At 72.0% G+C, this 55465-nt stretch carries 54 protein-coding genes and 2 tRNA genes (1 of these 56 cut by a window edge); 12 read left to right on the forward strand and 44 right to left on the reverse strand.

Annotation, left to right across the window (positions count from 1 at the left end):
* The first annotated feature begins 22 nt into the window (after window positions 1–22).
* Window positions 23–113 (forward strand) — tRNA-Ser (locus ACIPYW_RS00005).
* 215 nt (window positions 114–328) lie between these two features.
* Here the strand turns inward: ACIPYW_RS00005 and ACIPYW_RS00010 are convergent.
* On the reverse strand, window positions 329–1606 hold the full coding sequence (locus ACIPYW_RS00010) for an extracellular solute-binding protein (RefSeq protein ID WP_400409664.1): 1278 nt from the start codon (window positions 1604–1606) through the stop codon (window positions 329–331).
* Between the two features lie 160 nt (window positions 1607–1766).
* Between ACIPYW_RS00010 and ACIPYW_RS00015 the strand changes: the two genes are divergently transcribed.
* Window positions 1767–2798, forward strand: a complete 1032-nt coding sequence (locus tag ACIPYW_RS00015; RefSeq protein WP_400409666.1) for a LacI family DNA-binding transcriptional regulator — start codon at window positions 1767–1769, stop codon at window positions 2796–2798.
* Between the two features lie 112 nt (window positions 2799–2910).
* Here ACIPYW_RS00015 and ACIPYW_RS00020 read toward each other — a convergent pair.
* Window positions 2911–2984 (reverse strand) — tRNA-Pro (locus ACIPYW_RS00020).
* 113 nt (window positions 2985–3097) lie between these two features.
* Between ACIPYW_RS00020 and ACIPYW_RS00025 the strand changes: the two genes are divergently transcribed.
* Together ACIPYW_RS00025 and ACIPYW_RS00030 are read left to right on the forward strand one after the other, a co-directional pair.
* Entirely contained in the window at window positions 3098–4579 is a 1482-nt protein-coding gene (locus tag ACIPYW_RS00025; RefSeq protein ID WP_400409668.1) for a hypothetical protein, read from the forward strand.
* Between the two features lie 83 nt (window positions 4580–4662).
* Window positions 4663–6852: a RecQ family ATP-dependent DNA helicase gene (locus tag ACIPYW_RS00030; protein WP_400409670.1), complete on the forward strand. Its 2190-nt coding sequence runs from the start codon at window positions 4663–4665 to the stop codon at window positions 6850–6852.
* A gap of 183 nt (window positions 6853–7035) precedes the next feature.
* Here the strand turns inward: ACIPYW_RS00030 and ACIPYW_RS00035 are convergent, their stop codons facing one another.
* On the reverse strand, window positions 7036–7917 hold the full coding sequence (locus tag ACIPYW_RS00035) for an oxidoreductase (protein WP_400409672.1): 882 nt from the start codon (window positions 7915–7917) through the stop codon (window positions 7036–7038).
* 167 nt (window positions 7918–8084) lie between these two features.
* Window positions 8085–8957, reverse strand: a complete 873-nt coding sequence (locus ACIPYW_RS00040; protein WP_400409674.1) for an oxidoreductase — start codon at window positions 8955–8957, stop codon at window positions 8085–8087.
* A gap of 104 nt (window positions 8958–9061) precedes the next feature.
* Between ACIPYW_RS00040 and ACIPYW_RS00045 the strand changes: the two genes are divergently transcribed.
* Complete coding sequence (locus ACIPYW_RS00045) at window positions 9062–9925, forward strand: helix-turn-helix domain-containing protein (protein ID WP_400409676.1); 864 nt, start codon at window positions 9062–9064, stop codon at window positions 9923–9925.
* Between the two features lie 15 nt (window positions 9926–9940).
* Here the strand turns inward: ACIPYW_RS00045 and ACIPYW_RS00050 are convergent, their stop codons facing one another.
* The 16 genes from ACIPYW_RS00050 to ACIPYW_RS00125 form a co-directional block, all read right to left on the reverse strand.
* Window positions 9941–10462, reverse strand: coding sequence for a hypothetical protein (locus ACIPYW_RS00050; RefSeq protein ID WP_400409678.1), 522 nt, complete (start codon window positions 10460–10462; stop codon window positions 9941–9943).
* Between the two features lie 151 nt (window positions 10463–10613).
* Window positions 10614–11222 carry a hypothetical protein gene (locus tag ACIPYW_RS00055; protein ID WP_400409680.1) on the reverse strand — a complete coding sequence of 203 codons (609 nt, stop codon included), beginning with the start codon at window positions 11220–11222 and terminating at the stop codon, window positions 10614–10616.
* 7 nt (window positions 11223–11229) lie between these two features.
* On the reverse strand, window positions 11230–12756 hold the full coding sequence (gene der, locus ACIPYW_RS00060) for a ribosome biogenesis GTPase Der (RefSeq protein ID WP_400409683.1): 1527 nt from the start codon (window positions 12754–12756) through the stop codon (window positions 11230–11232).
* 40 nt (window positions 12757–12796) lie between these two features.
* Complete coding sequence (cmk, locus tag ACIPYW_RS00065) at window positions 12797–13453, reverse strand: (d)CMP kinase (protein ID WP_400412472.1); 657 nt, start codon at window positions 13451–13453, stop codon at window positions 12797–12799.
* Between the two features lie 212 nt (window positions 13454–13665).
* The gene (locus tag ACIPYW_RS00070) at window positions 13666–14790 is read right to left on the reverse strand and encodes a prephenate dehydrogenase (RefSeq protein ID WP_290132278.1); all 1125 of its coding nucleotides are present in this window, start codon (window positions 14788–14790) and stop codon (window positions 13666–13668) included.
* 20 nt (window positions 14791–14810) lie between these two features.
* Window positions 14811–15566, reverse strand: a complete 756-nt coding sequence (locus ACIPYW_RS00075) for a pseudouridine synthase (protein WP_400412474.1) — start codon at window positions 15564–15566, stop codon at window positions 14811–14813.
* 620 nt (window positions 15567–16186) lie between these two features.
* Window positions 16187–16678 (reverse strand): hypothetical protein, encoded by a 492-nt coding sequence (locus tag ACIPYW_RS00080; RefSeq protein WP_400409686.1) that lies wholly within the window; start codon window positions 16676–16678, stop codon window positions 16187–16189.
* On the reverse strand, window positions 16675–17388 hold the full coding sequence (scpB, locus tag ACIPYW_RS00085; RefSeq protein ID WP_400409689.1) for an SMC-Scp complex subunit ScpB: 714 nt from the start codon (window positions 17386–17388) through the stop codon (window positions 16675–16677). The genes ACIPYW_RS00080 and scpB overlap by 4 nt, the downstream gene beginning before the upstream one ends.
* Window positions 17378–18232 carry a segregation and condensation protein A gene (locus ACIPYW_RS00090; RefSeq protein ID WP_400409692.1) on the reverse strand — a complete coding sequence of 285 codons (855 nt, stop codon included), beginning with the start codon at window positions 18230–18232 and terminating at the stop codon, window positions 17378–17380. Before ACIPYW_RS00090 ends, scpB begins: the two co-directional genes overlap by 11 nt.
* Entirely contained in the window at window positions 18216–19103 is an 888-nt protein-coding gene (locus ACIPYW_RS00095) for a ParA family protein (protein WP_400409695.1), read from the reverse strand. Before ACIPYW_RS00095 ends, ACIPYW_RS00090 begins: the two co-directional genes overlap by 17 nt.
* Window positions 19104–19259: 156 nt before the next feature.
* The gene (locus ACIPYW_RS00100; RefSeq protein WP_400409698.1) at window positions 19260–20129 is read right to left on the reverse strand and encodes an SseB family protein; all 870 of its coding nucleotides are present in this window, start codon (window positions 20127–20129) and stop codon (window positions 19260–19262) included.
* Between the two features lie 5 nt (window positions 20130–20134).
* Window positions 20135–20881: a bifunctional 1-(5-phosphoribosyl)-5-((5-phosphoribosylamino)methylideneamino)imidazole-4-carboxamide isomerase/phosphoribosylanthranilate isomerase PriA gene (gene priA / locus ACIPYW_RS00105; protein WP_290132283.1), complete on the reverse strand. Its 747-nt coding sequence runs from the start codon at window positions 20879–20881 to the stop codon at window positions 20135–20137.
* Window positions 20882–20921: 40 nt separating this feature from the next.
* Entirely contained in the window at window positions 20922–21557 is a 636-nt protein-coding gene (hisH, locus tag ACIPYW_RS00110; RefSeq protein WP_400409702.1) for an imidazole glycerol phosphate synthase subunit HisH, read from the reverse strand.
* Entirely contained in the window at window positions 21554–22156 is a 603-nt protein-coding gene (hisB, locus tag ACIPYW_RS00115; RefSeq protein WP_290132285.1) for an imidazoleglycerol-phosphate dehydratase HisB, read from the reverse strand. The genes hisH and hisB overlap by 4 nt, the downstream gene beginning before the upstream one ends.
* Window positions 22153–23277 (reverse strand): histidinol-phosphate transaminase, encoded by a 1125-nt coding sequence (locus ACIPYW_RS00120; protein ID WP_400409705.1) that lies wholly within the window; start codon window positions 23275–23277, stop codon window positions 22153–22155. Before ACIPYW_RS00120 ends, hisB begins: the two co-directional genes overlap by 4 nt.
* A gap of 124 nt (window positions 23278–23401) precedes the next feature.
* Window positions 23402–23791, reverse strand: a complete 390-nt coding sequence (locus ACIPYW_RS00125; RefSeq protein WP_400409707.1) for a hypothetical protein — start codon at window positions 23789–23791, stop codon at window positions 23402–23404.
* A gap of 236 nt (window positions 23792–24027) precedes the next feature.
* On the opposite strand from ACIPYW_RS00125, the gene lexA reads away from it, so the two are divergent.
* Window positions 24028–24672, forward strand: a complete 645-nt coding sequence (gene lexA, locus ACIPYW_RS00130) for a transcriptional repressor LexA (RefSeq protein WP_400409708.1) — start codon at window positions 24028–24030, stop codon at window positions 24670–24672.
* A gap of 99 nt (window positions 24673–24771) precedes the next feature.
* Here the strand turns inward: lexA and hflX are convergent, their stop codons facing one another.
* On the reverse strand, window positions 24772–26310 hold the full coding sequence (gene hflX / locus ACIPYW_RS00135) for a GTPase HflX (protein ID WP_400409709.1): 1539 nt from the start codon (window positions 26308–26310) through the stop codon (window positions 24772–24774).
* A gap of 61 nt (window positions 26311–26371) precedes the next feature.
* On the opposite strand from hflX, the gene ACIPYW_RS00140 reads away from it, so the two are divergent.
* A complete protein-coding gene (locus ACIPYW_RS00140) occupies window positions 26372–26983 on the forward strand; it encodes a class I SAM-dependent methyltransferase (RefSeq protein WP_400409712.1) in 612 nt (203 codons plus the stop codon).
* A 352-nt stretch (window positions 26984–27335) separates the two neighbouring features.
* Here ACIPYW_RS00140 and dapF read toward each other — a convergent pair whose 3' ends face one another.
* From dapF to ACIPYW_RS00210, 14 genes are all read right to left on the reverse strand, one after another.
* Entirely contained in the window at window positions 27336–28226 is an 891-nt protein-coding gene (dapF, locus tag ACIPYW_RS00145) for a diaminopimelate epimerase (protein WP_400409714.1), read from the reverse strand.
* On the reverse strand, window positions 28223–29134 hold the full coding sequence (gene miaA, locus ACIPYW_RS00150) for a tRNA (adenosine(37)-N6)-dimethylallyltransferase MiaA (RefSeq protein ID WP_400412475.1): 912 nt from the start codon (window positions 29132–29134) through the stop codon (window positions 28223–28225). The genes dapF and miaA overlap by 4 nt, the downstream gene beginning before the upstream one ends.
* Before the next feature lie 157 nt (window positions 29135–29291).
* Window positions 29292–30785, reverse strand: a complete 1494-nt coding sequence (miaB, locus tag ACIPYW_RS00155; RefSeq protein WP_400409716.1) for a tRNA (N6-isopentenyl adenosine(37)-C2)-methylthiotransferase MiaB — start codon at window positions 30783–30785, stop codon at window positions 29292–29294.
* 151 nt (window positions 30786–30936) lie between these two features.
* On the reverse strand, window positions 30937–31824 hold the full coding sequence (locus ACIPYW_RS00160) for a regulatory protein RecX (RefSeq protein WP_400409719.1): 888 nt from the start codon (window positions 31822–31824) through the stop codon (window positions 30937–30939).
* Entirely contained in the window at window positions 31821–32888 is a 1068-nt protein-coding gene (gene recA, locus ACIPYW_RS00165; protein ID WP_400409721.1) for a recombinase RecA, read from the reverse strand. Before recA ends, ACIPYW_RS00160 begins: the two co-directional genes overlap by 4 nt.
* A 257-nt stretch (window positions 32889–33145) precedes the next feature.
* Window positions 33146–33370 (reverse strand): DUF3046 domain-containing protein, encoded by a 225-nt coding sequence (locus ACIPYW_RS00170; RefSeq protein WP_400409723.1) that lies wholly within the window; start codon window positions 33368–33370, stop codon window positions 33146–33148.
* A gap of 64 nt (window positions 33371–33434) precedes the next feature.
* Window positions 33435–33743 carry a helix-turn-helix domain-containing protein gene (locus tag ACIPYW_RS00175; protein ID WP_058725115.1) on the reverse strand — a complete coding sequence of 103 codons (309 nt, stop codon included), beginning with the start codon at window positions 33741–33743 and terminating at the stop codon, window positions 33435–33437.
* Between the two features lie 153 nt (window positions 33744–33896).
* Window positions 33897–34412, reverse strand: coding sequence for a CinA family protein (locus ACIPYW_RS00180; protein ID WP_400409726.1), 516 nt, complete (start codon window positions 34410–34412; stop codon window positions 33897–33899).
* Window positions 34409–35047, reverse strand: coding sequence for a CDP-diacylglycerol--glycerol-3-phosphate 3-phosphatidyltransferase (pgsA, locus tag ACIPYW_RS00185; RefSeq protein WP_400409728.1), 639 nt, complete (start codon window positions 35045–35047; stop codon window positions 34409–34411). The genes ACIPYW_RS00180 and pgsA overlap by 4 nt, the downstream gene beginning before the upstream one ends.
* Window positions 35048–35052: 5 nt before the next feature.
* On the reverse strand, window positions 35053–38037 hold the full coding sequence (locus ACIPYW_RS00190; RefSeq protein WP_400409730.1) for a DNA translocase FtsK: 2985 nt from the start codon (window positions 38035–38037) through the stop codon (window positions 35053–35055).
* Window positions 38038–38155: 118 nt separating this feature from the next.
* Window positions 38156–39832 (reverse strand): ribonuclease J, encoded by a 1677-nt coding sequence (locus tag ACIPYW_RS00195; RefSeq protein WP_400409732.1) that lies wholly within the window; start codon window positions 39830–39832, stop codon window positions 38156–38158.
* A 48-nt stretch (window positions 39833–39880) separates the two neighbouring features.
* On the reverse strand, window positions 39881–40858 hold the full coding sequence (dapA, locus tag ACIPYW_RS00200) for a 4-hydroxy-tetrahydrodipicolinate synthase (RefSeq protein WP_022903605.1): 978 nt from the start codon (window positions 40856–40858) through the stop codon (window positions 39881–39883).
* Between the two features lie 465 nt (window positions 40859–41323).
* Entirely contained in the window at window positions 41324–41875 is a 552-nt protein-coding gene (locus ACIPYW_RS00205; protein ID WP_400409735.1) for a dihydrofolate reductase, read from the reverse strand.
* The gene (locus ACIPYW_RS00210) at window positions 41875–42702 is read right to left on the reverse strand and encodes a thymidylate synthase (RefSeq protein WP_400409737.1); all 828 of its coding nucleotides are present in this window, start codon (window positions 42700–42702) and stop codon (window positions 41875–41877) included. Before ACIPYW_RS00210 ends, ACIPYW_RS00205 begins: the two co-directional genes overlap by 1 nt.
* A 58-nt stretch (window positions 42703–42760) precedes the next feature.
* On the opposite strand from ACIPYW_RS00210, the gene ACIPYW_RS00215 reads away from it, so the two are divergent.
* Window positions 42761–43681 (forward strand): TIGR01777 family oxidoreductase, encoded by a 921-nt coding sequence (locus tag ACIPYW_RS00215; protein WP_400409739.1) that lies wholly within the window; start codon window positions 42761–42763, stop codon window positions 43679–43681.
* Window positions 43682–43804: 123 nt separating this feature from the next.
* On the opposite strand, the gene ACIPYW_RS00220 is transcribed toward ACIPYW_RS00215, so the two are convergent.
* Together ACIPYW_RS00220 and ACIPYW_RS00225 are read right to left on the reverse strand one after the other, a co-directional pair.
* Entirely contained in the window at window positions 43805–44212 is a 408-nt protein-coding gene (locus ACIPYW_RS00220; RefSeq protein ID WP_400412477.1) for a tetratricopeptide repeat protein, read from the reverse strand.
* A gap of 51 nt (window positions 44213–44263) precedes the next feature.
* Window positions 44264–45010: a 4-hydroxy-tetrahydrodipicolinate reductase gene (locus ACIPYW_RS00225; RefSeq protein WP_400409741.1), complete on the reverse strand. Its 747-nt coding sequence runs from the start codon at window positions 45008–45010 to the stop codon at window positions 44264–44266.
* 23 nt (window positions 45011–45033) lie between these two features.
* Between ACIPYW_RS00225 and ACIPYW_RS00230 the strand changes: the two genes are divergently transcribed.
* Entirely contained in the window at window positions 45034–45531 is a 498-nt protein-coding gene (locus ACIPYW_RS00230) for a GNAT family N-acetyltransferase (RefSeq protein ID WP_400409744.1), read from the forward strand.
* Between the two features lie 72 nt (window positions 45532–45603).
* Here ACIPYW_RS00230 and ACIPYW_RS00235 read toward each other — a convergent pair whose 3' ends face one another.
* Together ACIPYW_RS00235 and ACIPYW_RS00240 are read right to left on the reverse strand one after the other, a co-directional pair.
* Window positions 45604–46206, reverse strand: a complete 603-nt coding sequence (locus ACIPYW_RS00235) for a histidine phosphatase family protein (protein ID WP_290134269.1) — start codon at window positions 46204–46206, stop codon at window positions 45604–45606.
* Window positions 46207–46214: 8 nt separating this feature from the next.
* Window positions 46215–47549 carry a M16 family metallopeptidase gene (locus ACIPYW_RS00240; RefSeq protein ID WP_400409747.1) on the reverse strand — a complete coding sequence of 445 codons (1335 nt, stop codon included), beginning with the start codon at window positions 47547–47549 and terminating at the stop codon, window positions 46215–46217.
* A gap of 244 nt (window positions 47550–47793) precedes the next feature.
* Here ACIPYW_RS00240 and ACIPYW_RS00245 point away from each other — a divergent pair, with 244 nt between their 5' ends.
* Together ACIPYW_RS00245 and ACIPYW_RS00250 are read left to right on the forward strand one after the other, a co-directional pair.
* On the forward strand, window positions 47794–48441 hold the full coding sequence (locus tag ACIPYW_RS00245; RefSeq protein ID WP_400409750.1) for a TetR/AcrR family transcriptional regulator: 648 nt from the start codon (window positions 47794–47796) through the stop codon (window positions 48439–48441).
* 121 nt (window positions 48442–48562) lie between these two features.
* A complete protein-coding gene (locus ACIPYW_RS00250) occupies window positions 48563–49090 on the forward strand; it encodes a YbhB/YbcL family Raf kinase inhibitor-like protein (RefSeq protein ID WP_400409752.1) in 528 nt (175 codons plus the stop codon).
* 97 nt (window positions 49091–49187) lie between these two features.
* Here the strand turns inward: ACIPYW_RS00250 and ACIPYW_RS00255 are convergent, their stop codons facing one another.
* Window positions 49188–51461 carry a polyribonucleotide nucleotidyltransferase gene (locus tag ACIPYW_RS00255; RefSeq protein ID WP_290132307.1) on the reverse strand — a complete coding sequence of 758 codons (2274 nt, stop codon included), beginning with the start codon at window positions 51459–51461 and terminating at the stop codon, window positions 49188–49190.
* A 306-nt stretch (window positions 51462–51767) separates the two neighbouring features.
* On the opposite strand from ACIPYW_RS00255, the gene ACIPYW_RS00260 reads away from it, so the two are divergent.
* The gene (locus tag ACIPYW_RS00260) at window positions 51768–52985 is read left to right on the forward strand and encodes a coiled-coil domain-containing protein (RefSeq protein ID WP_400409754.1); all 1218 of its coding nucleotides are present in this window, start codon (window positions 51768–51770) and stop codon (window positions 52983–52985) included.
* A gap of 114 nt (window positions 52986–53099) precedes the next feature.
* On the opposite strand, the gene ACIPYW_RS00265 is transcribed toward ACIPYW_RS00260, so the two are convergent.
* From ACIPYW_RS00265 to rpsO, 4 genes are all read right to left on the reverse strand, one after another.
* On the reverse strand, window positions 53100–54092 hold the full coding sequence (locus ACIPYW_RS00265; RefSeq protein ID WP_400409756.1) for an FAD:protein FMN transferase: 993 nt from the start codon (window positions 54090–54092) through the stop codon (window positions 53100–53102).
* Entirely contained in the window at window positions 54092–54418 is a 327-nt protein-coding gene (locus ACIPYW_RS00270) for a hypothetical protein (RefSeq protein WP_400409758.1), read from the reverse strand. The genes ACIPYW_RS00265 and ACIPYW_RS00270 overlap by 1 nt, the downstream gene beginning before the upstream one ends.
* Before the next feature lie 123 nt (window positions 54419–54541).
* Complete coding sequence (locus tag ACIPYW_RS00275; RefSeq protein ID WP_400409760.1) at window positions 54542–55159, reverse strand: CE1759 family FMN reductase; 618 nt, start codon at window positions 55157–55159, stop codon at window positions 54542–54544.
* Between the two features lie 163 nt (window positions 55160–55322).
* Window positions 55323–55465, reverse strand: partial view of a 30S ribosomal protein S15 gene (rpsO, locus tag ACIPYW_RS00280; protein WP_058725132.1) — the 3' portion only. 127 nt of this gene lie beyond the right edge of the window; the window shows 143 of its 270 coding nt (coding positions 128–270); the start codon falls outside the window, past its right edge; it ends in the stop codon at window positions 55323–55325.

Below are 55465 nucleotides of genomic sequence, written 5' to 3' on the forward strand. Positions count from 1 at the left end.
CCCTGGTGCGACGACAAGTTTGGGAGACGTGGCCGAGAGGTCGAAGGCACTCCCCTGCTAAGGGAGCATCTGGGCCAAAACCTGGATCGAGGGTTCGAATCCCTCCGTCTCCGCTCAGGAAGGTCCCGGCTGCGTCAGGCCCGGGGCCTTTTCTGTCGCCCGTGACTCGACCGGGCGCCCATCGCGCAGAGGCCCACCACTGCGGCCCGCGCGCCCACCCGCCCCGCTCGTGCGGAACGCCCCACGACGGAGCGCACCCCCCCCCGGCGGGCCCCCCCCGGGGGGGGGGGGCGCCCCGGGGAGGTGACGCGCGCGGACGACATGGAGGTCAGTTCCCCGAACGGTTGTCGATGAACGTCTGCATCTGCTTGCCGGCGTCGCTCGGCGCGATGGAACCGGTGGCGACACCGTTCATGATCCGCCAGTACTCGGTCGTGACGTCGAGCGGGAGCGTCTGGTCGTTGTTCTGGAACTGGCCCTTCGCCTGGGACGCCAACTCGTTGAACGGCTTGCTCAGGCCGACGCCGTTGTCCTTCACGGGGACGCCCTCGACCACCGGCACCTGGGACCAGGAACCGGCGTACTTCGTCTGGGTGTCCTTGCTCATCCAGAAGTCGAGGAACTTCGCTGCGGCGTCCGGGTTCTTCGACGTCTTCGAGATGTAGTTCGCCTGCTGCAGCCCGTAGATGCGGCCTGTGCCGGTCGGGAACGCGAACACACCGAGATCGCTCGTCGGGCTGAACTTCGCCTCGTCGAGGAACCCGGCGAACCAGTCGCCCTCGAGCGCCATCGCCGCCTTCTTCTGGTAGAACACCTGCTGGCCCTGGGCGTCGCTCATGCTCACCCAGCCCTTGTTGAAGTACTTCGTCGCCCAGGTCTTCAAGTCGCTGAACGACTTCGTGACGCAAGCCTCCTTGCTCCAGTCGGCCTTGAGGCCGGTGAGCTGGTCGTTGAGGTCGGCGCCGCAGTTCGTCTCGAGCAGGTTGTCGAGGAGCCGCATCACGTACCAGTTGACGTTGCCGCCGAACTCGATCGGTGTGATCCCGGCGTCGCTGAGCTTCTGGGCGTCGTCGACCAGTTCGTCGTACGTCGTCGGGGTGTCCGTGATGCCGGCCTTCTCGAACAGCGCCTTGTTGTAGACGACCGCCTCGACGTTCGCCGTGTAGGGCACGCCGTGGTAGCCGCCGTACTGGGTGACCGACGAGAGCGCGGACTTCGTGAAGCGCTTGTCCCAGCCGTACTGCTCGTAGTACTTCGTGAGGTCGAGGTCGACGCCCTGCTTCACGTAGGTCCCGCCGAGTCCGAGACCGGACCACTGGAAGAACACGTCGGGCATCGCCGGCGTGCCCGCCGCCTGCCGGAGCGACGTCTTGAGGTTGTCGGTGCTCTTCTGCGTGACGTTCACCGTGATGTCGGGGTTCGCCTTCTCGAAGTCAGCGACCATCGACTTGAGCGCGGTGGCCGCGGGCCCCTGCTGGGTGGTGATCCAGTAGTTCAGCGTGGTCTTCCCACTGCTGGCGTTCCCACCGGCGGAGCAGCCCGTCAGGGCCAGTGCGATCGCGGCACCCGCGGCGACCGCCGCGACACCGATCCGTCGTCGTGCCATGTCATCTCCCTTGATGTCCGCGCGTCGGCTCCGACGGCGGTGACGTGAGCGCGGTGTGTTATCCGTAACACCCCGGCGTTACGCATAACATAGACACGCGCCGAGCACCGACGCAAGCGATTCGACGAAATTGGTTCACCGGTTGATAGGAGGGGACGCCGTGGTCTCAGGAACAGAGGCGTCCGGGCGCCGCCCGAGCATGGCCGACGTCGGTCGGGCAGCCCACGTCTCCGCACAGACCGTCTCCCGGTACCACACCGGCGGGTACGTCTCCCCGGACGCGCGGAAGAGGATCGAACGAGCGGTGCGCGACCTCGGCTACCAGCACAGCCGACTCCCCGGGATCCTCCGCTCGCAGCACACCGACACCCTCGGGTTCATCACGATGGGGCCGTTGAACTTCGGCAACACCGGGATCCTCGCCGGGGTCAACCGCGCCGCCCGCGACGAGGGACAGCAACTCCTCACCGCACAGCTCGACCTCGACCCGTCGGCCCCGAGCAGCACCGCGGACATCCGCCGGACTCTGCAGAGCCTGACCTCGATGCGGGTGGACGGCATCGTCGTCGGTACGCCCTACATCGGCGTGGAGGCACTCCTCGACGAAGCCGGCTCCGTCCCGGTCGTGTCGTTGTCCGAACGGGCACCGGACGGGATCGACACCGTGCACGCGGACTCGTACGGTGCTGCTCGCCTCGGGGTGAGGCACCTCGTCGAGCTGGGACACCGGCGGATCGTGCACCTCGCCGGACCGGACGACCGCAACGAGGCCAGCGAGCGTGTGCGCGGGTACCTCGACGAGCTGGCCGCCCACCGCCTGGCTCCCCTGCCCGTCGAAGCGTGCGCCGAGTGGGACGCCGACTCCGGTGCGGCCGCAGCGCGACGAGTCGACCCGACGTCGTTCACCGCCGTGGCATCGGGCAACGACGAGATCGCGCTCGGGTTCATGAGCGTCATGCACGAACGTGGACTCCGGGCGCCCGACGACTACTCGATCGTGGGCATCGACGACATGCCCGAGGCGAAGTACTTCACGCCGGCACTGACGTCGGCGCGGCTCGACTTCGAGGCGCTCGGCGAGGCGGCACTCCGGCTCGTCCTCGACCGGATCCGCGGCACGTCGGTCGTGCAGGAGCGCGTGCTGCCGAGCGTTCTCGCGGTGCGGGCGTCGACGGCAGAGCGCACGCGCTGACTCACGGGACGGCCTGCCCGCGAGCGGCGGCGACGGGAAGCCTGAGACGACCGTGCCCGGGACGAGAAGAGCCCCGACGAGGTTACCGTCGAGGCTCTTCGATGTCGTGCGGTCGGGCTGACAGGATTTGAACCTGCGACCCCTTGACCCCCAGTCAAGTGCGCTACCAAGCTGCGCCACAGCCCGCGAGGCCCGACGAGCGGACCCCACTGCCCCGTCCGGAGCAGCCCGACCAGCATAGCGGACGCCGGGCCCTCCCCGTGCACGCCCCGTGGAGCCGCCGCTCGTAGGGTGTCCTGATGCCCTCCCGCACCACCCGCCTCGCCATCGCCCTGACGACCGCCGGACTGCTGCTCGGAGCCGCAGGCTGCACCGGCGGAGCGCAGACCGCCCCGCGGGCCACGCTCGCCGCCGCCGCGTCCGACACGGTGACCGTGGTCGACCAGGCGGACGCGTCCGATCGGTCGGTCCGGGCGAGTCGCGCGCTCTTCGCGTCCGCACCGGGCGCGGTCGTCGCCCCGGCCGATGATGCGAGCGCAGTCGCGGCGGCAACGAAGGCGGCGGAACGCGCACACGTGCCCGCACTCGTGACGGACGCCGACGACAGCCGCGCGGCGCGCGCTGTCGCCCGCGAACTCGACCGCCTCGGCGCGCGCTGGTACCAGGCCGAGGGCGACGTGTCCGTCGACACGGACGTCGAACAGCGGCAGGCGCCCGAGGGGACGCACGCGCCGGGGTCGACCCGCGCCTCCCGGCCGGCGACGGTGGTGGTGGCGGACCGCAGCGCGGACGCAGCGGTCGTCGCGACCGCGCGCGCTGCCGGGGCGGAGGTCGTGACGATGCCCGACGGCGTGACCGACCCGGCGGCTGCGCCGGACGTCGTGACGGCGCTGCACGAGCAGGAGGACCACCCGACCGTGCTCGTGGGGAAGACGTTCGGCGACCTGTCTGACCCGGATTGGACGGTCCGTGCCGCGAAGAGCGGGTGGCAGCTTCCGCACGGCGGTCAGCGCCCGTTCGACGGCCACCGCTACGTCGCCCTGTACGGCGCACCCGGCGCGCCGGTGCTCGGTGTCCTCGGTGAGCAGGACCCGGAGGCGACGGTCGCGCGGGCGGAACGGCTCGCCCACCGCTACGACGACGTGTCGGACGAGCCGGTCACGCCAGCGATGGAGGTCATCGCGACCGTGGCGGCTGGCGCTGCCGGCGCGGACGGCGACTACTCGAGCGAGCTGCCGGTGTCGACGCTCGAGCCGTACGTGGACGCCGCGCACGACGCGGGGATGCCGGTGATCCTCGACCTCCAGCCCGGCCGATCGGACTTCCTCGCCCAGGCGAAGCGCTACGAGTCGCTGCTGTCGAAGCCCGGCGTGTGGCTCGCGCTCGACCCGGAGTGGCGGCTGACGAAGGACCAGGTGCCGCTCCGCCAGATCGGCACCGTGAGCGCCGACGAGGTGAACCGCACCGCGGACTGGCTCGCCGACCTCGTGCGGTCGAAGGGGCTGCCGCCGAAGGCGTTCGTCCTGCACCAGTTCCGGTCGGCGATGATCCAGGACCGCTCGTCACTGGAGCAGCATCCCGAGCTCGACGTGCTCATCCACGTGGACGGGCAGGGGTCGCAGCCGGAGAAGCAGGCGACGTGGAAGGCGCTGCACGAGGGCGCACCCGCCGGCGTGCACTGGGGCTGGAAGAACTTCATCGACGAGGACCAGCCGATGCTGTCGCCGGAGCAGACGATGCGGGACGTGCGGCCGAGTCCGGCGCTCATCACCTACCAGTGAGGGGCCCTGTGGACGGGGGCACGTCATCCACAGCCGGGAGGCGCGGGTCGGCTTCCGTCGGTCGCTCCTGACACCATGGGGTCATGGACTCCCCCGACACGGCTCCGACCGTCGACCCACCCGTCGCGGGTGGTGCGCTGCCCGCCGGCATCGCTCCGCCGTCGGCGGACATCGCGGCCGAGGCGCAGCAGGCGCTCGCTGCGCTCACGGGTCGGCCCGACGCGGTGTTCCACCCCGGGCAGCTCGAGGCGATCTCCGCGCTCGTGGAGCACCGGCAGCGTGCGCTCGTCGTGCAGCGCACCGGGTGGGGCAAGTCCGCGGTGTACTTCCTCGCGACGCTGTTGCTCCGGCGGCGCGGGGGTGGGCCGACCGTGCTCGTGTCGCCGCTCCTCGCGCTGATGCGCGACCAGGTGGCTGCGGCCGCCCGGGCCGGGGTGCGAGCGGTGTCGATCAACTCCGCGAACGCACACGAGTGGGGTGAGACGCAGGCGGCGCTCGCCCGTGACGAGGTCGACGTGCTGCTCGTCTCCCCCGAGCGGCTCAACAACCCGCGCTTCCGCGACGAGCAGCTGCCGACGCTCATCGCCCGCATGGGCATGCTCGTCGTGGACGAGGCGCACTGCATCTCCGACTGGGGCCACGACTTCCGCCCGGACTACCGGCGGCTCGCCGAGCTCATCCGTTCGCTGCCGCACGGCGTGCCGGTGCTCGCCACGACCGCCACCGCGAACGAGCGCGTGGTCGAGGACGTCGCCGAGCAGCTGACCGCCGGCCCGGACGACCCCGTGTTCACGATCCGCGGGTCGCTCGCGCGGGCGTCGCTCCGGCTCGGGGTGCTCACACTGCCGGACGCACGGCAGCGGCTCGGGTGGTTGTTGGCGCACCTCGGTGACCTCCCCGGCAGCGGCATCATCTACACGCTGACGGTCTCCGCTGCCGAGGACATCGCGCGGCTCCTGCGCGAGAACGGGTACGCCGTCCGCGCCTACACGGGGCGTACCGACACCGAGGAACGCGAGCAGCTCGAGCAGCAGCTCAAGGGCAACGAGCTGAAGGCCCTCGTCGCCACGAGCGCGCTCGGCATGGGCTTCGACAAGCCGGACCTCGGGTTCGTCGTGCACGTCGGGGCGCCGTCCTCCCCCGTCGCCTACTACCAGCAGATCGGTCGTGCGGGGCGTGCGACCGACAACGCCGACGTACTGCTCCTGCCCGGCCGCGAGGACACCGAGATCTGGCAGTACTTCGCGAGCGCGTCGATGCCGACCGAAGCTCGGGCCGCAGCGGTGCTCGACGCCCTGTCCACGTCTGGATCGGCTCTCTCCACCGTCGCGCTCGAGGGACTGGTCGACATCAAGCGGTCCACGCTCGAGCTCCTGCTCAAGGTCCTCGACGTCGACGGTGCCGTGCAGCGCGTCACCGGCGGATGGGTCGCGACGGGCCAGCGGTGGGAGTATGACGCCCCGCGGTACGAGCGGGTCGCCGCGGCCCGTGCTGCCGAGGCCGCGTCGATGCTCACGTACGAGTCCACGTCGGCGTGCCGGATGCAGCTCCTGCAGCAGGACCTCGACGACCACTCCGCGGAGCCCTGCGGTCGCTGTGACAACTGCGCGGGTGTCTGGTACCCGGTCGACGTCTCGTCCTCCGATGCCTCGGGTGCGGCCGCTGCGCTCGACAAGGTCGGGGTCGAGATCGCGCCGCGCGCCCAGTGGCCGTCGGGCATGAACGCGCTCGGCGTCCCGGTCCGCGGCAAGATCGCTGCCGACGAGCTCGTCGAGCCCGGGCGTGCGGTCGCCCGTCTGACCGACCTCGGCTGGGGCGGTCCCCTGCGTGCGCTCTTCGCGGCGACGACGCCCGACGGCCCGGTGTCGAAGGAGCTCGTCGACGGGTGCGTCCGCGCGCTCAAGGACTGGCCGTGGGCCGAGCGACCCACGGGGGTGGTCGCGATGTCGTCCCGGTCACGGCCGTCGCTCGTCGCGTCCGTGGCCGAGGCCATCGCCACCATCGGTCGGCTGCAGTTCCTCGGGACGCTCGACCGGTCCGGGGGAACGCCACGGGGCGACGGCGCGACGAACAGCGCCTACCGGCTCTCCGGCGTGTGGGACACCTTCGTCGTCGGCTCGGAGTTGGCGGCCGTCCTGCAGTCGCACGAGGGGCCTGTGCTGCTCGTGGACGACCTCGTCGACAGCCGGTGGACCATGACGGTCGCGGGGCGGGAGCTCCGGCGGGCCGGGGCGTCGGCCGTGTTGCCGTTCGCGTTGGCGACGGTGGCCTGACCGCGCGGCGTCGGCGGCCGGGCACGTCGTCGGCGGCCGGGCACGGCGTCGGCAGCCGGGCACGGCGTCGGCGGCCGGGCACGGCGTCGGCAGCCGGGCACGGCGTCGGCAGCCGGGCGCGGCGTCGGCAGCCGGGCGCGGCGTCGGCTGCGCGCGCAGCGTCGGGTCAGGCGCGGCGTCCGGTCAGGCGGCGCCGAGCGCTTCCAGTTCGGCCACGGCGTCCGGTGGCAGGTCGAACCCGGCCGAGGCGATGTTCTCGTGCAGGTGCTCCACCGACGACGTCCCCGGGATGAGCAGGATGTTCGGCGAGCGCTTCAGCAGCCACGAGAGCGCCACCGTCAGCCGCGACACGTGCAGCCGGTCCGCGACCCGGTCGAGCGTCGCGTAGTCGATCGGCGAGAACCCGCCGAGGGGGAAGTACGGCACGTAGGCGATGCCCTGCTCCGCCGTCGCCTCGACCAGCGCTTCGTCCTCCCGCCGCGCCACGTTGAACATGTTCTGCACGCACACCACCGGAGCGATGCCCTGCGCTTCCGCGAGCTGCTCCGCCGTCACCGTCGAGACGCCGAGGTGGCGGATGAGGCCCTGCTGCCGGAGCTCTGCGAGCGCCTCGAACTGTGGTGCCAGGCTGCCGGGCTCCGGCGCGTCGAAGCCACCGACCCGGAGGTTCACGACCTCGAGCTGCTCGAGCCCGAGTGTCCGGAGGTCGTCGTGCACCTGCTCGACCAGCTGCTCGGGTTCCCGCGCCTGGGGCCACCGCCCCTTGTCGTCCCGCCGGGTACCGACCTTCGTCACGATGTGCAGTTCCTCGGGGTACGGGTGCAGAGCTTCGCGGATGAGTTCGTTCGTGACGTGCGGGCCGTAGAAGTCGGCCGTGTCGATGTGGGTGATGCCGGCGTCCACCACTGCGCGGAGGACCCGGACGGCTTCGTCGTGGTCCTTCGGCGGGCCGAAGACGTTCGGGCCGGCGAGCTGCATGGCACCGTACCCGAACCGGGTCAGCTCGAGGTCGTCGGCCAGGCGGTAGGTGCCACCGGGAAGCGGAGTGCTGGCGTCGTCGGTCATGCCTCGAAGCATGCGCTGCGATCCCCCGCGCCAGCCGTGGCAGGTCGTCCCCCGGTCACCGAGCGCCGTCGCGGGACCGGCGTCGGGTGCCGGACGCATCCCCCGTCGGCCGGGAGGCACGGTGCGGGCCCGCACCGTGCCTCCCGTCCGACAGGCGGCGCGGCCGGTCAGGCCGCGCCGATCGCGTCCAGCTCGGCCACCGCGTCCGCCGGCAGGTCGAACCCGGCCGACGCGACGTTGTCGCGCAGGTGCGCGACCGATGAGGTGCCCGGGATCAGGAGCATGTTCGGCGAGCGCTGCAGCAGCCACGACAGGGCCACGGTGAGCCGGGAGACCCCGAGCCGGTCGGCGACCGCGTCGAGCGCACCCGACTGGATCGGCGAGAAGCCGCCGAGCGGGAAGTACGGCACGTAGGCGATGCCCTGCGCGGCGGTGGCGTCCACGAGGGCGTCGTCCTCGCGGCGGGCCACGTTGTACATGTTCTGCACGCAGACCACGGGGGCGATCGTCTGCGCCTCGGCGAGCTGCTCGGCGTTCACCGTCGAGAGTCCGAGGTGCCCGATCAGCCCCTGCTGCTGCAGTTCGGCGAGCGCCTCGAACTGCGGCGCGATGCTGCCCGGCTCGGGAGCGTCGAAGCCGCCCATCCGGAGGTTCACCACGTCGAGCCGTTCGAGACCGAGGTTCCGGAGGTTGTCGTGCACCTGCTCGACGAGTTCGTGCGGCTCGCGGGCGTGCGGCCAGCCACCGTCGGCGTCGCGGCGGGCGCCGACCTTCGTCACGAGGTGCAGGTCCTCGGGGTAGGGGTGCAGGGCCTCGCGGATCACCTCGTTCGTCACGTGCGGACCGTAGAAGTCGGACGTGTCGATGTGGGTGATGCCGAGCTCGACGACCGTGCGGAGCACCCGGACGGCTTCGTCGCGGTCGGCGGGCGGACCGAAGACGCCGGGTCCGGCGAGCTGCATGGCGCCGTACCCGACTCGGGTGAGTTCGAGGTCGTCGGCGAGGCGGTACGTGCCGCCGGGGAGGGTCGTGTTCGTCATGGAGACCACGATGCGCGCGTGCCGCTCCGGCCGGCAGTCCCCTCGCGTCCCTGGGACCACGGGGACCAGGATCGCCCGCGCGGCACGGTCGTAGCATCGGGACCGTGGACGACAACACCCTCGGCGAGTACCTCCGGGCCCGGCGTGCGCTCGTGCGCCCCGAGGACGCCGGCATCCGGGTGACCGGGGTCCGGCGGACGCCGGGGCTCCGGCGTGAGGAGGTGGCGACGCTCGCCGGCATCAGTGCCGACTACTACCTGCGGCTGGAGCAGGGACGGGACCGGAACCCGTCCGTGCAGGTCCTCGACGCACTCGCGCGGGTGTTCGGCCTCGACGGGGTGGCTCGCGACTACCTGCACGGCCTGGCGGGGGCCTCGCCGGCACCACGCCGTCGGGCGACCCGCGCGGAACGGGTGCCGACCGGGACGCTGCAGTTGCTCGACGTCATCGGTCTGCCTGCCTTCGTCGAGGACCGCGCCTTCGACGTCCTCGCCGCGAACGCCCTCGCCACCGAGCTCGCCCCCGGGCTGCGGGCGGGCGAGAACCGGCTCCGCACGATGTTCCTCGACGACGCGGAGACCGCACGCTACCCGGACTGGCAGGACCAGATGGCGGGCATGGTCGCGGCCTTCCGCGCATCCATCGGCACCGACGTGCAGGCCCCGGCCGTCACCGCGCTCGTCGGCGAGCTGTCCCTCGGCAGCGAGGACTTCCGGCGGCTGTGGGCACGCCACGACGTCCGGCCGCTGAGCGGTGCCGCGGTGCGGATGTGGCACCCGGAGGTCGGTGCGCTGGAGCTGCGACGGGAGAAGCTCGGCATCGGCGGCACGGACGGGCAGCTCCTCGTGGTGCACCACGCCGAGCCCGGGTCGGCGTCGGCGCAGGGGTTGGCGGTGCTGGCGTCGCTCGCGGCGGCACGGGTGGCGTCCCGGCTCGAGGAGCGGACGGCCGGCGGCGCCGAGGCCTGACCGGCCGCGCGCTCCCTACCGCCGCGCGGGCTTCGGGAACGTCGACCGCATGTGGTCCGAGGTGAGCACGTCCCCGATCCCGATCATCAGCAGCGAGAACACGATCTGCTCGATGACCATCCAGAACGGGTAGAGCCCGGGGATCGCCGCGACGACGAGCGTGACGATCGGGAAGATCCGGCTGAACAACCGCAGCCGCTGGTAGGCCCAGTAGTACCCGAGCTGCGCCCGCCATGCGAACACGTACAGCGTCAGCGTGATGAGCAGCACGACGGTCGCACGGAACCACACCGCCCACGGCACGGTCTCCCCCGCGCGGGTCAGGAGGACGGCGACAACGATCGCGGTGAGGCCGACCACGGTCTCCGCGACGAGCAGCCAGCGGATCCAGCGGAACGAGCGGACGGTGTCGGGGTGCTCGAGCATGTCCTCACGGATGACGTACCCGGCCTGCCGACCGCCGGCGAGCCGGTCGAGCCGGAGGCGGCACCACAGCCGGTCGGCGGCGGCGCCGAGGCCGTTGCTGGGGAGGGTCACCAGACCATGGTGCCGCATCCGACGGAGCGGTCGTGCACCTTGCCTCCCGTCCGGTGCGTGGCGTCGACGGCCCGGAGGCACGGCGCGTCGCGCATCGCCCCTCGCTCCCGTCCCGCGCTCGGCCCGCCGTGGCCGGCACGGCGTGCGCCGTTCAGACGGGCAGGAGCACCGCGGACGCGACGACCGCGCCGCCCTTCCCACGCAGCTCGAGGGCACGGACGGGGTCGGGCAGCCGGTCGGCGTCCGCCGCGCCGAGCACGAACCCCACGCCCCGCATGTCCGGACTGACGGCGCCGAGGACCTCTTCGCCACCACGCGTCGAGGTGAGGACGGCGCTCGTCGCGGCCTCGGGCAGCCTCCTGGCCCCGACGATCGTGACCGTCAGGGTGTCGCCGTCGGTGACGAGGACCGTCACCTTGCCGACCGGACTCCCGTCGGGAGCGGTGAGCGTGCCCGCGACCGGTGGGACGCGACGCCACCAGGGTTCGACGGCGGCATCGCTCGGCGAGGCGTCCTCGGACGGGTCCTGCGCAGGCGCCACCGGCGCGCCGAGCGCGTTCGACGGCGACAGCGCCCCTCCGGACCCGCCCGGCTCGGTCGTCGTCCCCGGCGGCGAGGCCTCCGTCAGGGTCGTCGTGGCGGCGCCGATCGACCGTTCGTCGGGAGCGCCGCGTTGCACGACCGCGATCGAGATGACCGCTGCGACGGCGAGCAGCACGACGAGTCCCCCGATGAGGGACACCCGCCGCCGGCTCGCCATCGGTGCGTCAGCGCTTGCGGCGCTCGCGCACTCGCATGTTGACGTTAATGGGCGTGCCCTCGAAGCCCCAGACCTCGCGGAGGCGCCGGGTGATGAAGCGGCGGTACTGCGGGTCGAGGAAGCCGGTCGTGAACAGGACGAACGTCGGCGGCTGGCTCGAGGCCTGGGTGCCGAACAGGATGCGCGGCTGCTTGCCGCCGCGGACCGGGTGCGGGTGCTCCTGCACGAGCTCGGCGATGAAGGCGTTGACCTTGCCCGTCGGGATGCGGGTGTCCCACGAGTCGAGGGCGGTCTCGAGCGCGGGCACGAGCTTCTCGAGGTGTCGACCGGTGCGCGCCGAGATGTTCACACGCGGTGCCCACGCGATGTGCGCGAGGTCCTGTTCGATCTCGCGCTCGAGGTAGCGGCGGCGGTCGTCGTCGAGCAGGTCCCACTTGTTGTACGCGAGGACCAGCGCACGGCCGGACTCGAGCACGAGGTCGATGATGCGGAGGTCCTGCACGGAGATCGGCTCGGTGACGTCGAGGACGACCACGGCGACCTCGGCCTTCTCGAGTGCCGCGGTGGTGCGGAGCGAGGCGTAGAAGTCGGCGCCCTGCTGCAGGTGCACGCGCTTCCGGATGCCCGCGGTGTCGACGAAGCGCCAGACCCGTCCGCCGAGCTCGACCTGCTCGTCCACCGGGTCGCGGGTCGTGCCGGAGAGTTCGTTGACGACGACGCGTTCCTCGCCCGCGGCCTTGTTGAGCAGCGAGCTCTTGCCGACGTTCGGGCGGCCGAGGATCGCGACGCGACGGGGTCCGCCGACCTCCTGCTTGGCGACCGCCGAGGTGTCCGGGAGGGTCTTCACGATGAGGTCGAGGAGGTCCGCGACGCCGCGGCCGTGCAGCGCGGAGACCGGGTGCGGCTCGCCGAGCCCGAGGTTCCAGAGCTCGTAGGCGTCGAGGTCGCGGCGGTCGTCGTCGGACTTGTTCGCGACGACGATGACCGGACGGTCGGTGCCGCGGAGCATCTTCACGACGTGCTCGTCGGTGGCGGTGATGCCGACGGTGACGTCGACGACGAAGAGCACGGCGTCGGCGAGGTCGATCGCGACCTCGGCCTGCGCGGCCACGGAGGCGTTGATGCCCTTCGCGTCGGGCTCCCACCCGCCGGTGTCGACGAGGGTGAACCGCTTGTCGTTCCACTCGGCCTTGTAGCTCACGCGGTCGCGGGTGACGCCGGGGACGTCCTGCACGACTGCCTCGCGGCGACCGAGGATGCGGTTGACGAGCGCCGACTTGCCGACGTTCGGCCGCCCGACGATCGCGAGCACCGGCAGCGCCGGCAGGAGGTAGGTGCCGTCCTCGCCGATCTCGGCGGCGTCGAGGAGCGCGACGTCCTCGTCGTCGAGCTCGTAGTCCTCGAGCCCGGCGCGGAGCGCGGTCGTCCGCTGCTCCGCCTCGGTCTCGTCGAGGTGGGCGAGCCGCTCGCCGAGGGCGGCGTCGTACTCGGGGAACTCGTCGTTCGCCGGGTTGTCGTTGTCCAGCTGGGCCATGGTGTGGGTTCCTCGCGTGCGGCCCGGTGGCCGCGGGTGATCAGTTCGTGGCCGTGCTTCGGGCCAGCTCGACGACCGCCTGCACGGTCTGGTCGAAGTCGAGGTCGGTGGAGTCGAGCGTCGTGACGCCGTCCGCGGCGTTCATGAAGTCGACGACCTTCGCGTCCGCGGCGTCCCGACGGGCGAGTGCTGCGGAGGTCTCGGCGGCCGACTGGGTCGTGACCTCGGCCGAGCGCCTGGCCATCCTAACCGACTCGTCCGCCGTGAGCAGGATGCGGACCTCGGCGTCGGGTGCGACGACCGTGGTGATGTCCCGCCCCTCGGTGATGATGCCCTGCGCGTCCGTGCGGCGCATGACCTGCCGGAAGAGCTGCACGAGGCGATGCCGGACGTCGGGGAGCTTCGCGATGTGCGCGACGGCGGCGGTCACCTCGGGGGTGCGGATCGCGTCGGTGACGTCGGTGCCGTTCACCCGGACGAAGTAGTCGTCGGGGTCGGTGCCGATCTCGTAGTCGAAGGTGTCCCAGCTGGCGAGCACGGCCGCGGCGTCGTCGAGGTCGACCTGTTGCTGGAGAGCGTGCCAGGCCAGCGCGCGGTAGGCCGCACCGGTGTCCTGGTAGCCGAAGCCGAGCGCACGGGCGGCGGCCCGGGACACGCTCGACTTGCCGCTGCCCGCGGGCCCGTCGACCGCCACCACGAACTTGGCGACGAAGGCACCGTCGGGCAGGCCGGACGGGACCGGCGCGCTCGTGGAACCGGGCTCGCCCCCGCCCTGGCCGTCGAGGCCGCCCGCGATGTCGCCGCCGCCCAACGGTCCGGGCTGGTCGCCGGGCGTGGGGAGTCCCGAGTCGGGTCCGTCCGGACCGCCGGTCACACCCGAGTCCTGCACCGCTCGGTTCGTGTCGTCGTTCAGGCCCATGCTGCTGCGATCCTCCATCCGCGACCCTCGAGTTCCTCGACGAGTCGCTGTTCCTGCTCGGGCACGACCGACACCTCGACGATGCCGATCTGCGCGCCCGGTGAGTGCTCGAGGCGCATGTCCTCGAGGTTGATGCCGATCTCCCCGATGAACGTGAGGAGCGCGGCGATCTGCCCGGGGGTGTCGTCGACGAGGACGACCACCTGGGCGAAGCGTTTGGTGGTGCCGTGCTTGCCCGGGAGTCGCTCGACCCCGCGGTTGCCGGCCGCGATCGCCTCGGCGAGGGCGCGGGGCGACCCCGAGCCGTGCGGGTCGTCGAGCGCGGCGAGCACGCGGTCGAGGTCGTCGCGGAGGTCGGCGAGCACCGGCCGGATGCGCTCGGCGTTCGCGCCGATGATCTGCACCCACAGCCCGGGGTCGCTCGCCGCGATCCGGGTGACGTCCCGCACCCCGCCACCGGCGAGGCCGAGCGAGCCGTCCGGGGCGTCGCGGAGCCGGGCGGCCATCAGCGTCGACACGAGCTGCGGCGTGTGCGAGACGTACGCGACGGCGAGGTCGTGCGACTCCGGGTCCATCGGCACCACGGTCGCCCCGAGGTCGAGCGCGAGGTCCTCGACCACCGCGGCCTGCTGGTACGTGATGTCGTCGTGCCCGGCGATCACCCATGGCTGCCCCACGAAGAGGTCGGCGCGGGCCGCCGTCGGACCGCTGCGCTCCCGCCCGGCCATCGGGTGCGACCCGATGTACCGGGAGACGTCGGCGCCCGCCGCCCGGAGTGCCGCGAGCGGCCCGGACTTCACGCTGGCGACGTCGGTGACGACCGCGCCCGGGTGGGCCGTGAGCTCGCGCTCGACGACGGTCGCGACGACGTCCGGCGGGACCGCGACCACGACGAGCTCGGGAGCGTCGCCGTCCGCGGGTCGGCGCCCGGCGCCGTAGTCGACGGCGAGCGCCAGCGCGGCGGGCGACACGTCGTCGAGGACGACGTCCACACCCTTCTCGCGCAGCGCCAGGCCGATCGACGCGCCGAGGAGACCGGCACCGACCACGCGCACCGGTCCACGGAGCCGCCGGTCGATGTCCGGTTCGGCGAGCGGGGCGGGGGCGTCGGTCACCCGGCAAGCCTACCGACGCCTCAGTCCGTGGACTCCTCGTCCGCGTCGCCCTGTGGAGAACCCGATGCGTCGCGCGCGATGGCGAGCAGCTTGCCGAGCTCCACGGTGCTGAGTTCCCGCGTCTTGCCGATCGGCAGGCTCCCGAGGTGCAGCGGCCCGAACGAGCGTCGGACGAGTTCGAGCACCGGGTGCCCGACCTCGTCGAACATCCGACGGACGATGCGGTTGCGGCCGGAGTGCAGCGTGACCTCGACGAGCGACTCTCCACGGGAGGACTCGAGCAGCCGCACCTTGTCGGCGGCGATCGGCCCGTCCTCGAGCTCGACCCCTTCGAGCAGTCGCTGCACGGTCGCCGGGTTGACGTTCCCGTGCACCTTCGCGATGTAGGTCTTCGTCACCCCGAACGACGGGTGTGCGAGCACGTGCGCGAGGTCGCCGTCGTTCGTCAGGACGATGAGCCCCGAGGTCTCGGCGTCGAGCCGGCCGACGTTGAACAGGCGCTCCTCGTACCGGTCGACGAACTCGGACAGGTCGCGGCGTCCCCGCTCGTCCTGCAGGCTCGACACGATGCCGACCGGCTTGTTCAGGACCACGTACCGCCGGGAGGTGTCGATCTGCACCGGCACCCCGTCCACCGCGATCGCGTCGGACTCCGGGTCGACCCGACGACCGAGGGCCTCCACGACCTCGCCGTTCACCGTCACCCGTCCCTCCACGATGAGGTTCTCCGCGACGCGGCGAGATGCCACGCCCGCAGCGGCGATCACCTTCTGCAGGCGCTCACCGTCGGCCTGGAGGCTCGGCGCGGCCCCGGCGGTCGCCGTTCCGTCCGCCGCGTCCCAGTCGGGGATGATCGGGCGCTCGGGCGTGCCCTCGAGGGGCTGGCCGTGCTGGTCGCGGGCCCCCTCGGGCTCCGGGGTCGTGCGACGGTCGGCGCCGCGGGGGCCGACTGTCCGTCGCGTGTCGGGGCGCTGCCCGGCGCCCCGCGGACGGTCGCCGTTCCGCGCGGTCGTGGTGCCGCCGACGTAGCGGCGGCCGTTGTGCCAGACGGTGCTGGGCCTGCCGTCCGGGGACCGGCGGTCCTCGCGGGCCGGGTCGCGGCGGCGGTCGTCGTCACGGCGGGGAGCGCTCTTGCGGTCGTCACGGCCGCGGTACCCACCGCTCGACGTGCCACGATCGTCGCGACCCCGGTAGCCGCCGCCCTGGCGGTCGTCACGGCCGCGGTACCCACCGCTCGACGTGCCACGATCGTCGCGGCCCCGGTAGCCGCCGCCCTGGCGGTCGTCACGACCGCGGTACCCACCGCGGTCGTCGTCGCGGCCGCGGTACCCACCGCGGTCGTCGTCGCGGCGGACGAAGCCCCCGCGCTCGCCCTGCCGACGGTCGTCGTCGCGGCTCACGGAGCGCCCGCGATCGCCGCCGGACCGCTCGTCACGGCCGCGGTACCCACCGGACGACGGACGCTCGTCACGCCCGCGGTATCCACCACGCTCGCCGCGATCGTCCCGGCCGCGGTACCCACCACGCTCGCCGCGATCGTCCCGGCCGCGGTACCCACCACGCTCGCCGCGATCGTCCCGGCCGCGGTACCCACCGGACGACGGACGCTCGCCACGGCCGCGGTACCCGCCAGCCGCGCCACGATCGTCCCGGCGCTCGTACCCACCACGGCCACCGTGGTCACCGCGATCACCGCGCTCGTCACGCCCACGGTACCCACCGCGGTCGCCACGCTCGTCGCGGCCACGGTACCCACCGCGGTCGCCACGCTCGTCGCGGCCCCCGCCGCCGAACCGGCCACCCGCCCGGCCGGAGCCGGCGCTGCGGTCGCGTGACGGGCCTCCAGGCCGACCGGACCCGCCTCGCGGGCCTCGACGTTCTTCCTCATGCGCGGCCATCGGGGATCCCTTCGTTCTGCCCGAAGCCGTCCGCACCGTCGTCCAGGAGGGGCGAGATGAGCGGCAGCTCGTCGAGCGAGTTGATGCCGAGCTGCTGCAGGAGCAGGCCGGACGTGACGTAGTTGATGGCGCCGGTCTCGGCGTCCGTGAACGACTCCTCGATGAGGCCGCGCGCGACGAGCGTCCGGACGACCCCGTCGACGTTCACCGCCCGGATCGAGGCGATCTGCGAGCGCGTGATCGGCTGCTTGTAGGCGACCACCGCGAGGGTCTCGAGCGCCGCCTGCGACAGCCGCGAGGGGCGCTCCTGCTCGACGAACTGCTCGACCACGTCGTCGAGCTCCTGGCGGACGTAGAAGCGCCAGCCGCCGCCGACCTCGCGGAGCTCGAAGCCCCGGCGGACCGTCCCGTCCACACCGTCGAAGTCGGCGACGAGCCGCTCGATCGCCTGGCGGACCGCAGGCACGGGCGCGCCGACGGCGGCACCGAGCGCGACGAGCGACTGCGGCTCGTCCGCGATCATGAGGATCGCCTCGAGCTGGCGGTCGACCGGGAGCTCCGGCCGGGCGGCACGGTCGTGCGCCTCGTGGATCTCCTGCTCGATGGCGCGGGCGTCTGCCAGCTCGTCCGCGCCACCGGGTTCGGCGCTCGACGAGTCGCGGGCGTGACCGTGCGCGTGGCCGTGCGCGTCATCCGTCATAGTCGGCTCCCAGGTTGGCGAGGCTCTCGTCGGACCAGTCCTCGGCGGTCCACCGGAGCAGCAGTTCCCCGAGCGGCTCGACCTGCTCGAACGTGATGGACGCGTTGCGGTACAGCTCGAGGATCGCGAGGAAACGAGCCACCACGATACCCGTCTCGTGCACGCCGGCGACCAGCTCCCGGAACGAGACGTCCTCGTCGGCCCGGGTGCGGAGGATCGACACCACGATCGCGGCCTGTTCCCGGATGCTGACGAGCGGCGCGTGCAGGTGGTCGAGTCCGACGGTCGGGATCTCCCGCGGGGCGAACGCCAGGGTCGCGAGCGCGGCGAAGTCCTGCAGCGAGAGCGTCCAGACGAGCTCGGGGGTGCGGGCACGGAACCGCTCCTCGAGCCGGACGCTCCGGACGTGCCGGCGCGACTCCTCGGTCCAGCGCGACCCGAACCAGTCCGCCGCCTGCTTGAACGCCCGGTACTGGAGCAGTCGGGCGAACAGGAGGTCGCGGGCCTCCAGGAGCGCCACGTCCTCGGCGTCCACGAGCTCGCCCTGGGGCAGGAGCCCCGCGATCTTCAGGTCGAGCAGGGTCGCCGCGACGACGAGGAACTCGCTCGCCTCGTCGAGTTCGTCGGCGGACTCGGCCTGGCGGACGTAGGCGATGAACTCCCCCGTCACGGCGCCGAGCGACACCTCGGTGATGTCGAGCTCGTGCTTCGTGATGAGCGACAGGAGCAGGTCGAACGGGCCGTCGAAGTTCGACAGGCGGACGCGGAAGCCCGGGGCTGTCTGCGTGCCCGCCGGCGCGACGGCGGTGCGGTCAGGGTCCTCCGGCTCAGGCGACGGCGCCACGCTCGACGAGCTCCCGTGCGAGCTGCCGGTACGCGTGCGCGGCGGCGTGGTCGGGCGCGGTCTGCGTGATCGGCCGCGCCGAGACTGTGGCGTCCGGGAACTTCACCGTGCGCCCGATGACCGTGTCGAGCACCCGGTCGTCGAACGTCTCGACGACGCGCTCCATGACCTCGCGCGAGTGCAGGGTCCGCGAGTCGTACATCGTGGCGAGGATGCCGTCGAGGCGCAGCGCCGGGTTCAGCCGGTCGCGCACCTTGTCGATCGTCTCGATGAGGAGCGCGACACCGCGCAGTGCGAAGAACTCGCACTCGAGCGGGATGAGCACCCCGTGCGCCGCCGTCAGCGCGTTCACGGTCAGCAGGCCGAGCGAGGGCTGGCAGTCCACGAGGATGACGTCGTAGTCGTTCGCGACCTTCCGGAGGACGCTCGCGAGGATCTGCTCCCGCGCGACCTCGTTCACGAGGTGGACCTCGGCCGCGGACAGGTCGATGTTCGCCGGGATCACGTCGAGGTACGGCGTGTTCGTCGGCTGGATGACCTCGCGCGGGTCCTTCACGGCGCCCATGAGCAGGTCGTAGACCGTCGGGATGTCGTGCGTGCGGACCCCGAGCCCGGCGGACAGCGCGCCCTGCGGGTCGAAGTCGACGGCGAGGACCTTCCGCCCGTACTCGGCGAGCGCCGCCCCGAGGTTGATCGACGTCGTGGTCTTGCCGACGCCGCCCTTCTGGTTGCACAGCGCGATGATGCGTGCCGGCCCGTGCTGGTCGAGCTCCTCCGGGATCGCGAACTGCCGGACGGGTCGCCCCGTCGGACCGAAGGTGGTCTCGCCGGTTCCGGGGTTCGTCAACGGGTTCGTGCTCACGCGCCCCATGCTACCGGCGACCCGACGCTCCCCCGGGTGCACCGCCGGTGGCGCACCGGACCCGCCGCGCCACCGACGCGACCCGCCCTGCGGGCGTGCACCGTGCCTCCCGGCCGGCCGTGGACCCCACCCCGCGCACGTGGCGACCCGACCTGGAGGCCCGGATCACGCTGGGCGGATCGCCACCCGCATGCTGTCCACGCGGTCCGCGATCAGCGGGTCGGTCGACCAGCGCGCCTGCAACCGACCGACGAGCTCCTGCACCGCGGCCTGGTCGAGACCGGGGTGCAGTGCGAGGCCGACCGTGAGCTCGGCGCCCTGGAAGCGGCCGAGCGGATCCCCGGGGGCGAGCTCGACCCGCGCGACGGCACGCTCCCCCGCGACCGAGTCGGCGAAGGCCCGTGCGACCGCGGGGTCCTCGAAGCAGGGCGTCCACGGGAGGTCCTGCCCGAGCGCCCACACCGCGGGGCGGCGCAGCACGAACTCGGTGGGAGCGGTGGGGTCGAGCACGACGAGCTGCGTGTCCTCGCTCGCGGCCGCCATCGCCACGCGGCGGGACTCGACCGGGACCGGACGGGCCTCCGGGTCCCAGGAGCGCATGGCCTCGACGGAGGTGAACGCGGGCATCACGGAGCGACCGTCGGGCCCGGCGACCGTGACGATGGAGAGCTCCTGCGTCTTGTCGACGAGCTTGCCGGTGTCGGTGTGGCCGACGTCCCCCGCCTCGGCGACGAGCGGGATGAGGAGCCGCGCGGTCCGCAGTGCGTCGACGACCCCCGACTGCGAGGCCCCGTCGGCGACCGCACGGATCGCCGCGACGAGCCTCGGGTCGGCGAGGCCGTCGTCGTCCTCGAACGCCGTGTCGTGGTGGTCGAACGTCCGGCCGGACCAGGGGTTGCCGGCCGAGTCAGCGGCGCCGCCGGGGGTGTGGGCGTCGTCCGGACCGGTACCGCGGCCGTCCTCGGGTTCGGGACCGGTGCCGCGGCGGTCCTCGGGGTCCGGACCGGTGCCGCGGCCGTTCGAGATGCCCGACACGGTGGCTACGCCGAGGCGATCTCGAGCGCGGCGGGGAGCGTGAACGCCCCGGAGTAGAGCGCCTTGCCGATGATCGCGCCCTCGAGGCCGTGCGGCACGAGGGCCCGTAGGGCGACCAGGTCGTCGAGGGTCGAGATGCCGCCGGACGCCACCACGGGCTTGTCGGTGCGCTCGCACACCTGGCGGAGCAGGTCGACGTTCGGGCCCTGCAGGGTGCCGTCCTTCGTGACGTCGGTCACGACGTACCGCGCGCAGCCCGCGGCCTCGAGGCGGTCGAGGACCTCCCACAGATCGCCCGCGTCCTCGGTCCAGCCGCGGCTCGCGAGGGTCGTACCGCGGACGTCGAGGCCGACCGCGATCTGCTCGCCGTACTGGCCGATGACGCGGTCCGCCCACTCCGGGTCCTCGAGCGCTGCCGTCCCGAGGTTCACCCGGGCGGCACCGGTCGCGAGCGCTGCCTCGAGCGAGGCGTCGTCGCGGATGCCGCCGGAGAGCTCGACCGCGACGCCCTCGACCTCGCGGACCGCGCGGGCGATGACCTCGCGGTTGTCACCGCGACCGAACGCGGCGTCGAGGTCGACGAGGTGGATCCACTCGGCACCCTGGTCGCGCCAGGTACGGGCAGCGGTGACCGGGTCGCCGTAGGAGGTCTCGCTCCCCGCCTCGCCCTGGGTCAGGCGCACGGCCTGGCCGTCGACGACGTCCACGGCGGGCAGGAGGACGAGGGGCTGGGATGCGGTGCGGTCGGTCATGGTCCTGTCGGGGTCGCGGGGTCGTCGGGTCTCGGGCGCGTCAGAGGCCTTGGACCCAGTTGCGGAGCAGCTGGATGCCGGCCTCGCCGGACTTCTCCGGGTGGAACTGGGTCGCGGTGAGGGGGCCGTTCTCCACCGCGGCGACGAAGCGCTGCCCGTGCTCCGCCCAGGTGAGCTTCGGCTGCCGGAAGGGGCCGTACGCCTCGAGCGGGAAGTCGGTCACGCCGTAGGAGTGCACGAAGTAGAACCGCTCGTCCCGCAGGCCGTCGAACAGCACCGAGTCCTCCGGCGCCTCGACCGTGTTCCACCCCATGTGCGGCAGGACCTCGGCCTGGATCTCCTCGACGGTGCCGGGCCACTGCGCGAGACCCTCGACGTCGACGCCCCGCTCGACACCGCGCGAGAACAGCACCTGCATGCCGACGCAGATGCCGAGCACGGGACGGCCACCGGCCAGGCGGTGGTCGACGATCTCGCCGCCGCGGACGGACTCGAGCTGGTCGACGACCGCGCCGAACGCGCCGACGCCCGGCACGAGCAGGCCGTCGGCCTCGAGCGCGGTGCGCTTGTCCGCGCTGAGCGTGACCTCGGCGCCCGCGCGTTCGAGGGCCTTGGCCGCCGAGTGGACGTTGCCCGAGCCGTAGTCGAGGACGACGACGTTCGGCTTCGCGGTCACAGGGTGCCCTTCGTGCTCGGGATGCCGTCGACGCGGGGGTCGAGTTCGACGGCCTTCCGCATCGCACGGGCGAACGCCTTGAACTCGGCCTCGGCGATGTGGTGCGGGTCTCGCCCGCCGAGGACCCGCACGTGCACCGTGATGCCGGCGTTGAGCGTGATCGCCTCGAAGACGTGGCGGACCAGCGAGCCGGTGAAGTGCCCGCCGATCCGGTGGAACGCGAAGCCCTCGGGCTCGCCGGTGTGCACGAGGAACGGGCGACCCGACACGTCGACGACGGCCTGCGCGAGGGCTTCGTCGAGCGGGACCAGTGCGTCGCCGTAGCGGCCGATGCCGGACCGGTCGCCGAGGGCCTGACGGAGCGCCTGCCCGAGCACGATGCCGGTGTCCTCGACGGTGTGGTGCGCGTCGATGTCGGTGTCACCGGTCGAGCGCACGCGGAGGTCGATCAGCGAGTGCTTGCTGAACGCCGTGAGCATGTGGTCGAAGAACGGCACGCTCGTCGAGATGTCGGAGGAGCCGGTGCCGTCGAGGTCGAGCTCCAGCTCGATGCTCGACTCGCTCGTGCTCCGGCTGATCGAGGCGGTGCGGGCGGTCATGCGTCAACCCTAACCGGGGGCTGGACCGCGGCCACGCGGCGCATCGCGTCGAGGAAGGCCGTGGTCTCCTCCGCCGTCCCCGCGCTGACGCGGAGGTGGTTCGGGATCCCGAGGTCGCGCACGATGACGTCCTCGTCGAGCAGCGCCTCGAACGCGGCGTGCGGGTCCGCGACACCGCCGAACAGCACGAAGTTCGACCACGACTCGTAGGTGCGGTACCCCATGTCCTGGAGCTCGGTGATCATCCGGTCGCGCTGCTGCTTGATGTCGTCGACCATCGCGAGCATCGCCGGGGCGTGCCGGAGGGCTGCCACCGCCGCTGCCTGGGTCAGGGCGGACAGGTGGTACGGGAGGCGGACGAGCCGGATCGCGTCGATCACCGCCGGGTGCGCGGCGAGGTACCCCACCCGTGCGCCCGCGAACGCGAAGGCCTTGCTCATGGTGCGCGAGACGACGAGCCGCTCGCGACCCGGCAGGAGCGTGAGGGCGCTCGGGGCGTCGTCGGGCATGAACTCGGCGTACGCCTCGTCGACCATGACGATGCCGTCGGTGGCGTCGTACGCTGCCGCGATCGTCTCGATCGGCAGGGGCGTCCCCGTCGGGTTGTTCGGTCCGCAGAGGAACACGATGTCGGGCTGGTGCTCGACGATCGCGGCGGTCACCGTCTCGGGCGAGATGCCGAACTCGGCGTCGCGCTCGGCCGGGATCCACCGCGTGCCCGTGCCGGACGCCAGGATCGAGTGCATCGAGTACGTGGGCGGGAAGCCCAGCACGGTCCGACCCGGGCCGCCGAAGGCCTGGAGGAGCTGCTGCAGCACCTCGTTCGACCCGTTCGCTGCCCAGAGCTGCTCGGGTGTCAGGCGCGCAGGACCTTCGAGACCCCCGTTGAGGTAGCCGGTCAGCGACCGGCGGAGCTCGGTGAACTCGCGGTCCGGGTAGCGGTTGACGGTGGCGAGCGCCTGCCGGATCGACGCCACGATGTCGTCGGCGACCTCGGCCGGGACGGGATGCGTGTTCTCGTTGACGTTCAGCTGGACGCGCACGTGCTTCTGCGGAGCGCCGTAGGGGCTCTGACCGCGCAGGTCGTCTCGGATCGGGAGGTCTTCGAGCGTGAATGCCACCGATCCATCGTAGGCCGCTCGGACTGCTCGGAGACCGGCCGTCCGGACGGTTGCCGTGCGGCGCGCGAGATCTCCTCCCCCGCGTTCGTGCTCAGGGACCCCGTCGCGCGACCGCGCGCTGGGCCTACTTCGCGTCGGCGTGGTTCGCGGGGACGTACTTCGCGGGGATCGCGATCTTCTCGCCCGCCTGGAGTCCCGCGCCGTCGAGCGCGTTGAGGGTCACCACGTCCTGCACGAAGTCGCGCGGGTCGGCGTTCGGAGCGGTCTCCTCCGCCAGCTGCCACAGCGTCTCGCCGGGCTGGATCGTGACGGTATCGAAGTGCGCGGACCCGGACCCCGAGGCGTCGCCGGCGGAGGCACGTCCGCCGTTGAGGACGGCGAGCGCGACGATCAGCAGGATCGGGAGCGCGGCGAGGGTCGTGAAGACGATCCGCCCGCGGCGCGTCAGGCGCAGGCGCGTACGCACGGCGGGAGCTGCGTGACGCTGGGGCTCAGCGATGGCGATGGTGCTCATGTCGTTCTTGCCTTCCCGTTCGGTGATCCGAAGTCGTGTACCGAACATAGTTTCGAACCGGTGGCTGCACAAGTCCCCAGGGAGGATTTCTGCAGGGATTTCTCGCGACACGCTCGAACGGATGTTTGTCCGGGCATCGGCGGTCGGATACTGTTTCGACCGACTGGGACAAGTCAAGCGGGGACCACCGACATTCCCGCCGGGCCGTGTCCCGCACCGACGAAGGGTGAGACGACGTGGCGGACGAACTGCGCGGACAGAAGCCGCTGACGCCGAAGCAGCAGGCGATCCTCGACGCCATCCGCGCGTCGATCGCCAGCCGGGGCTACCCGCCGAGCATGCGGGAGATCGGCGACGCGGCCGGCCTCTCCTCGCTCTCGAGCGTCTCCCACCAGCTCGGACAGCTCGAGCTCGGGGGCTGGATCCGTCGCGACCCGAACCGCCCCCGCGCGCTCGAGGTCCTGGTCGACGAGCCCAGCGCCGACCCCGACGGGCCCGACGTCGACGCGACCACGCTCGTGCCGCTCGTCGGCCGCATCGCCGCGGGTGTCCCGATCACGGCCGAACAGCACGTCGACGAGATCATCCCGCTGCCCCGCCAGCTCGTCGGCACGGGGGACCTCTTCATGCTCAAGGTGGTCGGTGAGTCGATGATCGACGCCGCCATCTGCGACGGGGACTGGGTGGTCGTCCGCTCACAGCAGACCGCCGAGAACGGTGACGTCGTCGCGGCCATGCTCGACGAGGAAGCCACCGTCAAGGTGTTCCGGCAGCGCGACGGTCACACGTGGCTGCTCCCCCGCAACTCCGCGTTCGAGCCGATCCTCGGCGACGCCGCCACCGTGCTCGGCAAGGTCGTCGCGGTCCTCCGCTCGATCTGACGGGCGGCGCGGGGCGCCCCGCGCCGGTCGCGTCCGGCGCCGGACGCGACCGGCGTAGCGGACGCGCGCCGTGCCTCCAGGCCGGGGCGCGTCAGCGCGTCAGGACGCGACGGGCGTGACGACGAACGGGTCGAGCTCCGCGACCTGCCGCTGGAACACCCGCACCTGCAGTCGGGTGCCGTCCTCCACGTAGTCGACCGACTCCACCGCACCCGCATCGTGCAGCGACGACACGAGGTCCCCTCGGTCGTACGGGATCACCACGGTGAGCGACACGTCGGGCTCGGGGAGTCGGTCCTCGATCGCGGCGAGGAGCTCCGGGATGCCCTCACCCGTGCGAGCGGACACGAACACGGCATCCGGCACGAGACCGCGGAGCACGAGCCGCTGCGACTCGTCGACCAGGTCCGCCTTGTTGAACGCGACGATCTCGGGGATCTCCCGGGCGCCCACGTCGCCGATGACCTCGCGCACCGTCGCCAGCTGTGCGGCGGGGTCGGGGTGCGAGCCGTCGACCACGTGCACGATGACGTCGGCCTCGCCGACCTCCTCGAGGGTGGACCGGAACGCCTCGACCAGCTGGTGCGGGAGGTTCCGCACGAACCCGACCGTGTCGACGAAGGTGAACTCACGGCCCTTGGCGGAGTTCGTGCGTCGGACGGTCGCGTCGAGGGTGGCGAACAGCTGGTTCTGCACCAGCACGCCCGCGCTCGTCAGACGGTTGAGGAGCGACGACTTGCCGGCGTTGGTGTAGCCGGCGATCGCGACGCTCGGGACGTCGTTGCGGTGTCGGTCGGCGCGCTTGGCCTCCCGCGCGGGGCGGAACCCGGCGATCTGCCGACGGAGCTTCGACATCCGCGTGTGGATGCGGCGACGGTCGAGCTCGATCTTCGTCTCACCAGGGCCACGGGAACCCATGCCCGCACCGCCGGAGACCTGACCACCGGCCTGCCGGGACATCGACTCACCCCAACCACGGAGGCGCGGGAGCAGGTACTGCAGCTGCGCGAGTTCGACCTGGGCCTTGCCCTCGCGGGTCTTGGCGTGCTGGCTGAAGATGTCGAGGATCACGGCCGTGCGGTCGATCACCTTCACCTTCACGACGTCCTCGAGCGCACGACGCTGGGAGGGCGCGAGCTCGGTGTCCGCGATCACGGTGTCGGCACCGGTGGCCTTGACGACCATCGCCAGCTCCTCGGCCTTGCCCTTGCCGAGGTAGGTCGCGGGGTCCGGCGTCGGCCGGCGCTGCAGGAGCCCGTCGAGCACGACGGCGCCGGCGGTCTCGGCGAGGGCGGCGAGCTCGCGGAGCGAGTTCTCCGCATCTTGGGCGTCGCCCTGCGGGTACACACCGATGAGGACGACCTGTTCGAGCCGGAGCTGCCGGTACTCGACCTCGGTGACGTCCTCGAGTTCGGTGGAGAGGCCCGTGACACGGCGCAGGGCCGCACGGTCCTCGCGGTCGTACTGGTCGCCGTCGCCCGTCCAGCCGTGGTCGTCCACGGAGCGGGTCTGGATCGCCTGGGCCGGGGCGAAGATCGATGAGGCGGCGCGCTGGTCGGCGTTGCGCAGCACGCGCTCGACGACACCGTCGGCGCTGTCGTCGTGGGACTGGTGGTTCTGCTGAGGGGTATCCGTCATCCTGTCCACAGGGTACCGCCGCCACGCCCGGGACACACGGGTGAGACGCTACGGTTCATCCATGGCGAACGACCACTACTTCTCCGCCAACCCCTCGTCTGAGGTCCGCGAGCGCCAGGTGCACGTCACGCTCGCCGATCGCGCCCTCACCCTCTCGACCGCTGCCGGCGTGTTCAGCCCGGACGGGGTCGACCGCGGCACGAAGGTCCTGCTCGGGTCCGTGCCGCCGCCGGCCACCGACGGCGCACTCCTCGACGTCGGGTGCGGCTGGGGTCCGATCGCGATCACGATGGCGCTGGAGTCGCCCGACGCACAGGTCTGGGGCGTCGACGTCAACGAGCGCGTCCTCGGGCTCGCGCGGGCGAACGCGGCGACCGCCGGGGCGACGAACGTCACGGTGGCGCTCCCGGACGAGGTCCCCGCCGACCTCCGCTTCCGGACGATCTGGTCGAACCCGCCGATCCGTGTCGGCAAGGACGAACTGCACGACATCCTGCTGACGTGGCTCCCCCGGCTCGAGGTCGGTGGAGAGGCCTGGCTGGTCGTCTCGAAGGACCTCGGCGGCGACTCGCTCCAGCGATGGTTGCGCGATGCGCTCGGGGCCGACTTCACCGTGTCGCGGGCATCGACCGACAAGGGGTTCCGGGTCATCCGCGTGCACCGGGGCGCGTAGCGCGCGATCCGACTGGACGCGCGACCCACCGGATCGAAGTCGCGCACGTCCCACGCACTCCCGGCTGCGGCGGGGCCGCACCGTTGGTCCCGAGTGCGCGCACGTCACGATCCGCGCGACGCATCGCGTCGCGTCGTGTCACGTCACGCGTCCGCACGACGCCGTGCCGGCAGCATGACGAACCACAGAACCGACATCGAACCGATCCCGGCGCCTGGTTCGACGTCGGAATCCTGGTTCGACAGCGCCTCGTCGGCACCAACAGCTCGTCGGCGCCCGCGGTTCGTCGGGACCCACGGTTCGGCGGCGCCCACGGTCGCCGCACAGCGTCACACCGTCAGGCCGCCCTGCCTCAGACCGTGAGGTCGCCCGAGAACACCAGCTCGGCGGGTCCGGACAACGCGACGTGCTCGCCGTCCTCCGCCGCGAACATGCGCACCGTGACGACACCACCGGGCACCCGGACCCGCCAGGTGTCCGGCGCCCCCGCGCCGACCCAGTGCCGCGTCGCCAGGGCAGCCGCGACCGCCCCGGTCCCGCACGAGAGCGTCTCGCCGCTGCCACGCTCGTGCACCCGCATCGTGATCTCGCCGACACCGTCGTTGATGAGGGGCTCCCCCGGCAGGACGAACTCGACGTTCGCACCGGACTCCGGCGCGGGGTCGAGCACCGGCACGTAGGTGAGGTCGAGGTCGGCGAGCTCGTCGTCCGTCGCGACGGCGACCACGACGTGCGGGTTCCCCACGTCGATGCCGAGGCCCGGCCGGGCGCCGTCGAGGTTCTTCGCCCGGACGAGCACGTCGCCGGCGCCGCCGCCCTCGATCCCGAGCCCCCAGCGGCCGAGGTCGGCCTGGAACCCGTTCGTCGTCCGCTGGATGTCCACCAGCCCCTTGCGGCTGCCGACGGTGAGCGTCTCGCCGGGGGCGAGGTCGACCAGCCCGGACTCGGTCAGGTACCGCGCGAAGACGCGGATGCCGTTGCCGCACATCTCGGCGACGGTGCCGTCGGCGTTGTGGTAGTCCATGAACCACACGGCGTCCGGTTCGACCGCGACGAGCGCGCGTCCCTCGGGCAGGGCCTCGGAGCGCACGGCACGGATCACGCCGTCCCCGCCGACGCCGAAGCGGCGGTCCGCGATGGCGCGGATGCGCTCGGGGGTGAGGTCGACGACGGCGTCGGGATCGGCGAACAGGACGAAGTCGTTGCCGGTCCCCTGGCCCTTCGTGAAGTGCAGCTCGGTCACGCCACGATCCTACGGGCCAGCGCCGACAGGTCGGTCCAGTCCGCTCCCGTGACGTCGAGGTCCTCGGCGGCGGTGTACCGCTTGAACCAGGCGACCTGCCGCCGCGCGTACTTCCGGGTCGCGAGGCTCGTCGCCGCCACCGCCTCGGCGACGGTCGCGTCCCCGCGGAGCACGTCGAGCGCCTGCGAGTACCCGATCGCCCGCGAGGCGGTCCGCCCCCGCTCCAGACCCCCACTGCGCAGGCGCTCGACCTCGTCGAGGAGTCCGGCGTCGAACATCCGCTGCGCCCGCGCCTGCAGCGCGTCGACGAGGTGGGCCCGGTCACGACGCAGGTGCAGGATGCGAGCGGGTCGCCAGGCGCGGGGCGAGGCCGGGAGGCTCGGGGTGACGACCTCGGACCGGCTCGCGATCTCGAGTGCCCGGATCAGGCGCCGCGGGTTGCGGGCGTCGATGGTCGCCGCTGCGTGCGGGTCGAGGCTGCGCAGCCGCTCGAGCAGGACGCCCGGTCCGAGCTCGTCGTGCTCCCGTTCGAGCCGTGCGCGGAGTTCCGGGTCGGTGCCCGGGAAGTCGAGGTCGAACAGCACGGCGGACACGTACAGTCCGCTCCCGCCGGCGAGGACCGCGACGCCGCCCTCGCCCTGGATCCGTTCGACGTCACGCCGTGCGTCCCGCTGGTACGCGGCGACACTCGCCTCGTCCGTCACGTCGAGGACGTCGAGCTGCCGGTGCGGGACGCCGCGCCGTTCCTCGGGCGTCAGCTTCGCCGTCCCGATGTCCATGCCGCGGTAGAGCTGCATCGCGTCGGCGTTGACGACCTCGGCCGGGCGGCCGCTGGCCCGGACCAGGTCGGCGATCGCGACGGCGAGGTCGGACTTCCCCGTGCCCGTCGCGCCGACGACCGCGATCAGGTCGTCCGCGACACCGCCCTTCGCGCCCCACGCTGCGCCGTGCTCGGCACCGGCGGCCGGTGCCGTGCCGTGATCGGCATCAGCGGCCTGTGCCGCGCCGTACTCGGCATCGTCGGCCCGTGCCGCGCCGTCGGCCTGTGCCGTGCCGTCGCCGGCGTCAGCGGCCGACACGGAGCGACGGGAGGCCGAGCGACACCGGACGCGGCCCGTCACCGGGCGTGGACAGTGTCGGCACCCCGCAGCTCTCGGCCTGCGCGCGGTCCCACGCATCGCCGGCCCGGGTCCGCCGGATGCGGAGCGGTCCGTCGTTGTCGGCGATGAGGAAGTGCGGCGCGGCGCGCGTGACCTCGACCGTGACGACGTCACCGGGCCGTGGCACGTCCGAACCGGTCGGCACGGAGAAGTGCACGAGGCGGGAGTCCTCCGCGCGCCCGGACAACCGGTGTGTCTCGTCGTCCTTCTTGCCCTCACCGGTGGCGACGAGGACCTCGACGCTCCGGCCGACCTGAGCGGCGTTCTCTTCAGCGGTGATGCGCTCCTGCAGGGCGATGAGGCGCTCGTAGCGTTCCTGCACGACCTCCTTCGGGAGCTGATCGGGCATCGTCGCGGCCGGCGTCCCGGGGCGGATCGAGTACTGGAACGTGAACGCGGAGGCGAATCGCGAGGCTTCGACGACGCGGAGGGTGTCCTCGAAGTCCTCGTCGGTCTCGCCCGGGAAGCCGACGATGATGTCCGTCGAGATCGCCGCGTGCGGGATCTTCGCCCGGACGCGGTCGAGGATGCCGAGGAACCGCTCGCTCCGGTAGCTGCGCCGCATCGCCTTGAGGACGCGGTCGGACCCGGACTGCAGCGGCATGTGCAGCTGCGGCATGACGTTCGGCGTCTCGGCCATCGCGTCGATCACGTCGTCGGTGAAGGCTGCCGGGTGCGGGCTCGTGAAGCGGATGCGCTCGAGGCCCTCGATGGCACCGGCGGCTCGGAGGAGCTTGCCGAACGCCTGGCGGTCGCCGAACTCCACACCGTACGAGTTGACGTTCTGCCCGAGGAGGGTGACCTCGATCGCGCCGTCGTCGACCAGCGCCTGGATCTCGGCGAGGACGTCACCCGGGCGGCGGTCCTTCTCCTTGCCGCGGAGCGACGGGACGATGCAGAACGTGCAGGTGTTGTTGCACCCCACGGAGATCGACACCCAGCCGCTGTACGTCGAGTCGCGCTTCGTCGGCAGCGTCGAGGGGAAGACGTCGAGCGATTCGAGGATCTCGATCTGCGCCTCGTCGTTGTGCCGTGCCCGCTCGAGCAGCGTCGGCAGCGATCCCATGTTGTGCGTCCCGAAGACGACGTCCACCCACGGCGCCTTCTCGAGGATCACGTTCTTGTCCTTCTGCGCCAGGCAGCCGCCGACCGCGATCTGCATGCCCGGATGCTCGCGCTTCACGCCCGCGAGGTGTCCGAGGTTCCCGTAGAGGCGGTTGTCGGCGTTCTCGCGCACGGCGCAGGTGTTGATGACGACCACGTCGGCCTGCTCGCCGTCCGCGGCCACGTACCCGGCGGCACGGAGCGACCCGCTCAGCCGCTCCGAGTCGTGCACGTTCATCTGGCACCCGTAGGTGCGGACTTCGTAGGTGCGGGGGCGCGCTTCGACGGTGGCCATGATCGTCCCAGTGTAGGTCGCCGCACGCCCGTCCCGAGGACGTCGAAGCGGCCCGTCCGGCGCGGTCTCCGCCGGGGTCAGCGGCGATGCGGTCGCGCTGCGGCGGCGGTCCGGCCCGCCGCCGCCACCGGCAGGAGCCCCAGCTGCGGTGCTACTCGAACCGGACCGTGCCGCCACCCGGCCGCGGTCGCCCGGCGGAGCCGTCGAGCGCGCGCTCGACCGCGATCCGCACGACACCCGAGCCGTAGCCCTTGCGCATCAGGAACCCGGAGAGCCGACGCTCGGCGGTCGCACGGTCGAGTCCGCGGAGCTGCCCCGCGCGCTTCGCGGCGAGGTCGAGCGCCCGCACGAACTCGTCGTCCTGGTCGTCGGCCGCCGCGTCGAGGGCCGCGTCGATCGCGAGCTGGTCGATGCCCCGGCGGCGGAGCTCCGCCACGACGCCCTGCCGGCCGAGGCCCTTGCGCTCGTGCAGCCGGTCGACGAGGTCGGTCGCGAGCGCCACGTCGTCGAGCAGCCCAACGCGTGTGAGTCGCTCGATCTCGCCCTCGACGATCTCCGGGTCGAGGTCGTGCTGGGTCAGCGTCTTCCGCATCTCCGACGTGCTGACCCCGCGACGCCCGAGCGCCCGCATGCTGAACCGCTCGGCGTCGGCGCGCTGTTCGTCCAGGGGACGAGGTGCGTCCTCGGGCGCGAGCTCCTCGCCCCCGACGATGGCGAACACCGACGCCCTCGGGGCGTCCGCCTCGGCAACCTGGTCGTACCCGTCGCGCTCCGCTCGGGCGCTCCGCCCCGTGGCGTCACCGACGACCGGCGACACCCACTCTGCCTGTGCGTGCGCGCCCCGCAACGACGGCGGCAGCGGCACCGGCGCGTCGGCGTCGTCCGTCACCCGCGGGTCACCGGCGTCCGCTCCGGCTTCTGGGGCCGGGTCCGGCGCCGGGCTGCCCACCGCACCCCGACGCGACCTCGCACCGAAGAGGTCGGTCACCGGCGCGAGGTCGTCGTCACCCCGGGGCGCGCGGCCGTCCGGGGAGGTCACGCGCCCTTGCGCTCGGCGAGCTTCGGCGCGATCGAGTCGACCGGAGCCTCGGCCGCAGCGTCCTTCGCCCCGCCGACACCGAGCTTCGCGAGGATCTTGCCCTCGATCTCGGCTGCGATCTCCGGGTTCTGAATGAGGAACGACCGCGAGTTCTCCTTGCCCTGCCCGAGCTGGTCGCCGTCGTAGGTGTACCAGGCGCCGGACTTCTTCACGATCCCGTGGTCGACACCGAAGTCGAGCAGCGAGCCCTCACGCGAGATGCCCACGCCGTAGAGGATGTCGAACTCGGCCTGCTTGAAGGGCGGCGCCATCTTGTTCTTGACGACCTTCACGCGGGTGCGGTTGCCCACCGCGTCCGTGCCGCTCTTGAGCGTCTCGATGCGACGGATGTCGAGGCGCACCGATGCGTAGAACTTGAGCGCCTTGCCGCCGGCCGTGGTCTCCGGGCTGCCGAAGAACACGCCGATCTTCTCGCGCAGCTGGTTGATGAAGATCATCGTCGTCTGGGTCTGGTTGAGCCCACCGGCGAGCTTGCGGAGCGCCTGCGACATGAGGCGCGCCTGCAGACCGACGTGCGAGTCGCCCATCTCGCCCTCGATCTCGGCGCGGGGCACGAGCGCGGCGACGGAGTCGACGACGATGAGGTCGATCGAGCCGGAGCGGACGAGCATGTCCGCGATCTCGAGTGCCTGCTCACCGGTGTCGGGCTGCGAGACGAGGAGGGCGTCGATGTCGACGCCGAGCTTCTTGGCGTACTCGGGGTCGAGCGCGTGCTCGGCGTCGATGAACGCTGCGATGCCGCCGCCCCGCTGGGCGTTCGCGATCGCGTGCAGGGTGAGCGTCGTCTTACCGGACGACTCCGGGCCGTAGATCTCGATGATGCGGCCACGCGGCAGTCCACCGATGCCGAGCGCGACGTCGAGGGCGACCGAACCGGTGGGGATGATGGAGACCGGCGCGCGCTCGTCCGAGCCGAGGCGCATGACCGTGCCCTTGCCGAACTGACGGTCGATCTGGGCGAGAGCGGTCTCGAGGGCCTTCTCGCGGTCCTGGGGTGAGGGCATGGTGCGCTTCCTTCGTGCTCGATGTCGGCTGCCTGTAGGCTGTCGCGCCACCCCGGCCGGTGCTGCAAGGCCGGTGCTTCTGCGACAAGGCGTCGGGCCTGTCCCGATGTCGATCAACCTACGGCGGGCCACCGACATCACTGCCGACGATCACGCTCTCCGTGGAGAGGACACCTGGACGAGTCCGTTGTGCAGGAAGCTACCACCGATAGAACACGTGTTCGAGCAACACGCCGAACAGAGTTTCGGGTCGGACGTCAGTCCTTCGGCTCGGCGAGCCCCTTGCCGTGCCGCCGGCCGAGCGGTACGTCCTGGGAGTCGCAGAGCGCGTCCCAGACCGTGCGCGCGTCCACTCCCGCGCGGAGTGCCTCGGCGGCCGAACGACCACCGATCGCCTCGAGCACGACGTCTCGGGTGACGACCGCGCCGTAGGCCTCGCCGAACACCTGGTCGACGGCTCGCCAGAACTCACTCACACGCACCGGACCACCCTAACGAGAACACCCCCACCGGCGGACCGGCGGGGGTGTTCGAAAGCAGTGCGGGTCAGCGCACCGCGAGGTCGTTGTCGAACTCGGCGACGAGCTCGTCGGGCAGCGTGTCGGGGACGGGCGTGAGCCCCTCGACGACGGCGAGACGGTCGCCCACTTCACGCATGATCGTGGAGATGGGCGTGTCGAGCGCGTCGGCGACCGAAGCGAGGATCTCGGAGCTGGCTTCCTTTTGACCGCGCTCCACCTCGCTGAGGTACCCGAGAGCGACGCTGGCCTTGGACGCGACCTGACGGAGGGTCCGGCCCTTCTGCAAGCGGAAGTCCCGAAGGACGTCGCCGATTTCCTGACGAACGAGAACCATGAGAACTCCTCCTTCCTGTCGTCTCCGGCCCGCTCGATCGGGGTGATCAAGATCGGGTCCGGCAACAGTAGCGTTGCCGGTTGCAGCATGCTAACCACTGGGGCTGCGGTCCTGCTGGAGATTGCGTCAGATGTAACCCAGTGGAAACGGGGCCTATTCCCCCGCGTTGGGGCGGGACCCGCGTGCCGTGGACGACATCCGTGCCAGGAGTTCGGAGACCGTCGCGTGCCGGATTGCATCGCGATCGCCGTCGAGGTGGAGTTCCCAGGCGGTCGCGCCGGCGGCCGACGCGATCCCGACGTACACCGTCCCCACGGGCTTGCCGTCCTGCGGGTCCGGGCCGGCGACACCCGTCGTGCTGATCCCCCACGTCGCGGGTTCGCCGTCGACCGACAGCGCCTCGCGGACACCGGTCGCCATCTGCCGCGCGACCTCGGGGTCGACGGCGCCGCGTTCGGTGAGCAGCTCTGCGTCGACGCCGAGCACCGACGCCTTGATCGGCGTCGCGTACGCCACGACACCGCCCCGGACGACCGCGCTGGCGCCCGGCACGCCGACGAGGGTCGCGACGACGAGGCCGCCGGTCAGTGACTCCGCGACCGCGACGGTCTCGCCGCGCGCGGTCAGCTCCGAGACGACGTCGCGCGCGGCCGGATCGCGGTCGGTCACGCCGTGGTCCGGTTGTGCTTCCACGCCTGCCAGAGGTAGTCGATCCCGCTGAGCACCGTCGCCAGGAACGCCGCGGTCATCAGGATGCCGTTCACCCAGTGCGCCCAGTCGCCGACGAGGTGCCACCACGGGAACAGGGCGAGCGTGATCGCGACGGCCTGCAGGACCGTCTTGATCTTCCCGCCGCGGCTCGCCGGGATCACCCGGTCGGACAGCACCGCGAACCGGAACACCGTGATGCCGATCTCGCGAACCATGATGAGGACCGTCACGTACCAGGGCAGCTCGCCGAGGATCGAGAGCGCGACGAGCGCCCCGCCGATGAGCACCTTGTCGGCGATCGGGTCGACGAGCTTGCCGAAGTCGGTGACGAGGTTCTGCCGTCGGGCGATGATGCCGTCCGCGCTGTCGGTGACGATCGCGACGACGAAGAGCACCGCGGCCCAGATCCGGACGGAGGTGTCCTGCCCGGCGTCCGCGAGCAGCAGGACGAAGAACAGCGGCGCCATGAGGATGCGCACGACCGTGATGATGTTCGCCACGTTCGCCGTCGAGGCGGGGCCGTCGCCCTTCCGGAGGAGCCGTCCGCGCCACGGGAACTGCGCCGCGCTGTGCGTCCGATCGGTGCTCGTCATCGCACTCACTCCCTGCCGGTCAGTCCCCACGCGTCCTCGTCCGGTCCGTCGTCCTCTTCAGGGTACCCGCGCGTCATGTCCGCCACCGGGTCGCCGCCGTAGCGGTCGTCGTCGGGGTCGGGCGCCGAGCCGACGGAGACGCCAGCCGCGGCAGCGGCTCCCGCGGCAGCGGCTCCCGCGGCTGCACCACCGGGCGATGCCGGACCCGCCGGCGGCGCCGTAGGAGCGGCGGCCGTCGGCGGCTCCTCGCCGCGGAGCTTCGCGAGCACGCCGGGGAGCTGGTCCGGCGTGACGAGCACGTCGCGGGCCTTCGACCCCTCGGACGGTCCGACGATGTCGCGGGACTCCATGAGGTCCATGAGGCGCCCGGCCTTCGCGAACCCGACGCGGAGCTTGCGCTGGAGCATCGAGGTCGAGCCGAACTGGGTCGAGACGACCTGCTCGACGGCCGCGAGCAGCAGTTCGAGGTCGTCGCCGATGTCCGCGTCGATCTCCTTGCGCTCCACGACGGCCTGGACGTCCTGGCGGTACTCGGGCCGGGCCTGCCGGGTCACGTGCTGCACGACCTCGGCGACCTCGCTCTCCTGCACCCAGGCGCCCTGCACGCGGAGGGCCTTCGACGATCCCATCGGCAGGAAGAGCGCGTCACCCTGACCGATGAGCTTGTCGGCACCGGGCTGGTCGAGGATGACCCGGGAGTCGGTGACGCTCGTCACGGCGAACGCCACGCGGGACGGCACGTTCGCCTTGATGAGACCGGTGATGACGTCGACCGACGGGCGCTGCGTCGCGAGGACCAGGTGGATGCCGGCCGCGCGGGCGAGCTGGGTGATGCGGACGATCGACTCCTCGACGTCCCGGGGGGCGACGAGCATGAGGTCGGCGAGCTCGTCCACCACGACGAGCAGGTACGGGTACTTCTTGAGCTTCCGCTCGCTGCCCGCCGGCAGGATGATCTCGTTGTTCTCGATCGCCTTGTTGAAGTCGTCGACGTGGCGGAACCCGAACGACGCGAGGTCGTCGTACCGCATGTCCATCTCCTTCACGACCCACTGCAACGCTTCGGCGGCCTTCTTCGGGTTCGTGATGATGGGCGTGATGAGGTGCGGGACACCGGCGTAGATCGAGAGCTCGACGCGCTTCGGGTCGACGAGGACCATGCGGACCTCGGACGGCTTCGCACGCATCAGGAGCGAGGTGATCATCGAGTTGATGAACACCGACTTGCCGGAGCCGGTCGAGCCCGCGACGAGCAGGTGCGGCATCTTCGCGAGGTTCGCGACGACGAAGCCGCCCTCGACGTCCTTGCCGACGCCGATCGTCATCGGGTGCTTCGACTTGCGCGCAGCGTTCGACCGGAGGACGTCGCCGAGCGACACGGTCTCGCGGTCGGTGTTCGGGATCTCGACGCCGATCGCGCTCTTGCCCGGGATCGGCGAGAGGATCCGGACCTCGTTCGACGCGACCGCGTACGACAGGTTCTTCGACAGCGCCGTGACGCGCTCGACCTTCACACCGGGGCCGAGCTCGATCTCGTAGCGCGTCACCGTCGGCCCGCGGGAGAACCCGGTGACCTTCGCGTCGACCTTGAACTCCGTGAGCACGCCCGTGATCGCCGCGACGATGTCGTCGTTCGCCTGGCTGCGCGCGACCGACGGGGTCCCCGCGCTCAACGTGGTGGCCGCGGGGAGTCGGTACGGCTTGTCCGGGTCCTCGTCGTCGGAGGTCGCCGACAGGCCGTCGGCAGCGTCGGCCTGGTCGTCCGCCGGGTCCTCGGCCGGGAGGCTCGGGGAGACCACCGGGGACACCCCGGCATCCGGACGGGTCGCCTCGCCCACCGTCGGTTCGGCCACAGGGGCGGGTGCGGCGGGCACCTCGGTACCGAAGTCGCGGAGCGCCTGCTCGGCCTGTTCGAGGTCCTGCTCGACCGAGTCGTTGAGGTTCACGGACCCGGGCTCGGACGGGGTGTGGTCGACGAGCCCTGCGGCCGCCCCGGCGTTCGGCGAGACCGACGGCGCGGTCGGGGCCGCCTGGGTCGCCGCAGCGGGCAGCACGGGGCTGTCGAAGGCCGGGTCTTCCTCGCGCCCGGACTTGTTGCGCCGCCACCACGGGACGGTCTCGGCGCCCTCGTCCGCGGGGGCGCCGTCCTCGCCGAAGCCGAGGTCGTCGAACAGCTGGAAGTCCTGCGAGTCCTTCCTCCCCTTGCCGCGCGGCTTCCGCGGGGTCGGCTCGGGGGCGACCTCGACGGCCTCGTCGACCGGTGCCGGGGCGCCGAAGAGGTACGCGTAGAGCTCGTGCAGCCGTCGCCCGGTCTTGTTCGGCGGCGTCTTCGTGATGATGAACAGCGACAGCACCAGGAGCACCACGGCCACGGGCACGGCGACCCACGCGGTGGCGATCGTGACGAGCCACCCGATGACGACCCAGCCGAGCACACCACCGGCGGCCGCGAGGGCGGGCATGCCGTCGGACGCACTCGGCGTCCCGCCGAAGACGTGGCACAACGACGAGATCGACACGAGCAGGATGCCGAGGCCGATCCCGATGCGGGTGTTGTCGTGGACCGAGGCGGGGTGCCGGAACAGCCACCCGGCGAACACGACCATGATGACCGGCAGCGCGAACGCGAGCCGGCCGAACAACCCGCCGAACGTGTAGGCGTCGAGGTTCACCGACACCGCGCTCGTCGGGTTGAGCCACTCGACGACCGCGCCGGCGATCGCGAGCAGGACGAGCAGGAACGGGAAGCCGTCGCGCCGCTGGTCCTTCTCGAGGGACTCCTTGCCGAGCACGCGGAAGAGCGCGCCGACGCCGTGCGCCATCGCGAGCCAGGCGGTCACGAGCGGGTTCTGCTCGCGGAACACCGGCGGCTGCGTGGCGGGCGGGAGCTTCTTCGTCGTGGCCTGGGTGCGCGACGTCCCACGCGTCGCGCTCGTGCGCGACGACGAGGACGCGCGTGAGCGCGTGGTCGACTTGGTGCCTCCGGCCATGGGTCGAACCCTAATCCCCGCCCAGGACAAACGAGCGGAGGCCCGCCGCAGCGTCCGTGACGGACGTGTGACGGGCCTCCCGGCCGAACGCGCGACAGCGCGACAGCGCGACAGCGATCTACGCCTCGATGACCACCGGGACGATCATCGGACGACGGCGGTGCTTGGAGTTGACCCAGCGACCCACCGTGCGGCGCACCACCTGGCTGAACGCGTGCGCGTCACGTGTGCCGTTGGCCGCAGCTTCGGACATTGCCTTCGCGATCTGCGGACGGACGTCGTCGAAGACGGAGTCGTCCTCGGCGAACCCGCGCGACTGGATCTCCGGCCCGACCACGCACTGCCCCGTGGTGAAGTCGACCGCGCAGAAGATGGAGATGAAGCCCTCTTCCGCGAGGACCCGACGGTCCTTGAGGTCGGCGTCGGTGATCTCGCCGACGGTCGAGCCGTCGACGTAGACGTAGCCGATGTCGAGCTGCCCGGCCACCGTGACCTCGCCGTCCTTGAGGTCGACGACGATGCCGTCCTGCCCGAGGATGACGTTCCGCGGCGGGACACCGGTCTGGATCGCGAGGTCGGCGCTGGCGTACAGGTGGCGGTGCTCGCCGTGGACGGGGAGCACGTTCTTCGGCCGGAGGATGTTGTAGCAGTAGAGCAGCTCGCCGGCGCTGGCATGTCCGGAGACGTGCACCTTCGCGTTGCCCTTGTGCACGACCTTCGCGCCGAGCTTGGTGAGCCCGTCGATCACGCGGTAGACGGCGTTCTCGTTGCCCGGGATGAGGCTCGACGCCAGGATGACGGTGTCGCCCTCGCCGATCTCGATCTGGTGCTCGAGGTTCGCCATGCGCGCGAGCACGGCCATCGGCTCGCCCTGCGACCCGGTCGACATGTAGACGATCTGGTCGTCCGGGACGTTCTTCGCCTTCTTCGTGTCGATGAGGACGTCGTCCGGGACCCGGAGGTAGCCGAGCTCGGCCGCGATGGTCATGTTGCGGATCATCGAGCGACCCATGAACGCGACCTTGCGGTTCGCGGCCGCCGCGGCGTCGAGGACCTGCTGCACGCGGTGCACGTGCGACGAGAAGCTCGCGACGACGACCTTCTTGCGGGCCCGCGTGATGATGTTCTCGAGGACCGGGCCGATGTCGCGCTCGGGGGCGGTGAACCCGGGGACGTCGGCGTTCGTGGAGTCCGGCAGGAACAGGTCGACGCCCTGCTCGCCGAGGCGGGCGAAGGCGCGGAGGTCCGTGATGCGGTCGTCGAGCGGGAGCTGGTCCATCTTGAAGTCGCCCGTGTGCAGCACACGACCGGCGGGGGTCGTGATCGCGACGGCGAGGGCGTCCGGGATGGAGTGGTTCACGGCGACGAACTCGAGGTGGAACGGGCCGAGCTGCTCGGTCTGGTCCTCCTGCACGACGAGCGTGTAGGGCTTGATCCGGTGTTCCTTGAGCTTCGCCTCGACGAGGGCGAGGGTCAGCGTGGAGCCGATCAGCGGGATGTCAGCGCGGAGCTTCAGCAGGTACGGGACGGCGCCGATGTGGTCCTCGTGGCCGTGCGTGAGCACGACGCCGAGGACGTCGTCGAGGCGGTCCCGGATGGGTGCGAAGTCCGGGAGGATGAGGTCGACACCGGGCTGGTGCTCCTCCGGGAACAGCACGCCCGCGTCGACCACGAGGAGCTTGCCCTCGTACTCGTACACGGTCATGTTGCGACCGATCTCGCCGAGTCCACCGATGGGGACGACGCGGAGGGTGCCGGCTTCGAGCGGCTGCGGTGTGGAGATCTGGGTGGGCATTCGGTCCTGACTGTCGTGCGACGCGCTACCGCTGCGCCGCGGTCTTTCCTAACGTGTGGTGCCTGGCACCTTCGGCAGTGCGCCGCCGGCCGCTGCGTTGCGGTCGGGGCGGAAGTTCGAGAAGTCGGCACCCGGGATGTCCCGGACCGCTTCGAGGGAGGTCTCGATCGCGTAGGCCTCGGTGTCCTCGGGGCCGACGAGCGGGAGCCGGACGCGCGGGCTGCCGATCCGGCCGAGCCCGTGCAGCACGTACTTCGCCGCGACGGTGCCGGGGACGTGGGTCATGATCGCACGGACGAGGGGTTCGACGCGCTTGTGCTCGGCGGTCGCGGTCGCGAGGTCGCCGCGGTTCACGGCGTCGACGATGGTGCGGTACGGCGTGCTCGTGATGTTCGCGGTCACGCCGATGAGCCCCGTGGCGCCGATCGACAGGTGCGGGAGCACGTTCGTGTCGTCGCCGGAGAAGTACATGAGGTCGGTGTTGTTGAGCACCCGGGAGACCTCGGCGAAGTCGCCCTTGGCGTCCTTCACGGCGAGGATGTTCGGGTGGTGCGACGCCCGCACGATGGTCTCGTACGTGATCGGGATGCCCGTGCGGCCGGGGATGTCGTAGAGGATCACCGGCAGGTCGGTCGCGTCCGCGATCATCCGGAAGTGGGTGAGCACGCCCGCCTGGGTCGGCTTGTTGTAGTACGGCGTGACGATCATGACGCCGTCGGCGCCGGCCTTCTCGCTCTGCTTGTAGAGGTGGATGGCGTGCGCGGTCTCGTTCGAGCCACCGCCCGTGATGATCTTGGCGCGGCCGGCGGCGACGGACTTGCCGACCTCGACGAGCCGGAGCTTCTCGGGGTCGGTGAGCGTCGACGTCTCGCCGGTGGTGCCCGTGACGACGATGCCGTCGGCGCCGGCGGTGATGCAGTCGTCGATGTGCTGCTCGACGCCGGGCCAGTCGACCTCGCCGTCGGCGGTGAACGGGGTCACGAGGGCGACGAGGACCTGGCCGAAGGGATTCTCACGCGTGGACACGGGGACCAGCGTACCGGGGTCGGGCGTCGGGCCCGCAGTCCGCCCGGACGGTGGACCGGACTGGAGGCGCGGTGCGGCCCCGGCGGGTGCGCGCGGCGGGTGCGTGCGGTCCCGTCGGGCGCGGGGCGCAGCGCGCGGCGCGGCCGCGGCGTGATTCGCGTCCGCACAACCGAAGTCGTACCGCACCACGCGCATCCGCCGTGCGCACTGTCTTTGGTTGTGCGCTGGTACCGCTGCGCTCGGCGCGAGGCGCTCGGCGCGGCACCGCCGCGAGTGCGCGGCACCGCCGCGCGAGTGCGCGGCACCGCGGCGCGGGCGCGCCCGCCCAACCAAAGACGGTACGCACCACGCGAATCCACGGTGCGCACTGTCTTTGGTTGTGCGCTGACGGCGCTTCGCCCGGCGCGGTGGGCGGTGCGCCAGCGCGCCAGCTCGCTGCCCGAGCGGCGCGGCGCGCGGCACGCGCTACGGGCGCGTGCGCTCCGCGCGCCGCCACTCCAGGAAGCGGAAGCGCGTGCCGTCGACGCGGGACTCCTGCCACGGGCCCTCGTCCACGAGCGTCCAGCCCTCGCCGAGCTCCGGTGCGACCGTGTCCCCCGGGACCTCGACGTCGATGACGGTCTCGGACACCCGGTCGGCGAAGGCGAGCCCCGCCGCGTACACCTGCCCGCCGCCGATCACCCACACGGGTTCGTCGGTGTCGAGCGCGGTCGCGAGGTCGTGCACGACCTCGGCCCCGGCCGCCCCGGCGGTCGCTGCCCACGAGTCGTCACGCGTGAGCACCACGTTCCGCCGCCCGGGCAGCGGCCGGAACCGCGGCGGCAGCGACTCCCACGTCCGTCGGCCCATCACCACGGTGGCGTCGCCCGTGACCTGCCGGAAGTGCGCGAGGTCCTCCGGGACGTGCCAGGGCATCCCGCCGTCGGCACCGATGACGCCGTTCGTCGAGCGCGCCCAGACCATGCCGACGTCGCGCACCGGCTCGGTCCAGCCGGCGGACGCAGCAGCCGACGGCATCAGACCGCGACCGCCGCCGTGATGGCGGGGTGGTGGTGGTAGCCGACGACCTCGAGGTCCTCGTACACGTAGTCGTCGATCGAGTCCCGCGGCGCGAGGCGCAGCGTCGGCATCGGGTACGGCGTCCTGGTGAGCTGCTCGCGGACCTGCTCGACGTGGTTGTCGTAGACGTGGCAGTCGCCGCCGGTCCACACGAAGTCCCCGACCTCGAGCCCGGTCTGCGCAGCGATCATGTGTGTGAGGAGCGCGTACGAAGCGATGTTGAAGGGCACGCCGAGGAACATGTCCGCGCTCCGCTGGTAGAGCTGGCACGAGAGCTTGCCGTCCACGACGTAGAACTGGAAGAACGCGTGGCACGGCGCGAGCGCCATGTCCGGCACGTCGGCGACGTTCCAGGCCGACACGATGAGCCGACGGGAGTCCGGGGTCGTCCGGATCTGCTCGATGACCTGGGCGATCTGGTCGACGTGCTCGCCCGACGGGGTCGGCCAGGACCGCCACTGCACGCCGTAGACCGGACCGAGGTCACCGTCCTCGCCCGCCCACTCGTTCCAGATCCGGACGCCGTGCTCCTGCAGCCAGCGCGCGTTGCCGTCGCCGCGGAGGAACCAGAGCAGCTCGTACGCGACCGACTTGAAGTGGACCCGCTTGGTCGAGACGAGCGGGAAGCCCTTCGACAGGTCGTAGCGGAGCTGCGCGCCGAAGAGGCTCCGCGTGCCGGTGCCGGTGCGGTCGCCCTTCGGGGTGCCCTCCTCGAGCACGCGACGCAGCAGGTCCTCGTACGGAGTGGGGACGGTCGGGTCGGGCAGCACGGTCGCGTCGGTCACGACCACGAGCCTACGACGAGCCGGGGACATGTCCGGGTTGCTGAGTAGCGTTGTGGGCATGCCCGACACCACCCCCCAGCCGCTCTCGATCCTCGTCGCCGGCGCGTCCGGCTTCATCGGCACGCCGCTCGTCCGCGCGCTGCGCGAGGCCGGGCACCACGTCACCACGCTCGTCCGGCGCGAGCCGCACTCCCCCGCCGAGTTCCGCTGGGCGCCGGGCTCCCGGCCGCTCGACCCCGCCGTCCTGGACGGGGCGGACGTCGTCGTCAACCTCGCCGGGGCGAACATCGGCAAGCTGCCGTGGACGGCCGACTACAAGCAGGAGATCCTCCGGTCGCGGGTGTCCGCCACCGAGACGCTCGTCGAGGCGATGCGGCACGCCACGAACCCACCGGCGCTGTTCCTGTCCGGCTCGGCGTCCGGCGTGTACGGCGACCGTCCCTCCGACGTGCTCGAGGACGACGCGGCCCCCGGCTCCGGCTTCCTCGCCGAGGTCTGCACGGCGTGGGAGGCCGCAGCGGACGCGGCTCCGGACGGCGTCCGCGTCGTGACGCTGCGGACCGGCATCGTCGTCGGGCAGGGCGGTGGCGCGCTGGCCCCGCTCGTGCCGCTCACGAAGGCGGGCCTCGGCGGTCGGCTCGGCACGGGTGGCCAGTTCTGGCCGTGGATCGCGCTCGACGACGAGGTCGGTGCGATCGTGCACCTCGCCACGGCCCCCGAGGCCGCCGGGGTGTCCGGCCCGGTGAACCTCGCGGGTCCGGAGCCGGCCGTCGCCGACCGCATCACGCACCGCGTCGCCGAGGACCTGCACCGCCCGTACCTGTTCCGGATGCCCGAGTTCGCGCTGCGCCTCGTCCTCCGCGAGGCCGCCGACGAGATGCTGCTGTCGAGCCAGCAGATGGTCCCCACGAAACTCCTCGCTTCCGGCTACGCGTTCCGGTACACGCGCGCCGAGGACGCCGTCGACGCCGCGTTCTGATCGCGACCAGCGGACGGCCGGGAGGCCCGTGGCGGCCCCGCCACGTCCTCCCTCGCAGGCTCGGTCGGCGCGGCTCGCGTGGCGCTGGCGGGCCACCGCTGAGCGAGCCGCGCCAGGCCGTCGTCAGCGTGCCCTGGTGAGCGCTTCGCGCATCGCGGCCCGCGCCCGCTTGCGGTCACCGGCGGCGTCGTAGACGACGCCCAGCCGGTACCAGCCGCGCCAGTCCGACGGGTCCTGCTCGACCGCCGCCTTGTAGCGCGGGAAGAGCTCGTCCGCGGCCTCGCGGGTCGGCCGACCGGAGGGCCGGACGTCGACGACGTCGTCCGGGGCACCGCCCTCGGCCTCGAGCCGTGCACCGAGTCGGGTGATGCGGAAGCCGAACCGGAGTTCGAGGACGAGCAGGAGGGCACCGATCACCGCGACGACGAACAGTGCCACCCCGATGCCGATGCCGACGGGGACGCCGGTGGCGATGAACGCGACGGCACGCTGCCCGACGAGCACGATGTAGACCACGAGGAGCACCGCCATGAGCGCGGCGCCCCAGAACGGCGAACGGGCGGACCTCAGCACGGTCGTCCCTCAGCCGATGCCGAGGACACTGCCGAGCCCCACGGTCAGCCCCCGTACCGCCCCGACCGCGGACAGCGCCGCCCGGATGCCCGCGACGTACGCGACGTCGTCGTTCGTGTCGTGCCGGATCGTCAGGGTCTCACCGGGGCCGCTCAGCAGGACGTCCTGCACGGCCTTGGTGCCCGGCAGCCGCAGGGAGTGGATCGGGATGCTCGCGACCTGCTGTCCGCGGGCACGCTGGTCGACGTGCGGGGCGTCGACCGGGCCGACCTCGCGGCGGGCGTCGGCGATGAGCTCCGCGGTGCGGACGGCGGTGCCGGACGGCGAGTCCACCTTGCCGGCGTGGTGGGTCTCGACGATCTCGACGGCGGGGAACCAGGGCGCGGCGATCGTCGCGAGGTGGGTGCCGAGCACGGAGCCGATCGAGAAGTTCGGCACGACGAGGACGCCCTGTTCCGGTCGGGCCTCGAGGCCGGCACGGAGCGTCGCGAGCCGGTCCTGCGACCAGCCGGAGGTCCCGACGAGCACGTTCGCGCCCGCAGTCAGCGCGTTCTCGACGATCGCCGGGCTGAGCGCCGGGACCGTGACGTCGACGACGAGTCCCGCACCCGCGAACACCGACGGCGGGGCCTCGTGCGCGCCGTCCTTCGACGAGAGCCGTGCGACGAGCTCGAAGTCCGGCAGTTCCTCGACCACCGAGGCCACGAGGGCCCCGAGCCGACCGGTGGCGCCGACGACGGCGACGGGAGTGACCATGCCCTCCATCCTAGGATCGGGGCATGCCGCTCGACGTCAGGACCGTGCCAGCCGACCTGCCCGAGGTGGACGCGTTGCTCGACGCGTACCTCGACGAGCGCGAGCGCACGTTCCCGACGGCCCAGGGGACGTACTCGCGGAAGCGGACGCCGGCCGCCGAGTTCGTGCCGCCGAACGGCGTGTTCGTGGTCGCGTACGACGACGGCGTGCCGGTCGGGTGCGGCGGACTGCGGCGGATCGCCGACGGCACGGCCCCCGGTGGCGGCACGGGCGTCGACGTCCGCTTCGAGGTGAAGCACGTGTTCGTGAGCCCCGCCGGGCGTGGCCACGGGGTCGCGACGGCGGTCATGGACGCCCTCGAGCAGCAGGCCGCGCGCCTCGGCGCCACGAGCGTCGTGCTCGACACGAACGACTCGCTCGCCGCGGCGGGCGCGATGTACCGGAGCCGCGGGTACGAGCGCACCGAGCCGTTCAACGAGAACCCGAACGCGACCGCCTGGTACCGCAAGCCGGTCGTGTGAGCCGACCCGCGCCTCCAGGCCGGTGCCGCACCCGACGGACGCGACCCGACGGGCCCGCTCAGAAGGGTGCGCTCAGACGGGCTGGTCGACGGGCAGGCCCGTCCGGAACTCGACCGGCAGGTGCGCCAGGTCGTTCAACGTGACGACCTCGGCCGGCTTCGCCGAGCGGATGCGGATGATCGTGAGGGCGGTGTGCGCCACGTTGGTGCCCATCCACCGCCACTCCGGCGCCTGGAAGGCCTCTCGGACGAACCAGCCGATCACGGCGTTGTGCGTGATGAGGAGGTCGTGCCGGTCCTCGCGCGCCGGGGTGAACCACTCGGCGACGGCGTCGCCCATCTGCGCCTGGCCGGCGATGATCTCCTCCTCGGTGATGCCGCCGTACCAGCCCTGGTAGGCGTGCGGCATGTCCGGGGTGGGGCCGGAGGGGATGCAGTCGAACAGGAGGGTCGAGGGCTCCGGCTGGATCGAGGGCAGGCGCTGCGCGATGAACGCCGCGGTCTCGCTCGGGGCCTCCAGGGGCGAGTGGTACACGCCGTCGAACGGGACGCCCCCGAGGCGGTCGGCGACGAGGGTCGCCTGGCGCTTGCCCCGCTCGGACAGCTTGCCGTCGCGGAGTCCGTGCTCGGCGTCCTGGTGTTCGCCGTGCCGGACCAGGTACAGGTAGTGCGACATGTCGATGCTCAACCCCCGGTGCTGATCGCCGTCTCGAGGTCCTCCTGGCGCACGGCACCGACGACCGAGGTGATCATCGGTCGGGTCAGCAGGTCCGCTGCGAGTCCTTGGACGTCGGCTCGGGTCACGCGGTCGACGCGCTCGAGCGCCGTGGCGAGGTCGGTGTACTCCCCCGTGCCGAGCTCGGAACGGCCGAGTCGGGTCATGCGTGCGTCGGAGTCCTCGAGCGAGAGGGTCAGCGCCCCCTCGATCTGCCCCTTCGCACGGCGGAGCTCGTCGTCCGAGATGCCGTCCGACACCATCCGGGCGAACTCCTGGTCGACGATCTCGACGACACCGGGCACGTTGTCGGGCGCGCAGCCCGCGTAGACACCGAAGGCTCCGTTGTCGAGGTACGCCGGCGCGAAGGAGGACACCGCGTAGGCGAGGCCGCGGCGCTCACGGACCTCCTGGAAGAGCCGGGAGCTCATGCCCCCACCGAGCACCGCGTTGAGCACGCTGAGGGTGGGGCGCCGTTCGTCGCGGAGGTCGAGGCCCTGTGAGCCCCGGAGCATGCTGACCTGCTCGGTCGGACGGTGCACGACGGAGAGCTTCGGCACGGCGGGGTCGGCGACGGGCTGCGGGGTGCGTCGCGCGAGCGGTGCCGATCGTTCGGCGTGTTGGAACACCGAGGCCACGAGGTCGCGGAAGCGGTCGTGGTCGACGGCTCCGGCGGCGGTGACGACGATCCCGTTCGGCGCGTAGTGCTCGCGGTAGTGGGCGAGGACCTCGTCGCGCTGCACGGCCCGGATGCTGTCCGGGGTGCCACCGATCGGCCGTCCGAGGGGGTGCCCGTCGAAGGCCGCGGCGAAGAAGGCCTCGCCCGCGACGTCGGCGGGGTCGTCGGCGGCCATGGCGAGTTCCTCGAGGATGACACCGCGCTCGATGTCGAAGGCCTCGGGGTCGAGGACGGACCCGGTGACCATGTCGCCGATGACCTGCACGGCCATCGGGACGTCGGCGTCCCGGACCCGTGCGTAGTAGCACGTGTACTCCTTGGCCGTCGCGGCGTTGTGCTCGCCGCCGACCGAGTCGAACGCGATCGCGATGTCGAGCGCGCTGCGGCCCTCGGTGCCCTTGAAGAGGAGGTGCTCGAGGAAGTGCGTGGAGCCGAACTGCCCCTCGCGCTCGTCACGTGAGCCGACGCCGACCCAGAAGCCGATGCTCGTCGAGGCGGCACCCGGCACGGCCTCGGTGAGGACGCGCACGCCGGAGGGCAGGACGGAACGGCGGACGAAGGCGCCTCCGGACGTCAGGAACGACGTGTCCGGGGCCTCCAGTGGCAACGGCACAGGGTGGTTCATCGGAGACGAGCCTACTGATCGTCGAGGCGCTTCCCCCCAGTTTCACCGCGGTTCTCGACGTGCCTCGAATTGGGGTACACAAACTGAGGACAGACCGACTCGTCTGTCTGTCCTCCTTGTGGTACTGTTTCTCCACCGGGTCGGAAGCCCCCCTAGATTCCGACCCGGTGGCTCGGGACATCAGTCCTGCGTGACCGTCTCCCCCCGATCGGTCACGGAGCCGATGAGCCCAAGGAGCCACGCTGTGACGGTCGATTCCCCCCAACCGGCCGTCCAGCGTCTCCTGGGTCCGAGCGATGACCTCGCGTCGCCGGGTGGGTCGAGCGTCCCCCCGGCTCCCCGCACCGGCGGCGCGAAGGTCCGCATCCTCGAGACCGCCACGCGGCTCTTCTACGAGGAGGGCATCCGGAACGTCGGCGTCGACCGCCTCATCTCCGAGGCCAGCGTCACGAAGGCGACGTTCTACAAGCACTACGGGTCCAAGGACAACCTGATCCTCGCCTACATCCGCGCGCAGCACGACGCCGTGGTGGCGAAGTTCGAGGCCATCGTCGACGGAGCGGCTTCGCCCGCCGACGCGATCCGCGCCTGGGTCGCCGCCGTGTCCGCACAGGTGGACGGCGTCGACTTCCGCGGCTGCGCGTTCCTCAACGCCGCCGCCGAGTACCACGACCCCCGCGACCCCGTGCGCGAGGTCGTCGCCATGCACCGTGACTGGTACACGGACCGGCTCGCCTCGCTCCTGCAGTCTGCCGGGCACCCGCTCGCGGGCGACGGCGCGGACGAGCTGATGCTCGCACGGGACGGCGCGATGGCCGGTGCGTACGCGGGCGACGCCATCGCCGCCACCGCTGCGCTGGGTCGCGTGGTCGAGCGGGTGCTCGCGGCCTGACACGGCACGGCCGGCCTGGAGGCACGGTGCGGGTCCGCCACGTCGCGCACGTCCGGCTCTCGGCGCGGGTCCGCCACGTCCGGCTCGGCGCTCCCCGAGCACACGGGTGTTGGCTGGCGGCATGACGAACGACCCGAACTGGAAGCTCCCCGAGGTCCCCTCCTTCTCGCTCACCAGCCCCGACTTCACCGACGGCGGCACGCTGCCGGAGTGGGCTCGCGGCTCGGACGCCGGTGGCGAGGACCGCTCCCCCGCGCTCGAGTGGTCCGGCGAGCCCGAGGGCACCCGGAGCTACGTCCTGACCGTGTACGACCCCGATGCCCCGACGGGATCGGGCTTCTGGCACTGGGCGGTGACCGACATCCCCGCGGGCACGAACTCGCTCGAGCGCGGTGCAGGCACCGACGACGCCCTGCTGCCCGCCGAGGCCCTCCGCCGCCGCAACGAGTACGGCACCGACACGTTCCTCGGGGCGGCCCCGCCCGCCGGACACGGCGCCCACCGCTACTTCTTCACGCTGAGCGCGCTCGACGTGCCCGTCCTCGAGGCTCCCGCCGACGCCACGCCCGCCGTCGTCGGGTTCCTGCTCCGCGAGCACCTGCTCGGTCGCGCCCAGCTCGTCGGCACGCAGGAGACCCCTGCCGCCTGACCCCGCGCGGCGCACCGGCGCACAGCACCACCAACGGCGAACGGCCGCCGCTCCGATCAGGAGCGACGGCCGTTCGTGCGTCGGGACGCGGGAGGGATCAGCCCTCGGCCGGAGCCTCGGCGTGGGTCTCGTGACCCTTGCCGCCCTCGGTGTCCACGTCGTCGGCGATGACCGGCGCGAGCGACAGCTTGCCACGGTCGTCCACCTTGGTGACCTCGACCAGGATCTTCTGACCGACGCCGAGCACGTCCTCGACGTTCTCCACACGCTTGCCACCGGCGAGCTTGCGGACCTCGGAGACGTGGAGCAGACCGTCACGGCCCGGGAGCAGCGACACGAACGCACCGAACGTCGCGATCTTGACGACCGTGCCGAGGAACTGGTCGCCGATCTCCGGGTTCGTCGGGTTCGCGATCGCGTTGACCTGGGCGCGGGCGGCCTCGGCCGACGGACCGTCGACGGCGCCGATGTACACGGTGCCGTCGTCCTCGATCGAGATGTCGGCGCCGGTCTCGTCCTGGATCCCGTTGATCGTCTTGCCCTTCGGGCCGATCAGCTCGCCGATCTTGTCGACGGGGATCTGCACCGAGATGACGCGCGGCGCGGTGTCGGCCATCTCGTCGGGGGCGTCGATGGCCTCGTTCAGCACACCGAGGATCGCGGAGCGCGCTTCCTTGGCCTGCTTGAGCGCGGCGTCGAGGACCGACGAGGGGATGCCGTCGAGCTTCGTGTCGAGCTGGATCGCCGTGACGAAGTCCGACGTGCCGGCGACCTTGAAGTCCATGTCACCGAGGGCGTCCTCGGCACCGAGGATGTCGGTCAGCGCCGCGTAGCGGGTCTGGCCGTCGACGGTGTCGGAGACGAGGCCCATCGCGATGCCCGCGACCGGGGCCTTGAGCGGCACACCGGCGTTGAGGAGCGACAGGGTCGAGGCGCAGACGGAGCCCATCGACGTCGAACCGTTCGAGCCGAGGGCCTCGGACACCTGACGGATGGCGTAGGGGAACTCCTCGCGCGACGGCAGCACCGGCACGAGCGCGCGCTCGGCGAGGAAGCCGTGCCCGATCTCACGACGCTTCGGCGAACCCACACGGCCGGTCTCACCGGTCGAGTAGGGCGGGAAGTTGTAGTGGTGCAGGTAGCGCTTCTTCGTGACGGGCGACAGCGAGTCGATCTGCTGCTCCATCTTGAGCATGTTCAGCGTGGTGACGCCGAGGATCTGCGTCTCGCCACGCTGGAAGATCGCCGAGCCGTGGACGCGCGGGATCACGGCGACCTCGGCGTCGAGCGGACGGATGTCGGCGAGACCGCGACCGTCCATGCGGACCTGCTCGGTCAGGATGCGGCCCCGGACGACCTTCTTCGTGACCGACTTGTAGGCGCCGCTGACCTGGCCGTTCGCGCTCTCGGGGAGCTCCCCAGCCTCGACCTTGGCCGCGATGGCCTCCTTGACGCGGGCCTTGAGGGCGTCGTCCTTGTCCTGACGCTCGAGCTTGCCGGCGATCTGGTAGACGTCCTTGAGCTCGTCGAGGGCGAGCGCCTCGACCGCGTCGTAGACCTCGGGGGCGTAGGGCGGGAAGACCGGGTAGTCCTGGATCTCCTTGGCCGACTGCGCGGCCATCTTCGCCTGCGCCTCGACGAGGACCTTGAGGAACGGCTTCGCCGCCTCGAGGCCCTGCGCGACGATCGCCTCGTCGGGCTTGGTCGCGCCGCCCTGGATGAGGTCCCAGCTGTGCTCGGTGGCCTCGGCCTCGACCATCATGATCGCGACGTCCTCGTTGCCGGCCTCGTCCGTGACGACACGGCCCGCGACGGTGAGGTCGAAGACGGCCTCGGCGAGCTGCGACGCCTTCGGGAACGCGACCCACTGGTCACCGATGAGCGCGAGGCGCACACCGGCGATCGGGCCGGAGAACGGCAGACCGGAGATCTGCGTCGACGCGGACGCCGCGTTGATCGCGAGCGCGTCGTAGAACTCGTCCGGCGCGATGCTCAGGACGGTGATGACGATCTGGACCTCGTTGCGGAGGCCGTCGACGAACGACGGGCGCAGCGGCCGGTCGATGAGGCGGCAGACGAGGATCGCCTCGGTCGAGGGGCGCCCCTCACGACGGAAGAACGAGCCGGGGATCTTGCCCGCGGCGTACGAGCGCTCCTCGACGTCGACGGTCAGCGGGAAGAAGTCGAAGCCCTCCCGCGGGTGCTTGCCGGCGCTGGTGGCCGAGAGGAGCATGGTCTCCTCGTCGAGGTACGCGGCGACCGCGCCCTGCGCCTGCTGTGCGAGGCGGCCGGTCTCGAACCGGACGACGCGCTTGCCGAACTTGCCGTTGTCGATGACGGCTTCGGCGAACTTGATCTCGGGACCCTCCAAAAGGGTGCCTCCTTGACGTGTTCTCGGCAGACCCGGCGACGGCACACGACGGTGCGTGCGCGCCGAGGTGTCGGGACGCATGTCTGGCCAGCAGTAGAAGCACTCGGGACACCTTCTCGGCCCGCGAGCCACCACCGATGACCAGCTCCGTGCCCGGTCTGCGCAGTGTTTGTGTGACGACCGGGGAACGGTCCTCGGTCGCGTGCTCGGGGAACGGTCCCCGGACGAACAGGACTTTACCAGTCCTCAGGCGATCCGCGGGCGAGGCGCACGACGAACCCGCACGCGGCCGCTAGCGTACGGAGCATGCGCCTCCCCCTCTCCGGGCGAGGGTTCGTCGTGGCCGCCGTGGTCGCGGGCGTGCTCGTCGCCCCCCTCGTGACCGCGGCCCCGGCGAGTGCGACGACCTACCCGACGTGGCAGGACGTCCAGCGCGCGAAGGGCGACGAGCAGGCCAAGAAGGCCGAGGTCGACCGCGTGCAGACCGCGCTGCAGCAGGTGCAGGCCGACGCCGCCGCGAAGTCCGCCGCCGCGATCACCGCCTCCGAGGCGGCCGACCGGGCCGATGCTGACCTGGCGACGGCCACCCAGACCGCCACGAGCCTCCAGGCCCAGGCGGACAGCGCCTCGGCGACCGCGGAGCGGGCGCAGCAGCGCGCCGGGCAGCTCGCGGCGAACCTCTACCGCGACGGCGCGACCGACCAGATGTCCACCCGGATCGCGACCACGAAGGACCCGGGTCAGCTGCTCTACCAGCTCGGTGCCCTCGACCAGCTCTCGTCGACGTGGGCGGGCGTGATGGGCGACGCGTCGGTCGCCGCCGGGACCGCGTCGTCACTGCACGAGCAGGCGAAGCGTGCCGAGGACGAGCGGGCCGACCTCGCGTCCGCTGCCGAGGCGAAGGCCGCCGATGCGAAGTCGGCGCAGGTGGCCGCTGACGAAGCGGTGGACGACACCCAGCAGCACAGCGACGAACTCTACGCGCAGCTCGCGTCGCTGCAGGACACCACCGCCTCGGAGGAGCGCGGGTACCAGCTGGGGCTCCAGGTCGCGGCGCAGAAGGCCGAGCAGCAGCGTCGTCGCGAGGAGGCGGCCGAGCGGCAGCGCGAACAGCAGGCAGTGGCAGCGGCCGGCAGCAGCAGCAGCGCGAGCAGCGGGAGCACGAGCGGCGGCTCGGGCACGAACTACCCGAGCACCGGCGGCGTGGTCGTCGACCCAGCCGGCGCGCAGGCGTACGCCCGGAGCGCGATCGGCGCCTACGGCTGGGGGTCCGACCAGATGGGTTGTCTCGTCTCGCTGTGGACGCAGGAGTCCGGCTGGCGGGCCAACGCCCTGAACGTGTCGAGTGGCGCGTACGGCATCCCGCAGGCGCTCCCCGCCGACAAGATGGCGGTCGCCGGCGCCGACTGGAGGACGAACGCGGCCACGCAGATCAACTGGGGCCTCGCGTACATCCACGACGCCTACGGGTCGCCCTGCGGCGCGTGGAACCACGAGATGAGCGTCAACCCGCACTGGTACTGACGCGCCGCGGACCGGCCGGGAGGCGCGGGCGGGGCCGCCACGGGCCTCCCGTCCGGTGGCTGGGTGCGTTGCGGGCGGTGCCCGACGCACACACCCCGATCGCGGGAGCAGCCGCTACGCGGCGTTCCGCGCGCCCTCGGCGGGCCAGCCGCCGAGGCGGATCACCTCGCCGTCGGCTGCGACGAGCCGGGCCGCGCGTCCGCTCGCGCGGAGCATCGCCGGCGCACCGCGTCCACGGACGATCGCAGCGGTCGACAGGGTGTTCGCGGTGACGCACGAGGGTGCGACCACCGTCACCGACCGCCAGACCGGCTCGGCGGGGAGTCCCCACCGGGGATCGAGGACGTGGTGTCGCGCGCGCCCGTCCTGCTCCCACCGACGCTTCTGCGTGCTCGAGGTCGCGACGGACCAGCCCGACGCGATCCGCACGTGGTCGACGGGGTCGGCGTCGAGGTCCTGCACGCGCACCTGCCAGCCGCCCGCCGGCTCCGGGCCGGCCGTGGCGACGTCGCCGCCGAGGGAGACGAGCGCTCCGATGCCGAGGCGCGCAGTGATGCTTGCCGCTGCCGTGTCGGCCGCGGCGGCCTTCGCGGTCGCACCGAGGTCGAGGCGGACGCCCGCGGGGACGCGGAGGAACCTGCCGCTCAGGAGGACCCGTTGCCAGGCGGGTCGCGTGTCGAGCGCCGACCCGAGGACCGCGGGGTCCTGGTCGAGGGGCCGGTCGTCAAGGGGCCGGTCGTCGACAGGCCCGTCGACTGGCCGGTCGTCGACGGACCGACTGCCGTCCTGGTGGAACGCCGCGTCGTAGCCGAGGGCGACCATGCGGTTGCCGAGCGTCGGGTCGACGTCACCGTTCGTCAGTCGTGCGGCGTCGAGCGCCTGGTGCACGAGGGACGCCAGGAGCGGCGACACCTCGGCGCCGTGCTCGAGGTCAGCGGTGCGGGCGACGAGTTCGGAGTCGTCGCGGAAGCGGCTGCAGGCGCGGTCGACGGCGTCGGTGACCTCGCGGACGCAGGCCTCGGCGGCGGCGAGGTGACGGCGGTCGCGGCGGTCGAGGACGACCCGGGCGGTGGTGGTCCAGAGCTCCCACTCGGCGGCGGCGCGCATCAGGAGCCCGTCGTCGTCGCGTCGGAGGACGAGTTCTGGCCGCCCTGCGTGACGCCCGAGCCGCCCGTGCTCGTGCTGCTGCTGTCGCTGTCGCTGCTGCCGCTCGTGCTGCTGCTGTCGCTGCTGCCACTCGTGCTGCTGCCGTCGCTGCTGCCGCTCGTGCTGCTGCTGTCGCTCGTGCTGCTGGTGTCGCTGGTGCCCGAGTCGTTGCTCGCGGTGCCCTGCTCGTGCCCGACCCAGAGCCCGGCGCCGGTGACCATCGCGACCACGAGTCCACCGATGCTCACGAGCGAGCTCGTCGTCCACTTCCTGCCGTTGTTGCCCATCGTTCCTCCTCGTCTCGGGACGAGGCTCGCGTGCCGGTCGGTGGACGACCCGGGAACGGGCTGGAGCCGACCCGCGCAACCGGTGAGGGGCGGGTAAGAGCCAGACGCCCGTTCCCCGTCGCGTCAGTGCCCGAGGCCGCCGAGCATCGCGGCGAAGTCGGGAGTCTCGGGCAGCGCGTCCGCCTGCTGGGGCACCCGGCGGGACGACCGGACGGCCCACGCGAGGTCGGCGCCGGCGCGACTGATCCGCCCCTCGAGCGCCGAAGCGTCGCCAGCGGTGCCCCAGTCGTCCGTCGCGGCGAAGACGCCGGTGGGGACCACGGCGGCACGGAGGTAGGCGAACACCGGTCGGAGGGCGTGATCGATCGCGAGCGAGTGCCGCGCGGTGCCCCCGGTCGCACCGAGCAGCACGGGCATGTCGGCGAGGGCGTCCTTGTCGATCACGTCGAGGAACGACTTGGCGAGTCCGCTGACACCGGCGGTGAAGACCGGCGTGACGAACACGACCGCGTCCGCCTCGATGACGGTGGCGATCGCCTCCGCGAGGGCCGGTGCGGCGAAACCGGTCAACATCGCGTCGACGATCTCGTGCGCGATCGGGCGGAGCTCGACGTGCTCGACCGCGGCGGCGGTGCCGTCCGCGAGGAGGGCCTCGGCCGCGGCCCGACCGAGGCGATCGGCGAGCAGGCGGGTCGAGCTGGGGTCGGACAGTCCGGCGGAGACGACGGCGATGGTGGTCATGGTGGTTCCCGACTTTCGATGCGTTTGCATGAACATCGTACCGAACCGATCGACGGACGCAACCATTCCCGCCCGGTCTCCACGGGCCTCCCGGCCGGGTACGGAGAACGCCCGGCCTTCCGAGGAAGACCGGGCGTCCAGCCGAGCAGTGTCTGCGTGGGACTCAGCGGCGCAGGCCGAGGCGCTCGATGAGCGCACGGTAGCGGTTGATGTCCACGTCAGCGAGGTAACCGAGGAGGCGGCGACGCTGACCGACCATGAGCAGCAGACCACGACGCGAGTGGTGATCGTGCTTGTGCTCCTTGA

It is taken from the genome of Curtobacterium sp. NPDC089689, assembly GCF_044749145.1.
Lineage (GTDB): Bacteria > Actinomycetota > Actinomycetes > Actinomycetales > Microbacteriaceae > Curtobacterium.

What these genes read in the sequence shown, in the direction of transcription:
- ACIPYW_RS00225 (WP_400409741.1), bottom strand. Translation starts at nt 45,010, where the DNA reads ATGGTCACTCCCGTCGCCGTCGTCGGCGCCACCGGTCGGCTCGGGGCC.
- ACIPYW_RS00190 (WP_400409730.1), bottom strand. Translation starts at nt 38,037, where the DNA reads ATGGCCGGAGGCACCAAGTCGACCACGCGCTCACGCGCGTCCTCGTCG.
- scpB (WP_400409689.1), bottom strand. Translation starts at nt 17,388, where the DNA reads ATGACGGATGACGCGCACGGCCACGCGCACGGTCACGCCCGCGACTCG.
- miaB (WP_400409716.1), bottom strand. Translation starts at nt 30,785, where the DNA reads ATGGCCACCGTCGAAGCGCGCCCCCGCACCTACGAAGTCCGCACCTAC.
- ACIPYW_RS00275 (WP_400409760.1), bottom strand. Translation starts at nt 55,159, where the DNA reads ATGACCACCATCGCCGTCGTCTCCGCCGGACTGTCCGACCCCAGCTCG.
- ACIPYW_RS00205 (WP_400409735.1), bottom strand. Translation starts at nt 41,875, where the DNA reads ATGCCGTCGGCTGCTGCGTCCGCCGGCTGGACCGAGCCGGTGCGCGAC.
- hisB (WP_290132285.1), bottom strand. Translation starts at nt 22,156, where the DNA reads ATGACCGCCCGCACCGCCTCGATCAGCCGGAGCACGAGCGAGTCGAGC.
- ACIPYW_RS00095 (WP_400409695.1), bottom strand. Translation starts at nt 19,103, where the DNA reads ATGGGGCGCGTGAGCACGAACCCGTTGACGAACCCCGGAACCGGCGAG.
- hflX (WP_400409709.1), bottom strand. Translation starts at nt 26,310, where the DNA reads ATGACGGATACCCCTCAGCAGAACCACCAGTCCCACGACGACAGCGCC.
- priA (WP_290132283.1), bottom strand. Translation starts at nt 20,881, where the DNA reads ATGACCGACCGCACCGCATCCCAGCCCCTCGTCCTCCTGCCCGCCGTG.
- ACIPYW_RS00230 (WP_400409744.1), top strand. Translation starts at nt 45,034, where the DNA reads ATGCCGCTCGACGTCAGGACCGTGCCAGCCGACCTGCCCGAGGTGGAC.
- ACIPYW_RS00040 (WP_400409674.1), bottom strand. Translation starts at nt 8,957, where the DNA reads ATGACGAACACGACCCTCCCCGGCGGCACGTACCGCCTCGCCGACGAC.
- ACIPYW_RS00030 (WP_400409670.1), top strand. Translation starts at nt 4,663, where the DNA reads ATGGACTCCCCCGACACGGCTCCGACCGTCGACCCACCCGTCGCGGGT.
- ACIPYW_RS00240 (WP_400409747.1), bottom strand. Translation starts at nt 47,549, where the DNA reads ATGAACCACCCTGTGCCGTTGCCACTGGAGGCCCCGGACACGTCGTTC.
- ACIPYW_RS00055 (WP_400409680.1), bottom strand. Translation starts at nt 11,222, where the DNA reads ATGGCGAGCCGGCGGCGGGTGTCCCTCATCGGGGGACTCGTCGTGCTG.
- ACIPYW_RS00175 (WP_058725115.1), bottom strand. Translation starts at nt 33,743, where the DNA reads ATGGTTCTCGTTCGTCAGGAAATCGGCGACGTCCTTCGGGACTTCCGC.
- ACIPYW_RS00220 (WP_400412477.1), bottom strand. Translation starts at nt 44,212, where the DNA reads ATGGCGGTGCTCCTCGTGGTCTACATCGTGCTCGTCGGGCAGCGTGCC.
- ACIPYW_RS00140 (WP_400409712.1), top strand. Translation starts at nt 26,372, where the DNA reads ATGGCGAACGACCACTACTTCTCCGCCAACCCCTCGTCTGAGGTCCGC.
- ACIPYW_RS00270 (WP_400409758.1), bottom strand. Translation starts at nt 54,418, where the DNA reads ATGGGCAACAACGGCAGGAAGTGGACGACGAGCTCGCTCGTGAGCATC.
- ACIPYW_RS00260 (WP_400409754.1), top strand. Translation starts at nt 51,768, where the DNA reads ATGCGCCTCCCCCTCTCCGGGCGAGGGTTCGTCGTGGCCGCCGTGGTC.
- ACIPYW_RS00250 (WP_400409752.1), top strand. Translation starts at nt 48,563, where the DNA reads ATGACGAACGACCCGAACTGGAAGCTCCCCGAGGTCCCCTCCTTCTCG.
- ACIPYW_RS00215 (WP_400409739.1), top strand. Translation starts at nt 42,761, where the DNA reads ATGCCCGACACCACCCCCCAGCCGCTCTCGATCCTCGTCGCCGGCGCG.
- ACIPYW_RS00010 (WP_400409664.1), bottom strand. Translation starts at nt 1,606, where the DNA reads ATGGCACGACGACGGATCGGTGTCGCGGCGGTCGCCGCGGGTGCCGCG.
- recA (WP_400409721.1), bottom strand. Translation starts at nt 32,888, where the DNA reads ATGCCCTCACCCCAGGACCGCGAGAAGGCCCTCGAGACCGCTCTCGCC.
- ACIPYW_RS00080 (WP_400409686.1), bottom strand. Translation starts at nt 16,678, where the DNA reads ATGAGGAAGAACGTCGAGGCCCGCGAGGCGGGTCCGGTCGGCCTGGAG.
- ACIPYW_RS00125 (WP_400409707.1), bottom strand. Translation starts at nt 23,791, where the DNA reads ATGAGCACCATCGCCATCGCTGAGCCCCAGCGTCACGCAGCTCCCGCC.
- ACIPYW_RS00035 (WP_400409672.1), bottom strand. Translation starts at nt 7,917, where the DNA reads ATGACCGACGACGCCAGCACTCCGCTTCCCGGTGGCACCTACCGCCTG.
- ACIPYW_RS00235 (WP_290134269.1), bottom strand. Translation starts at nt 46,206, where the DNA reads ATGTCGCACTACCTGTACCTGGTCCGGCACGGCGAACACCAGGACGCC.
- pgsA (WP_400409728.1), bottom strand. Translation starts at nt 35,047, where the DNA reads ATGACGAGCACCGATCGGACGCACAGCGCGGCGCAGTTCCCGTGGCGC.
- ACIPYW_RS00025 (WP_400409668.1), top strand. Translation starts at nt 3,098, where the DNA reads ATGCCCTCCCGCACCACCCGCCTCGCCATCGCCCTGACGACCGCCGGA.
- ACIPYW_RS00265 (WP_400409756.1), bottom strand. Translation starts at nt 54,092, where the DNA reads ATGCGCGCCGCCGCCGAGTGGGAGCTCTGGACCACCACCGCCCGGGTC.
- der (WP_400409683.1), bottom strand. Translation starts at nt 12,756, where the DNA reads ATGGCCCAGCTGGACAACGACAACCCGGCGAACGACGAGTTCCCCGAG.
- ACIPYW_RS00195 (WP_400409732.1), bottom strand. Translation starts at nt 39,832, where the DNA reads ATGCCCACCCAGATCTCCACACCGCAGCCGCTCGAAGCCGGCACCCTC.